Genomic DNA, 57,671 nt, shown 5'->3' on the forward strand with positions numbered 1-57,671 from the left:
GACCCCGAGCGCCGCCCCGCCGGCGCCGACCCCGGCGAAGACGCCGAAGGCCCTCCCGCGTTCCTTGGGGTCGGTGAAGGTGAGGATCAGCAGGGAGAGGGCCGCCGGTGCCAGCAGCGCGGCGAAGACGCCCTGGCCGGCCCGGGCGGCGAACAGGACGGCCGCGCTGTCGGTCGCGCCGCCGAGCCCCGAGGCGATGGCGAAGCCGATCAGGCCGATGACGAAGGAACGGTGGTGGCTCAGGGCGCTGCTGACCCGTCCGCCGAGGAGGAGGAGGCCGCCGAAGGCCAGGGCGTACGCCGTGATCGCCCAGTGCCGGTCGGTGTCCGTCACGCCGAGGTCGTGCTGGATCGAGGGCAGGGCGATGTTCACGATGGTCGCGTCCAGGACGACCGTCAGTTGGGCGAGGCTGATGACGGAGAGGGCCCACCAGCGCTTCGAGGGCCGTTTCGCCGTCGCGGGGACGTCCTGCCGGGTTTGTGTCACGATCACTCACACTATGGTCGGGAGACTCGAACGTTGGTCTAGTGAGTGCCCGACTCTACTACAGCTCCCCGCCCGGGGCCGGGGAACCGAGGGCCGGGAATGAGCCGTCTTGCGCGACAAGTAGGGCTGTGACGAGGGGAGTTGGTGAATGTCTGGGAACGGCGCGCGGCGCGGGCCAGGGGGGCGGAGGGCTTGGGAGGGGGAGTGCACGGTGCCCGTGCGCCGGTGTGAACGCCGGCCCTCGGGGCGGAGGCCGGGGCGGAGACCGGGTCCGGTCGTGCAAGACTCGCAGGGTTCGATGAGGCGTCGGCGGGCCACCTGCACCCGCGGACGACCGGGATGCGGAGGTGGCCGGAGATGAGCACGGAGAGTCGAGCGGGGGCGAGGGGCCGGAACGTGTGGCTCAGACCCTCGCGCAGCGCGGGCCAGGAGCCGCCGCTCACCCGGGAGCGCATCGTCGCGGCGGCCGTCGCCCTGCTGGACGAGGAGGGCATGGGCCGTCTGACGATGCGTCGACTGGCCGAGCGGCTCCAGGCGGGCGCCACCACCCTCTACTGGCACGTGGCGACGAAGGACGACGTCATCGACCTCGCGATCGACGAGATCTTCGGCGAGTCCAGGGTGCCGGACCGGCACTCCGACGACCCGCGGGCAGACATCACCGTGCTGGTCAACGACTGGCGCCGGGCGATGCTGCGGCACCCCTGGGCGGCCGAGGTGCCCTCGCGGCAGCGACCGCTCATGGGCCCGAACTTCCTCGCCTGGATGGAGTTCCTCCAGTCGGCCCTGGTGCGCGCGGGATTGACGGGAAAGCGACTCAACGCCGCGACCTGGGCGCTGTACAACCACGTCATGGGGGCCACCGCCACCCAGTCCAGCATGCAGTTCTCCGCCGAGGAGACCCGTCTGGGCCAGGAGTACCTGCGGAGCCGGCGGGACCGGTTCCCCACCGTCGCGGCCAACAACTACATCGCCGACGACGACTGGGACACCAACTTCGAGATCGGGTTGAACTTCCTGCTCGACGGCATGGAGGCGGCCGCACGGGGCTGAGGCGCCCCCGTCCCCGACCGCCCTACGCGCCGCCCCCGCCCGAGGGTCCCGCGTCCGCCAGTTCGGCGATGACCTGGGCGTGGCAGGGCAGCGGGAGGCACCAGCAGCCGAGGCGGTGACCGCGCAGGTCCGGGAGGAGGGCCAGCAGGTCGGGGCGGGACAGCAGGTGCGCCCGGTACTTGACGAGCATCTCCTCGCGGGTGAGGTCCGGACCGGGGTGGTAGGGGCTGGCCAGCGGGGAGGCGGCCAGGTGCCAGCCGCCCCGGTGCATGGCCCGGCCCACGTAGACGACGTCCTCGTACCTGGGGTCGTCCCGGTGGCCCTTCAGGTTCACGACCGTGGTGCGCTTCACGTACGTCATGGTGCCGCGCCGGCGTGCGGTCGGCATCCGCACGGGCGCGGGTCAGCCGAGCACCAGGACGGTGGCGATGCCCGGTCCGATCGCCCCGCCCAACTGGTACACCAGGGTGAACAGGCCGATTGCGGTGGGGCGCAACGGCTCGGGGGCGGAGTGCGCGGCGTGCACCGACAGGGCCGCGTTGGCGGAGGTCGCGGTGAAGACGGAGGCGCCGGCCGCCACCAGCAGCAGCCACGCGGAGCCGCTGAGCGTCGCCGTGGTCAGGGCGGCGGCGGTCACCGCGAGCAGTGCCAGCCGGATCGCGGTGCGGCTCGCCCGGTGGGCCACCGCGGTCAGCGCCCAGGTCAGCGCCGACCCCGTGACCAGGGCGACGAGTTGGCCGGTGCCGATCGACGGGGTCGACCAACCGGCCCGGTCGGAGATCAGGCGGGGCACCGCGAACAGCAGCACGAAGTACTGGACCGAGCAGAGCGCGATCAGGGCGCAGGAGACGACGAAGGTCCGGCTGCGCAGCACCGCCCGCGGTACGAAGCCGTCCGGGCGCCGTCGGACGTGGTGGGCGAGCAGGGCCAGGAACGCCGCCCCGGCGCCCAGGGCGGGGGCCGGGGCCACCGGCACCAGGGCCAGCGAGGAGGCCAGCGCGGCCAACAGCAGCGCGCCGCGCCCGTCGAACGGGTCGGTCGCCGTCGGCGCGGGGCGGGCGTACCGCAGGACGGCGGGCACGGCGAGCAGGGGGAGGGCCGAGACGGCGAGCGCCAGTCGCCAGGAGACGGCGTCGGACAGATGGGCGCCGGCCAGCGGTCCGGCCGCGCCGAGCGCCCCGAAGCCGGCGGTGAGCGCGCCCATGCGCCGGGTGGTGCCGGCGAGGCCCATCGCCACGGTGACCATGCCGGCGCCGCCGGCGCCCTGGGCGGCCCGTCCGACGAGGGCGAGCGGCAGCCAGGGGGCCACCGCGAGCAGCGCCGTGCCGGCGGCCAGGAGCGCGGTGCTCAGGAACAGCGCGGTGCGCATCCCGCGGCGCCGCAGCAGTCCGGCGATCAGGGGGGTGCCGACCGCCATCGCCACCGCGAAGGTGGTGGCGAGCCAGGCGGCGGAGCGGACGTCGGTGTCGAAGGCGGCGGCGATGTCGGGGAGCGTCAGCACCAGGACGTTGGCGCCGACGGCGGTGGGGGCGGCGAGGAGGACGAGCCAGAGGACGGGGGCCGGGCCGCGGGGCGGGGGCGCGGCGGGCGGCAGGAGGCGGGCGGTCCGTCGTGCGGGCGGGCGGGTCTGCCTGGACATGGTCAGCGGCCCCATTCTCTTAAGATTGGGAATCTCAATGTTAAGAGAAAACCGGTTTCGCTTTCCCGGTGTCAAGCCGTCGTGTTGGGATGGCCCGTGCGCCCCGTCGATCGACGGGGGCGGAGCGGCGGTCGGGCCCGGGCGGGCCGGGCGGGCGGAAGGGACGGGCATGACGGACTGGGTCGACGGGGTCATCGGGCAGTGGGGGCGGGAGCGCCCCGATCTGGAGGGGGCCCTCGATCCGATCGAGGTCCTGGTGCGCGTGCAGCGCCTGCACCGCCTGCTGGAACGGGAGCTCAAGTCTTTCTTCGCCGAACACGACCTGGAGCCCGGCGAGTTCGACGTGCTGGCCTCGCTGCGCCGGTCCGGCCCGCCCTACGCGCTGACCGCCGGGGCGTTCCTCAAGGTGTCCATGGTGACCTCGGGGGCGATCACCAACCGGATCGACCGGATGGAGGCCAAGGGGCTGGTGGAGCGGGTCCGGGACGTCGGCGACCGACGCACCGTCCGCATCCGGCTCACCGACCGCGGGCTCCGGCTGACCGACCGGGTGTTGCCCGCACACCTCGACAACTACGCGCGGCTGCTCGCGCCGTTGGAGCCGGCCGAGCGGGACCGGGTGGCCGCCGCGCTGCGCACCCTCCTGGAGGCCCACGGGGACACCGCGCCGCCCCTGGGGTGACCCCGCTCGGACGGCGGCGCCGGCGTGTGTGCCGCAGGTGACGCGGGCGTGACGGCTGACGGTTCGTCATGTCGGGAGTGTGGCCGCCGCGTGAAATGCGCGCAGGGCCCTTGTGGGACACCGGGCGGGCGAACAATCATTCCTCGGGCAGCCGTTTGACATGACCCTGTCGCGTCTGCCCGTTCCCCCGGGCGGTCGCCGTCCTCGCCCCGCGCACCCCGGTGCCCGGTGGCGGGGCCGTCGACCGCACGCGCACCACCCCACTCGGCTCCATCGATGAGGAGGAACCCTCGGATGGCACTGCACCACGATGCCGGGCACCGCACCCCCGACCCCGCGCGGCGCAGAAGGCTCGGCACCCTGGGAGCCGTCGCCGCGGCGGCCCTCGCCCTCGGCGGCCTCACCGCACCCGCGGCCACCGCGGCGCCCGAACCGGCGCAAGGGCGCATCCTGAACGCCGGCGCCCCCGGCACGATCGACAACAGCTACCTGGTGACCCTGCGCCCCGGTGAGGCCCGCGCCGGTTCGGCGGCCGGCAAGGCGCTCGCCCGCGAGTACGGGGCGGAGATCGAACGCACCTACTCCAAGGCGCTCAACGGCTACGCGGTCAACCTCTCCGAGGCCCAGGCCAAGCGGTTCGCCGCCGACCCGGCAGTGGCCAGCGTCTCGCAGAACCGCACCTTCACCACCACCGCCACCCAGGTCAACCCGCCCTCCTGGGGCCTGGACCGGATCGACCAGCGCAACCTGCCGCTGGACGGCAGGTACACCTATCCGGACGCGGCCGGACAGGGCGTCACCGTGTACGTCGTCGACACCGGCGTGCGCGTCTCGCACAGCGACTTCGGCGGCCGGGCCGCCGACGGCTACGACGCCGTCGACAACGACAACGTCGCCCAGGACGGCCACGGCCACGGCACCCACGTCGCCGGCACCGTCGCGGGCACCGCGCACGGGGTCGCCAAGAAGGCCAAGGTCGTGGGCGTCCGGGTGCTCAACAACTCCGGCTCCGGCACCACCGCACAGGTCGTCGCGGGCATCGACTGGGTCGCCCGCAACGCCGTCAAGCCCGCGGTGGCCAACCTGAGCCTCGGCGGCGGCCCGGACGCCACCCTCGACGCGGCGGTGCGCGGCGCCATCGCCTCCGGCGTGACCTTCGCGGTGGCGGCCGGCAACTCCAACGCCAACGCCTCGAACTACTCCCCGGCCCGGGTCGGCGAGGCCCTCACGGTGGGCTCCACCACCAACACCGACGCCCGCTCCTCCTTCTCCAACTACGGCTCGGTGGTGGACCTGTTCGCGCCGGGCACCTCGATCACCTCCACCTGGAACACCAACGACACGGCCACCAGCACCATCTCGGGCACCTCGATGGCCAGCCCGCACGTGGCGGGCGCCGCCGCGCTGTACCTCCAGGCCAACCCGACGGCCACGCCCGCCCAGGTCTCCGCCGCCCTGGTCTCCGCCGCCACCTCCGGGGTGGTCACCAACCCGGGCACCGGTTCGCCCAACCGCCTGCTGTACGTGGGCGGCGGCACCACCAACCCGCCCGGCCCGCGGTTCCAGAACCTCGACGACCACGCGATCGCGGACCACGCCACCGCCGAGTCGCCGATCGCGGTCAGCGGGGTGAACGGCAACGCACCGGCCTCCCTCGGGGTCGAGGTGGCCGTCCAGCACACCTACATCGGTGACCTCCAGGTCCAGTTGGTGGCGCCGGACGGCACCGCCTACACCCTGAAGGCGTACGGGGACGGCGGTTCCGCCGACAACATCAACACCACCTACGCGGTGAACGCCTCCGCCGAGGTCGCCAACGGCACCTGGAAGCTCCGGGTCAGCGACAACGCCTCCGCGGACGTCGGCAAGATCGACTCCTGGGCGCTCCAGTTCTGACGCCCGGCGGGCCGAGCGGGCCCGCCCGCTGAACCCTCACCACCCCGGCCCCGTCGCCGGCCCCCGCGGCCGACGGCGGGGCCGGGGCACGCCGCCGACCGGGCGCCACCACGGCCCGCATACGATGCGTGGTCCGTGCACCGTCACGGCAACCCCCGGCGTCCGTCCCACCCCAGGAGCCCCCGTTGTCGATACCTCCGCCGCCCGGCCCGGGCGCTCCCGAGCCCGGGAACCAGGGCGGCAACCCGTTCGCGCCCCCGGGGCCCGGGCACCCGACGCAGGGGCCCACCGGGCCGTACGGCCCGCCGGGGCAGGCGCCCACCGGGCCGTACGGAGCCCACCCCCCGGGGCCCGGCGGGGGGTACGGGACCTGGCCCCCGCCGCACGTCCCGTACGTGCGTCCGCCGGTCAACGGGTTCGCGATCGCGGCGCTGGTCCTCGGCATCCTGTGCGTCCCCCTCGTCGGCCTGGTGTTCGGCGTCCTCGCCCTGCTCCGCATCCACCGGACCGGTGAACGGGGCAAGGGGATGGCGATCTGGGGCGTCGTGCTGTCCGGCGGGAGCCTGGTCCTCTGGGGGCTCGCCGTCCTCGGGGCCCTCTCGGAGGGGTGGGACGCGGCGTCGGACGCCGCCCGACCGGTGTTCACCGTCGCCACCGGCGAGTGCTTCACGGTCCGGGACGGGGACCTGATCGGCGTCGCCGAGGACGTCGACGAGGAGCCGTGCGGCGGCCCGCACGACGGCGAGGCGTTCAGCACCTTCCGGATGGACGACGCCCCCGGGGACCCGTACCCCGGGGAGGAGGCGATCGTCGACCGGGCCGACGCCGAGTGCACCGCGCTGCGCCCCGCGTACGCCATGGACTCCTGGGCGCTCCCCCCGCACGTCGAGGTCTACTACTTCACGCCCACCCGGGAGGGTTGGGAGCTCGGCGACCGTCAGATCACCTGCATGTTCGGGCACGAGGACGCCGGGCAGCAGTTGACCGGGTCGCTGCGCAACGACGGGACGGTGCTCGACCGCCGCCAGCGCGCGTTCCTGGAGGTGGCCCGTCCGGTGGAGGAGGCGTTGTTGGCGCCCCCCGAGGCGACCTACGTCGAGAACGACCTGCCGGGGCACCGGAAGTGGGCCGCCGAGGTCGCCCGGGCCATGGGCCGCCAGGTGACGCGGCTGTCCGAAGCGGGCTGGTCGAAGGAGGGGGCCGGGCCCGTGACCGCCTATGCGGAACGGGTCGACGCGGCGCGCGCGGAGTGGGACCGCGCGGCCCGGGCCGAGGACGCGGAGACCTTCTACGTGCACCTCGACACCGCCCTGGAGCTGAGCGACCCCGCCCTGGCGGTGCCCTCCCGGGCGGCCCTGGGGCTCGGCACGACCCCGCCCCGGGAGTTGGTCGACGTGCTGGGCGATCCCGAGGGGGCGGCGGGTTCCGACGGTGCGGGCCCGGGGGCCGGGGCCGCGGTCTGAGCCCCCCGACCGGAGCCCTCCGCCATACCCGGGTGAAGCGCTGAGTAACGGCATGTCATCACTTCGAGTGATTCCCTGGCCTTCACTTGCCCCCGGGCACCCACGGTTGCGAACCTGTCGCCGTGCGTGAACCCGATGGGAGGGCCCAGTGGTGTTCGGTGACCAGCCCGCGTACCTGCGGGTCGCGGGTGAGCTGCGCAAGAAGATCGTCGACGGTGTGCTGCCGCCGCACACCCGGCTCCCCTCGCAGGCCAAGATCCGCGAGGAGTACGGGGTGTCCGACACCGTCGCCCTGGAGGCCCGCAAGGTGCTGATGGCGGAGGGCCTGGTCGAGGGGCGGTCCGGCTCGGGGACGTACGTGCGCGAGCGGCCCCGACCCCGGCGCATCGCCCGCTCCGGCTACCGGGCGGCGGATGGGGCCACCTCCTTCACCCAGGAGCAGGCGGACGGTTCCCCGTACGGGGCGTGGGAGTCCCACAGCGAGCAGTCCGCCGCCGAGGCGGACGTGGCCGGCCGGCTGGGCATCGACCCCGGTGACCGGGTGATGCGCACCCGGTACGTCTACCGCGACGGCTGCGAGCCGCTGATGCTCGCCACCTCCTGGGAGCCGTTGGCCCTCACCGGGCGGACGCCGGTGATGCTGCCCGAGGCGGGCCCGCTCCGCGGCACGGGGGTGGTGCGTCGGATGTCGGCGATCGACGTGGTGGTGGACAACGTGACAGAGGAGGTCGGGGCCCGTCCGGGGCAGGCGGACGAACTGCTCGCCCTCGGCGGGGTCCCCGGGCACGTGGTGCTGGAGATCCGCCGGACCTTCTACGCCTCCGGCCGGGCCGTGGAGACGGCCGATCTGGTGGTCCCCGCCGACCGCTACCGGGTGGCCTACCACCTGCCGGTGCGTTAGGTCCCGTCCGCCGGTCGGTTCCGGCCGATCTGACGGCACGTGGGTGCGGTGCGAGGTGCGGGGAGTTGTGCGTTGATGCGTCGGGGGTGGGGAGTTCTGTGTGGATGCAGGGTGCGGAGCGGCGGCTCCAGGGGCCGTCCAGGACGTTCGGCGGGCGCACCCGGGGGGACGGAGGGTGCGTGCGCCGGCTCGTGCAACGGTCCCCATGGCCGGTTGCACCCCTCTTTGGGGAAAGTCATCACCGCTCAGTGAAGGTCGGGCGTAGGCTCGGGCATATGCGGATTGCGGTTTCCTCGGTGGCCGGGGTACGGAACGGGCCACGGGGAGAAGGGGGAGGGGCGCCATGACCGAGAGCGCGGCCACGATGCCCTGGCTCGTCATACGGGAGGACGACAACGGCAACCGCTATCGCGTGGGCCGGTACGCCACGCGGGCGGAGGCCCAACAGGTCGCCGACCGCCTGCACGCCCGGGAGCAACGCCAGCTCTACTGGGTGGAACGCGTGGCCCCGTAGCCGCCGCCACCGGCTCGATCCCCCGGGTCCCGTAGGCTCCGGGGCGTGGAAGAGCGCGTGGTGGTCGTCGCCGGGGCCCTGTACGACGGTGAGCGGTTGCTGGCCGCGCGGCGCAGCGCTCCGGCGGAACTGGCGGGCCGCTGGGAGTTGCCCGGGGGCAAGGTCGAACCGGGGGAGCCGCCCGCCGCGGCCCTGGTCCGCGAACTGCGCGAGGAACTCGGCGTGGAGGCCGGGGAGCTGGAGCGGGTGCCCGGCGAGTGGCCGCTGGCCCCCGGATACGTCCTTCGGGTGTGGACCGCCCGCCTCCTCGCCGGTGAGCCCCGACCGCTCCAGGACCACGACGAGGTGCGCTGGCTGGGGCCGGACGAGGTGTGGTCCGTCGACTGGCTGGATCAGGACGTGCCCGCGGTGCGGGAAGTGCTCCGGGGGCGCTGAGCGCGGGGGCCGTGCACCACATCGCCCTCTTGACGGTATCTTTGCCTGCTCGTTCCGTTCGTCCCCGGCGCCGGTCGGACGCGGTCGCCGAGGGCGCGTTTCCTCTGGTCCCGGCGTTGTGGCAGGGCGCGCAGAACAGCGCAGGGGGCATTGCTGTGCGCCCCGAGCGGGCGCCTTTCGCGCTCCCAAGCCATCTGTGCGCCCTGGCCGGGATACTCCCTACCGCATATGGGGTATGTGACCACTAAGCGTGCAAATGCGGACATCCGTGTGCAGGTGGTCAGGGGAGTGTGGTGCGGTGTGATCGAGATCGACCGTGAACGGGACTCCCGGGTCCAGGGCGAGCGGGCCGAATGGACCTTCCCCGCCGACCCGGGAGCCGTGCGGGACGCGCGGTCCGCGGTCCGCGGCCAACTCGGGCGCTGGGGGCTGGAATCCCTCGGTGACCTCACCGTCCTCCTCGTCAGCGAGCTGGTGACCAACTCCCTGCGCCACGCCACCGGTCCCATCCGGGTGCGGTTGGTCCGGCCGCCGAAGCCCCCCGGCGCCCTGCTGGTCGAGGTCTTCGACCCCCAGCCCGGGGCGCTCCCCGAGCCGCCCCGCGGCCACCACGCCGACGTCGAGGACGAGGGCGGCAGGGGGCTGCGCCTGGTCGCCTCCACCTCCAGCCGTTGGGGCACGCGTCCCGGCAGATCGGGCAAGACGGTGTGGTTCGAGCTGGCGCTGCCCGGTTAGAAGGGAGAGAGGGCGCCGGCCGGTCCTGGCCGGGCCGAAAACTGTCGGGACCGACCTGTGATCGTGAACACCGTGTTGCGCGGGGCCGTTGTGCTGGATACTGCGGGGCAGCCGTCACCGGTGTCCGGTACCGGGGCGCGGTGAGCTGGAGGGGACGGTTCGCGTGAGCGAGATACCAGCGCAGGCCACGGTGTCCGGTCGTTCGTCGGAGGGTGCGGTGAGTGAGACGCGCGGCGACGCGATGTCGCAGGGCACCCCGCCCGGTTCCCTGTACGACCACCTCAAGGTGGCGTCCTTCTCCGTCGGCCCGGACGGACTGATCGACCAGTGGAGCACCCGCGCCGAACGGCTCTTCGGGGTGCCCGCGTCGGTCGCCGTCGGCAAGGACCCCATCGAGGCGTTCGTCCCCCCCGAGTTGCGGACCCGTGGGCAACGCGCGATGGCGGAGGTGCTCGACGGCCGCGAGTGGACCGGCACGGTGCCCTTCCGCCTGCCGCCCGCGCCGGAGGCCGTCCCCGCCCCGCCCGCACCGGCCCCCCCGGCCCCGTACGCCCGGTACGGGCAACCCGGCCGGGACGGCAGCGGGGTCCGGGGCTCCGGCACCGCCCCGCCGCGGACCCCCGGCGCCGTGCACCGGCCCGCCGTCCCGCCGCGACCGGCCGCCCCCGCCCCCCGCTTCACGGGTGACCACGGCGACCCCCGCAGCGTCGGCATCGCCGAGCTGTACGTCATGCCCACCGAGAACGCCAAGGGCGAACGCACCGCCGTCTGCATCGTCGTCGACGTCCGGGCACTGCGCCGCATCGAGACCGACATCGCCGCCTCGCAGGCGATTTTCGGTCAATCTCCCTTCGGCTTCGTGCTGTTCGGCACCGATCTGCGGGTGCAGCACGCCAACCAGCCCTTCGCCGCCGCCTTCGGCGGCCGGGCCCCGGACCACCGTGGTCGCACCGTCCACGACTACCTGCCCCGCCGGGAGGCCGACCGGCTGGCCGCCGCCCTGCGCCGCGTCCTGGAGACCGGGGACCCCGTCACCGACATGCAGATCGTCGGACTCGTGCCCGGCTCCAGCGAACGCCGCCACTGGTCCGTCAACCTCTACCGCGTCCACAGCGGCAGCGGCCGACCCATCGGCGTCGCGGGACTCGGCAGCGACGTCACCCGCCGTCACGCCGCGGCCCGCGAGGCCGCCCAGTCCCGCCGCAACCTCGCCCTCCTCAACGAGGCCGGAGCCCGCATCGGCAACTCCCTCGACATCGAGGCCACCGCCCGCGAACTCCTCACCGTCACCGTCCCCGGCTTCTGCGACCTGGCCGCCGTCGACCTGTACCAGGGGCTCCTCGACGGCGACGGCACCACCTCCGGACGGCTCAGCGCCACCGACACCGGCAGCGGCAGCGGAGTGCTGCGCCGGGTGGCCTACGCGAGCGCCGTCGCCGACGCCCCCTTCACCGACGGACGCGCCCCGGTCAAGGTGGGCACCACCCACCACTTCGACTTCGCCTCCCCGTTCGCCGACGCGCTGCGCGCCAGCCGCCCCCGTCTGATCGACGGGGAGCCCGGCGGACTCATCCGCTCCACCCTCGCCGTGCCGATGCTCGCCCACGACACCGTCGTCGGGCTGGTGCAGTTCACCCGCGCCAAGGGCAGCGAGCCGTTCACCGAACGGGACCGGGCCGTCGCCGTCGAACTCGCTGCCCGCACCGCCGTGTCCATGGACAACGCCCGGCTGTACCACCGCGAGCACCGGCGAGCCCTGCTCCTCCAGCGCTCCCTGCTGCCGCCCGACAAGCCGGTGGCCGCCGGACTCGACATCGCCTGCCGCTACCTGCCCGGCAACGCCTCCAACGAGGTCGGCGGCGACTGGTTCGACGTCATCGAACTGCCCGGCCACCGCACCGCCCTGGTCGTCGGGGACGTGATGGGCCGGGGACTGCGCGCCGCCGTCGCCATGGGCGAACTGCGCACCGCCGTGCGCACCCTGGCCCTGCTCGACCTCGAACCCGCCGAGGTGCTCGCCGCCCTCGACGAGGTGGCCCGCGGCCTCGGCACCCCCGGCGGGGTCCGCCAGGCCACCCGCACCCCCCGCGACGCCGACCTCTCCGAGGTCTACCTCGCCACCTGCGTCTACGCCGTGTACGACTCGGTCACCCGCCGCTGCACCTTCGCCAACGCCGGCCACCTGCCGCCCGTCATCGTGGAACCCGGCGAGTCCGCGCTGATGTTGGACGTACCGCCCGGCATGCCGCTGGGCGTCGGTGGGGAACCCTTCGAGGAGGTCGAGGTCCAACTCGCCGACGGCGCCCTCCTCGCCCTCTACACCGACGGGCTGGTGGAATCCCGGGACCAGTCGCTCGACGAGGGCCTGCACCACCTCCTCGGCACCCTCACCGAACCGGGCCGCCCCCTGGAGGACGTGTGCGACCACGTCCTCGGCACCCTCGACACCCGGCACGGCGAGGACGACATCGCCCTCGTCATGGCCCGGGTGCAGGGACTGCCCGCCGCCTCCGTGGGCGACTGGTCGCTGCCCCGCGAACCCCAGAGCGTCGGCCGGGCCCGCGAGTACGCCCGCGCCCAACTCGGCTCCTGGGACCTCGACCCGCTGGTCGACACCACCGAACTCCTCGTCAGCGAACTCGTCACCAACGCCCTGCGCTACGGCGAGGGCGAGATCAGACTCCGGCTGCTGCTCGACCGCACCCTGGTCTGCGAGGTGTGGGACGCGGGGCTGGTCCAGCCCCGCCGCCGCCGGGCCCGGGCCACCGACGAGGGCGGCCGGGGGCTGCAACTGGTCGGCCTGCTCTCCGCCGGGTGGGGCGCCCGACGCACCCACCGGGGCAAGACCGTGTGGTTCGAACTCGCGCTGCCCGACGGCGAGGGCACCCAGATCGACGTGGCGGAAGCGCTCATGAGCATGTTCTGACCGGGCCGCTCCCGGACCGGGCGTTCAGAACCGTCCGCCGCCGCGGCGCCGCCGGGTGGCACCGCCGCCGAAGCCGCCCGGGCCCTGACGTCCCGCCGCCCGGCTGCCAAAGGCTCCGACCAGGACGATCCCGCCGAGCACCGCGCCCCCCGTGCCCGCCCGATCGCCGCCCGGGCGGGCACCGTACGGGTTGCCGTGGGAGCGCACGTCGAGCGCCGCCGACCGCCGGGCCTCCCGCGCCAGGGCGTCCGCCCGCAGGGCGTCGGCGAGCGCCGCCGCCGTGCCGCCGTCCCGCCGCTCCGCGCGGTCGAGGTGGCGCTCGGCCTCGGCCAGCCGGGTGCGCGCCGCACTGCCGACCGCCCCCCGGTGCGTGGTGACGTAGTCCGCCGCCGCGTCGACCGCGCTCCGGCCCGCGAGCAGCGCCTGCCCGAGCAACGAACGGGCCCGGACCTCCGCAGCCGGCCGCTCCCGGACCACCGCCAACACCTCGTCCAACGCCCCGTCCGCCGCCGTCAGCCGGCGCAGGGCACCGATCGGGTCGTACGGCCCCGCCGCCCGCTGCGCCCGCACCTCGCCCAGCACCGCCGCCGCCCGGGCGACCGGACCCCGCAACGCGGCCGAGGGCCCGTCCGGGGTGGTGCCGTCGAGGATTCCGCGGGCCTCGGCGAGGTCCGCCCCGGCGCCGGCGAGGGCCTCCGGCAGGGCCCGGTCGGCCGCGGCGAGCTCCCCGGCGAGCCGCTCCACCGAGGCCGCGAAGGCGCCGGCCTGCTCCAGCGCCCCCTCCGCGAGCCGCAACCGGACCGCGGCCCGCTCGCCGTCCCCGGCGGCTTCCGCCTCCCGGGCCGCGGTCAGGCACCCGGCCGCGAACGCCAGCCGGTCCCGGGCCTGCTCGACGTGGCCGGCCACCGGCAGCGAGGCGGCCGGAGAGTACGCGGCGGCGAGCCGTTCCCGGGTGCGGTGCGCGGCCGTCGTCCGCTCGTCCACCCGCCGGTACACGGCGTCGGCGTGCTCCAGCGCCCGCGGCGCGGACCGCTCCAGGGAACGCAGCCGGTCGAAGGCCGCGGACTCCGCGTCCAGGCGCCGGTTCGCCGCGGTGCAGCGCGCCACGATCTCGTCCAACATCCGCCGCTCGGCGTCCTCGTCCGCCGGGGAGGCGTCGTCGAGCCGCTGGCGCAGCCGGAACGCGGCGGTCAGCTCGGTCCGGGCGTACTCCCACGCCTCCCGGAACGGCCGGGTGGCCGCCTCGCCGCACTGGGCGGTCGCGTACCCCAACTCCTCGGCGCTGGTGCGCACCGCGTCGTCCGTGGTCACCAGCAGCCGCCGGGCCCGGGCGTCCCACTCGGGCAGCGGGGCGGGCCCCGGCGCGCCCGGAGGACGACCCGCGGGCGCGGCGGCTCGTGCCGCGGTGGCCCGGCGGCGCTTGCGGGCGACCGCGTACACCGCGACCGCGCCGGCGGCTCCCACCGCGACCACCGGCAGGACGAAGTCCCCGGCACCGGTGCCGGGGCCGACGAGCGCACCGGGGTCGGGCTCGCCCGGGACGGGCGACCGGGTGGGCACCGGCCGGCCGGCCAGCACCGCGGCCATGCCGTCGGCGGCGCCGATCGCCGTCCCCGCCCAGTCGCCGGCCCGCAGCGCCGGCTCGACCGCGGTACGGGCCACCGCGGCGAGCTGGGCGCCGTCGAGCGGGACGCCCCGGTCCACCGCGTACGCGTACCGGCGGTCGTGGGTGGCCACGGCGAGGAGGAGCTCCTTCGGCCCGAGTCCGCCGCGCTCCGCGGTGGCCCCGGCCCAGTCCGTGGGGGACCGGCCGGAGAAGTCGCGCACGTAGACCACGTACAGGCCCAGGCCCTGCTCGCGGTCGAGCCGGTCCAACGCCGCGACGACCTGGGGGCGTCGGGCGTCGAGGGCACCCACGGTGTCGGTGATCCGCCCGGTGCGGGAGAGCGGGACCGGGTCGTCCGCGCGGGCCGTCACCCCGGTGACCAGGACCAGCCCGATGCCGCCCGCCGCCACCAGGGCCAGTGCCCACGCCGGGACGGCCGGGTGCGCCGCCCTCCGGGCCGGCCGCGCACCCGGACCCCGCGGGCCCCGACTCCTGGGCGACATCACATTCCGGAGCGTAGGGGGAGGAGACGGGCACCGCGACTCCGGGTCCGGCGGGGCGGCGCCGGGCGCCCGGCCGAATCCGCTCGGGTCCGGGCGGAACGGAAGGGATCCTCGGAACCGAGCGCGGGGCCGGCCCGGGGGACCGGGCGGCCTTCGGACACGGGGAACGGGGGAGGCCATGACCGGGACCGTAGGGGCGGGCGTCGGTGGCGGGCCGGCAGGGGAGCGGGACCCGCGGGGCCGCCGGCCCGGGCGGGTCCGGCGGCGGCCCCGGTCGACGTGGCCGAAGCGCCTGGCCCTGGCGCTGGCCCTGCTCGTCCTGGCGCCCGTGCTGACCGCGGGCGCCGCCTTGCGGATCGCCTACGCAGGTGACCCGGGGCCCGGTACCCAGACCCGCGGCCGGGACGCCTTCTGGCTGGGACACGCCTGGGTCGACGGCCGCAAGCGCGACGCCGACGTGGCCGCCCTCGCCCGCCGGTTGGCCGGCACCGGCATCCGCGACCTCTACGTGCACACCGGGCCGCTGGAGCACGACGGCAGCCTGCCCGCCGACCGGTACCCGCGGGCGCGCTGGTTCCTCGACGCGGTGCACCGCGCCCTGCCCGGGGTCCGGGTGCAGGCCTGGCTGGGCGACGTGCTGGCCACCGAGTCCCCGGAGGGCATGCGGCTGGAGCTGCCGCGGACCCGCGACCGGATCGTCCGCTCCACCCGGCAGGTCCTGGACGCCGGCTTCGACGGCGTCCACTACGACCTGGAGCCCCTGCACTCGGGGGACCGCACCTATCTGCGGCTGCTGGAACGGCTGCGGGAGGTGACCCGCTCCCGGGGCGCGCCGCTGTCCGTCGCGGCCCACCAGATCGACCCGCTGCCCTCGCTGCACTCGGTGGGCGCGGCCCTCTTCGACCACCCCAAGTGGTGGTCCCAGAGCTACTTCGGCGAGGTGGCCCGGCGGGTCGACCAGATCGCGGTGATGTCGTACGACACGGCGATGCCCCTGGAGAGCCTGTACGGCGGCTACGTGGCCCAGCAGACCGCGCTGGCCCTGGAGGTCACGCCCGCGTCGACGGACCTGTTGATGGGGTTGCCGTTCTTCTGGGCCGACGACCCCGGGCACCGGGGGTCCGCCGAGACGGTGGCCGCGGCGGTCCGGGGCACCCGGCTCGGGCTGTCCCGCACGGACCGGGACCGGGAGCGCTTCGGGGTCGCCCTCTACGTCGACTTCGCCGCCCGGGACGGGGACTGGGCCGCCTACCGGGCGGGCTGGTCGCCCTGAGCGGGCCGCGGGGTGCGCACGTCCACCGAATCCCGGAAGCCGTAGCCCTCGCGCAGCCGTCCCGGGCGCGGGCCGCGGGATCGGTCGGGTCGTAGGGGGTGTGGAAGAACGACCAGTCGGCGGCGCGAGGACGCGGGCGATGCGGCGGCGCAGCGCGGGGTCGGCGTCGGCCGCGATGCGGTGATCGGTGCGGTGGGGGACGCCGCCGGCCCGGGGCGGGGCTGTGACGGGGCCGGCGGCGTCGTTCGGGGGCGCGGGTCGTCCCGGGACGACCCGCGCGGGCTCACTCCCCGCCGGGCAGTTCCCGGGTGCGGCCCAGGGCGCCGAGCCAGACGGCGGACGGCTTGGCGGTCCGCTCGAAGGTGACGGGGTCGTAGGAGATCAGCCCGAAGGTGGGCGCGAAGGAGCCCCACTCGTAGTTGTCCAGGGCGCTCCAGTGCAGGTAGCCGCGGATGTCGAGGCCGTCGTGCAGGGCCGCGGCGACCTCCGCCAGGGCGCCCCGGAGGTAGGCCAGGCGCCGCTCGTCGTCATCGGTGGCGATGCCGTTCTCGGTGACGATCAGCGGGACGTCGCCGACCACGTCGGCGGTGTGCCGCAGCGCGTGGCCGACCGCGGCCGGGTAGTACTCCCACTGGGTGAGGGTGCGCTCGGCGTCCGCCGGTGCCGGGATCGGACCTTCGGGGCCGATCTTGGTCCGGGTGTAGGACTGGACGCCGATCCAGTCGTCCCCGCGGGCGGCCTCGATGAAGACGTCCTCGCGGGGGTGGCGGTAGGCGGCGGTGACCTCCTCGGCCCCGGGCAGCGCCTGGTAGACCTGGTTGGCGACGGTCCACCCCACCTTGATGTCCGGGTTGATGCCCCGCACGGCCCGCACCGCGGCGTGGTGGACCTCGACGATCGCGCGGGTGGTCTCCTCGTCGGGCGTCGGCAGGCCGGCGGGCGGGAAGCCGACGTTCCCGGCCTTGGCGGCCCCGGCCATCACGGCGATCATGTTCGGCTCGTTGATGGTGCAGACGTACTCCACCCCCTCGGCGATGACGGGCGCGGTGGCCTCGACGTAGCGGGTGAAGAGCTCCACGGCCCCTTCGGCGGTCCAGCCGCCGAGGTCCTCGAACCACTGCGGCACGGTGAAGTGGTGCAGGGTCACCATCGGGCGCAGTCCGCGGGCCAGGGCGCCGTCCACCATGCGGCGGTAGTGGGCGAGTTCGGCGCGGGAGAAGTGGCCGCGGGCCGGCTCGATGCGGGCCCACTCGATGCTGAAGCGGTAGTCGGTGAAGCCGAGTTCCGCGAGCAGGTCCATGTCCTCGGGCCAGCGGTGGTAGCTGTCGGCCGCGTCGAGGCTGGGCTCCTGGACGTGGGAGGTGCCGCTGTGCTCCTTGCGCCACCAGTCGCTGTTGGTGTTGTTGCCCTCGATCTGGTGGGCGGCGGTGGAGGCCCCCCAGAGGAAGCCTTCGGGGAACGGGGTCGGGGCGTGCGTCATCGTCGTGTCTCTCTGGTGGGTGAGGGGGGAGCGGAGGAGGGGGCGCTACTTCATGCCGGCGGTGGCGATGCCCTGGGTGAAGTGGCGTTGCAGCACCGCGAAGACCAGCAGCACCGGCAGCACGATCAGGAAGGAACCGGCCATCAGCATCCCGTTGGAGCCCGCCGACTGGTTGGGGTCGGTGGCGAAGGTGGCCAGGGCCACCGGGAGCGTGTACTTGTCGGGGTCGTTGGTCGCGATCAGCGGCCAGACGAAGTTGTTCCAGGAACCGAGGAAGGTGAAGATCGTCAGCGTTGCGAGGGCCGGCTTGACCAGCGGCATCACGATCCGCCAGAAGATGAACCACTCGCCGGCGCCGTCCATCCGGGCCGCTTCCAACAGCTCGTCCGGGATCGACTGCATGAACTGCCGCATGAGGAACACCCCGAAGGCGCCCGCCGCGAACGGCAGCACCAGCCCGGCGTAGGAGTCGATCAGCTGCAACTTGCTCATCAGCACGAACAGCGGCAGCAGCATCAGGTTGCCGGGCACCATCAGCGCGCCCAGGACCAGCCCGAAGACCTTGTTGCGGCCGGCGAACCGGAGCTTGGCGAGCGCGTAGCCCAGCATCGAGCAGAAGACCAGGTTGGAGACGGTGACCAGGGTGGCCACGATCACCGAGTTGAGGAAGTAGCGCGGCAGGTCCAGCCGGTCCAGCAACCGTTCGAAGTGCCCGAGGGTCCACTCGGTCGGGATCCACACCGGAGGCGAGGCCGTGAGCTCCCGGTCGGTCTTGAAGGCGGACAGCGCCATCCACAGGAAGGGCGCCGCCATGACCAGCAGGCCGAGGGAGACCAGCACGTACAGCAGCGGCTTGCGCAGTCGGGAGCCGGCGGACCGGCCGGGGCCGGGGACCTCGGTCGGGGCGGGGGCGGGCTTCACGGTGCTCATTTCGTGTTGTCCTTCAGCAGTCTGAGCTGGAGCACGGTGATGCCCATGATCACCACGAAGAGGACGTACGCCATCGCGCTCGCATAGCCCATGTGGAAGAAGTTGAAGCCCTCGCGGTACATGTTCAGCGAGACGGTGAGGGTGCTGTCCGAGGGGCCGCCCTGGGTCATCACGAACGGCTCCTCGAAGACGTTGAGGTAGCCGATGGTGGTGATCACCGTGGCGTACAGCATGGTCGGGCGCAGCAGGGGCACGGTGACGTGCCGGAACTCGCGCCAGGTGCCCGCGCCGTCCAGCCGGGCGGCCTCCCGCACCTCGGTGGGGATGGCCTGGAGCCCGGCGATGAACAGCACCATGACCGTGCCCATGTTCCGCCACACCGCCATGAGGATCAGCGAGGGCATCGCGAGGTTCTCGTCCCCGAGGAAGTCCGGGGCGGTGAGCCCCACTTCGGCGGCGAGCCCGGCGATCAGTCCGTCGGACGGGTCGAGGACGAACCGCCACACCACGGCGACGGCCACGATGGAGGTCACCACGGGGGCGTAGAAGCCGACCCGGAAGAAGGTGCGGGCGCGGTCGATGCCGTTGTTGAGGAGCACCGCGACCAGCAGCCCGAGGCCGATGGTCAGGGGCACGCCGACGACGACGAAGTAGGCCGTGTTGAAGAGGGAGGTGAGGAACTTCTCGTCGTTGAACAGCTTGACGTAGTTCTCGAACCCGACGAAGTCGGCTTCCAGCGGGTTGGTGACGTCGCGCAGCCCGAAGTCGGTGAAGCTCATGAGGAGCGTCGCCAGGATCGGGAAGGCCATGAAGACCGCGAACAGCACCAGGAACGGGGTGGAGAACAACCACCCGGCGAGGTTCTGCCGGCCCAGGCGCGGCCCGCGGCGCTTGTCGCGTCCCTCGTTCCTGCCGTCCTCCTTCGCGGGGCGGCGCGCCGGGCGGGCCGGCGCGCCCGGCGGGGTCGTGGTGCTCATCGCGACTACCTCAGGAGGCTTTCGACCTCGGACTGCGCCTTCTTCGCGGCCTCCTCGGCGGACGCCTTGCCCTGGGTGACCGACTCGACGGCGCGGTCGACCTTGGAGGTGATCTCGGACCACTGGGCGAGCGTCGGCGTGTTCTTCGCGGTCTCCATCTGCTCGCGGAAGACCTGGAGGTTCGGGTCCGTCGCCAGCTCGCCGGATTCCCAGGCGGCGGTGGCGGCGGGCAGGTCGCTGGTGCGCTCGTACCAGTCCGCCTGGCCCTTGGTGTCGGTGAGGTGGCTGATGAACTCCTTGGCGGCGGCCTTGTGGTCGCTGTCCTTGGAGATCACCAGGCTGGATCCGCCGGCCATGGACACGGACTGCTCACCGGTGGGCACCTTGGCGACGGCCCACTTGCCGTCCAGGTCCGGGTACTGGTCCTGGAGGATCGACATGATCCACGGGCCGGAGAAGAACATCGGCACGTCGCCGCTGTTGAAGTCCTTGGTCACGTCGTAGCCCGGCGTGACGCTCTTCTTGGCCAGGCCCTCGGCGAAGTACTTCCCGTACTCCTCGAACGCCTTGACCGCGGCGGGGCTGCCGATGGCCGCCTTGCCGTCGCCGTCGACGATCTCGCCGCCGGCGGAGTACAGGAACGGGTAGAAGCTCTGCACGGTGTCCAGGCCGCTCGGCTGGATCGACAGGCCCCACTTGGTGCCCGCCCCGTCCTGGTAGGCGGCGGCGGCCTCGCGGAGTTCGGCCCAGGTGGCGGGCGCCTTGTCGATGCCGGCCTGCTCGGCGAGGTCGGTGCGGTAGTAGAGCACCCGGGTGTCGACGTACCAGGGGACCCCGTACGCGGTGCCGTCCACGATGCCCTGCTCCCAGGCCGCCGGGAAGAAGTCCTTCTCGTCGAAGACCTCGGTGTCGACCGGCTCCAGCGCGCCCAGCTCGGCGAACTCGCCCATGTAGGTCCCGCCCATCTGCGCGATGTCCGGGAGGTTGCCGGCGGCGGCGGCCGAGACCAGCTTCTGGTGGGCGACGTCCCAGCCGACCGGGGTGACCTTCACGGTCACGTTCGGGTTCGCCTTGGTGTACTCCTCGGCGACGTCACCGAGCTTCTCGCCCTCGGCACCCATGGCCCACACGGTGAGGGTCTGCTTCTCGTCGGCGGCGACGCCGCCGCCCCCCGAACTCCCGCAAGCGGTGATTCCGAACGCCGTCGCGAGGGCGACGGCGACCGTGGCGGTTCTGGCGGCGCGGTGCATGGACGGCTCCTCCTTGAGCTCTTCCGGGCCCTGCTGGCGTTCCGGCCGTGTACTGCCGTTCACCCCGCAAGACCCCTGATCGTCTTCGGGTACCCGGAACGCCCGCCCGGATGTATGCGCTGTCTGTAAGCGCATACATCACTCTGCGACAGTCGTTCCGCAATGTGCAAGAGGGTTGGAGATCACACTCCGGTAACGGCGTCGGTGCGTTGCGGAGGGTGGGCGGAGCGGTCGCGGACGCGACGGCTCGGGCGGGAATGTCGCATGGTGGGGGGTGTGGGGTTGGGGGCAAAACGGTCGATAAGCGCACCTTGTAGGTTAGAACGGTTGTTTGCGCGAGGAAAGGGAATGTGGCGTACGCCGCTCCGCCGGCCCGGGCCACAGCGCCTACGCTCCCCGGCATGCCCCCGACGCACCCCGCCCCCGCCGTCCCGGCCCTGCCGGACCGTGCGCCGGACCTGGCGCACCCGTTCCCCTTCGCCCCCGCCCACGGCTACGACCCGCCCCGGCTGCTCGCCGTCGCACCGCCCCCGGAACCCGAGGGCTTCGACGCCTTCTGGCGCGCCCGGTACGCGGCGGCCCGCGCCGTCGACCCCGACCCGGTGGTGGGCCCCGCCGAGGGGGAGCGGGACGGCGTCCGGCTCCACCCGGTGACGTACGCCTCCACCGGGGGCGTGCGCACCGGCGGCTGGCTGGCGCTGCCCGTCGGCGGCCGCCCGGCCCGCTACGGCTTCGTGATCGGGCACGGCTACGGGGGCCGGGGCTCCGCGGCCCCCGACCTGCCGCTGCCCCTGCCCGACGCCGCGGCCCTGCTGCCCTGCGTCCGGGGGATGGGCGAGCGGGGTCGCCGCCCCGGAGTGCCCGACACCGCCGACGCCCACGTACTGCACGGCATCGACGACCGGGACGGCTACGTGATCGGGGGCTGCGTCGACGACCTGTGGTGCGCCGCCTCCGCTCTGCTGCGACTGGTCCCCGAACTGGCCGCCCCCGGGGCGGCCCGGCTCGGCTACGCGGGCGAGAGCCTCGGCGGCGGCCTCGGGGCGCTGGCCCTGCCCTGGGACGAGCGCTTCGGGGCCGCCCGGCTCACCGTCCCCACCTTCGGCCACCACCCGCTGCGGCTCACCCTGCCCTGCACCGGTAGCGGCGAGGCGGTGCGCGCGCACCACGCCCGGCACCCGGAGGTGACCGAGGTGCTGGCCCACTACGACGCGGCGACCGCGGCCACCCGACTGCGCACCCCGACCCTGGTCGCCCCCGCGCTGTTCGACCCGGCGGTACCGCCGCCCGGGCAGTTCGCGGTGCGCAACGCACTGGCCGGGCCGCGCACCCCCCGGGTGCTGAGCGCCGGGCACTTCACCCACCGGGGCGAGCAGGCCGAGCGGGCGGCGCTGGACGCGCTCGGGCGGCGGTTCTTCGCCCGCTGGCTGGGGGCTTGAGCCCCCCGGGGTGATCGCACCCTGCGGGGGACCGGGGCGACCCGCCGGCAGGCGGGCCGGGACGGGGGGCGGCGGTGTTGCGGTCCTACGGGGCAGGGAGGGTCCACGGGCCCCGGGAACTCACTCGTAGCTCTCCCGCATCACGTTGAGGTGCACCCACGCCGTGACGTGGCCGACGCCTTCGAGGGTCCGAATCTCGTCGACGACCGTGTGCAGCGCACGGAGGCTGGATCCCGACATGGTCACGACAAGGTCGAACTGACCGACGGCGAGGGCGCCGAACCCGACGGAGGGCATCGCGCGCAGCCTGTCGATCAGGTGCTCGTTCTCCCCGCGCAGGCGGATGCCGGCACCCGCCTGCATGTGGTGTCCCGCATCGGACAGGTTCAGTTCGCACGCGATACGCAGCATGCCGCTCTGCGTGAGCCTCGCCAGCCGTGCCCGTACCGCCCCGATCGACAGCCCGACCTCGTGTCCGAGCGCCCGATAGGGCATGCGTCCGTCCTCACGGAGGAGGGCGATGATCCGGGTGTCTATCTCGTCGGGCATCTGGAAGGCGGTCCCGGTGAGGTCGGACCCCGCCTCGAACCGGCTCTTGAAGACCTGGAGGAGTTGGGAGTTGGCGGTCTCGCGGACTCCGGCGATCGCCCGGATCCGCGCCAGCAACTCCGTGAGGTGGTGGTGGTTTTCGGCTCCGACCTCGACCACCACGTCGCAGTAGCCGGCCACCGCGGAGATGAGCGTCGCCTCGCGGAACCCTCGCAGCGCGTCGAGTACCGGGGCGGTCGCCCCGTCGACCCAGACGTGCACGTCGCAGAAGGTCTGGATGCCCAGCAGGGCCGGATGCACGTTGGCCGTGATGCGCATCGCTCCGCTACCCAGGAGATCGCGCATCCGCTCCTGCACGCGGTGCCGCGGCACCCCCAACCGGCGAGCGAGCTCGCTCACGGACAACCGCCCATTATCACGCAGGGCGGAGACGAGTGCTCCATCGAAATCCATGCCCGGCCGTCCTCATGTCGGATTCGTTATACAGAATCTCCTGCTGGTCGGTGAACAGAATTTCACTCTACAGGCGCTTGCGCTGCCCTTGTGCGGCAGATGTTGCTTGGTTTCGAAAGATTTGGTGGAAGCGATGGTCCGTCGCCACATTTCTGCTCTCGACCTGCCCGCCTGCTTCTGAGTACTCTCCTCCCACTTCAATCGTGTCGAAGTCACCCAAAGGAGGGCTTGTGGGGATACCCGCCACACCCGTACCGCTGCTGGACGCACGCAACCTGCACAAGCGCTACGGCGACAAGCCCGTCCTGCGCGGTGTCGATCTGTCGATCTATCCGGGACAGGTCAAGGCCATGCTCGGCCCCAGCGGGTCCGGCAAGTCGACCACGCTGCGTCTCGTCAACCTGCTGGAGCGGGCCGACCAGGGCACCATCGAGATCGACGGAAGGCGACTGGGCCTCGTCGGCAAGCCGGGCGCCGAGCGTCCCGCGCCCGAGCGGATCGTGGCCAAACAGCGCCAGGTCGTCGGGATGGTGTTCCAGCAGTTCAACCTGTTCCCCCACCTGAACGCCACGCGGAACGTGATGAGCGGGCTCACCACGGTGCGTCGCCTCCCGCACAAGGACGCCGAGGAACGGGCGGTCGCGATGCTCAAGCGGGTCGGGCTCGGCGCACACGTCCACAAGTACCCGTCGGAGCTGTCCGGTGGTCAGCAGCAGCGCGTCGCCATCGCCCGCGCGCTGGTGATGGAGCCGAAGCTCATGCTCTTCGACGAGCCGACCAGCGCCCTCGACCCGGAACTCGTCGGCGAGGTGCTCCGGGTGATGGAGGACCTCGCCCGGGAGGGCATGACGATGCTCGTCGTCACGCACGAGACGCAGTTCGCGCGCCGGGTCGCCGACGAGGTCGTCCTGTTCGACGACGGCGTGATCGTCGAACAGCAGGAGCCGGAAGGCTTCTTCGACAATCCGCAGAGCGAGCGCACCAAGGAGTTCTTGCGCCATGTCCACTGAGACCACCCTGCCCGCCCCGCCGCTCGCGCCGCACGCCGCGGTGACGGAGTACGTCACGTGCCGGGCCGACGACCTGGACGCCGCGGACGCGATGATCCGCGCACGTGCGATCCGCGGGGCGGAGGTCTTCATGAACGACCTGAAGCCGCGGACCTCCCCCCTGGCCGGCACCGCCGAGGAGCGCTCGGCGCTCCGCTCGGCGCTCCGCGCGGCGGGCGTCCGGCGACTCCACTCCTCGTACTGGGCCGCACCGACCGCATTCGTCGCCAACGTGCAGTTCGGCGAGCTCGTCGAACGCTTCGAGAGCACCGACCAACTCCGCGACTACTTCGGTGACCTGACGGGTACCCACATGTTTTCGCGCTGGTGCGACGAATACGCCCTCGCATGCGAACTCGCAGCGGACGCCTACGTGTTCCACCTGATCGACTACATGCCGGTCGACGGAGCATGGGAATTCACGGTCGACCGACAGGTCGTCCTCGATGCCATGGTGGTGCTCACCCAGCGGTTCCTACGCGAGCTGGACGATCGAGGACTCGTGAACGGGAGTTCTCCGGTCATCGAGTTGGAGAACGCCGGCTGGGGCCTCGAATTCGGCGCCCAGACCGCCGAGGACTTCGTGGAATTCCTGGCGAAGGTCCACGACCCGGCGGACCGACTGCGGTTGGGCTGGGACCTCAACCACCTCCTGCACGCCGTGGGGACCTCCGACGGCAAGGCCGCGTTCCTGCTCCCCGACGCGGAGATGACGCCCCGGATGAGGGAACTGGAGCGTCGGGCAGCCGGCGACGTGCGCGAGCTGTCGGCGGCCTGGATCGCCCAGAACGTGCTCGACGAGCGTCTCCTGGACCGCGTCTCGGCACTCCACCTCTCCGACTGCCCGGCGAAGGACGTGGAGTACTTCCGCAACGGCGTGCTCGACGAGGCCCACGCCGTCGAGGGCGACCGGGAGACCCGGCAGGCGGCGGGACTCCGCATCGTCCTCGACCACTACGACAACCACGTCTGCCTGGGGGACGGCGTGCTCGATCCGGCGGAAGTGCGCCGGGTCGTCGACGCCCTCGCCGACCGGCATCCGCTGATGGTGCTCCACGAGCTGAAGAACGCGCCGGACGTGTGGGCCGAGGTGGACCGTCAGCGTGCCCGCCTCTGGAGCGCCCCGAGCGATCGACAGGACACCGAGGGATGACCCCGTCCCCGCGCACCACCGACACCATCCGAAGCACGGAACCGAAGGAGGTCGCCATGCGACACCGAGGAAAGACTCTGCTCGGCATCACCGCCATCACGGCCCTGGCCGCGTCCCTGACCGCGTGCGGCTCGGAGTCCACCACCACCGACGGCAGCAAGGGGCCGGCCGGCCTGCAAGAGGCGGGCGTCCTCAACCACTGCGTCGCGCTGAGCTACGAACCGCTGGAGTACTACGAGAACGGCACCAGCGGGAAGGTCATCGGCTGGGACGTCGACGGGGCACGCGAGGTCGGCAAGGTCCTCGGCGTCAAGACCAAGGTCAACGTCATGGAGTTCGACGGGCTCATCCCCGGCCTGCAGTCCGGCAGGTGCGACCTGGCCTGGTCCGGCATGTACATCGGCAAGGAGCGGGTCCAGGTCGCCGACGCCGTCCCCGTCCTCCAGGCCGGGAACGAGGTCGTGCTGAAGAACGCCGTCGCGGCGAAGGTCAAGGAGCCCCTGGACCTGTGCGGGCTGCGCATCGCGGCGCAGACCGGGACGAGCGCCGAAACGACCATGAAGGACACCAGCGACGAGTGCAAGGCCGCCGGCAAGCCCGGGATCACGGTCACGGGATACCCCGGTTCGGTCGACGCGATCCCGGCGATCCGCAGCGGCAAGCTCGACGGGCTCGTCGACACGAACGTGCTCACCGCCACCCTGGGCAAGAAGAACGACGACCTCACGCCCGTCCCCGGCCTGTTCCCGGTGGAGAACTGGTTCGGCGCGTTCACCGACAAGGGCAGCAAGCTCTCGCCCGAGATCGAGAAGGCGATCCACACCCTGATCGAGAACGGCACCCTCGCGAAGCTGGCCGAGAAGTACGGGCTGAACCCCGATCAGGTCGCGAAGGTCGACACGAAGGCGCTGTAGCAGCATGGTGCCCCGGGTGCGGGGCACCCCGCCAGTGAGGTTGAAATGAGCTTCGATCCATCCATCTTCTGGGAACAACTGACGTCCTCGATCTACCTGCGGGGTGCCCTCACCGCCGTGCTGGTCGCCCTCGGCAGCCTCGTGCTGGCCATCGCGATCGGACTCGCCGTGGCACTCATGAAGACGTCACGGAGCAGGCTCGCCAAGGCGTCGGCCAACACGTACCTGTGGTTCTTCCGGGCGCTGCCCTCCATGCTCCTCCTCCTCGTCTGCTGGAACGCGCTCCCGCAGTTGATCCCGGCCTTCCGGGAGGACTGGTACACCCCGTTCGTCGCGGCGATCATCGCCCTCGGCATCAGCGAGGGCGCGTACGTGGCGGAGACGCTGCGCTCGGCGATCATGTCCGTCGACCGCGGCCAGGTCCTCGCGGCCCGGGCGCTCGGGATGACCCCCGTGCAGTCCTTCGTCAAGGTCGTCGTGCCACAGGCGACCCGCATCGCCCTCCCGCCCCTGGGCAACGAACTCGTGGCCCTCGTGAAGCTCACGGCGATCGCGAGCGTGATCTCGCTCCAGGAACTGCTGCGCGTGGCCACCATCGGGGTCCAGGCGACCTTCCGCTACGCGGAGTACTACGCCGTCGCGACCGTCTACTACCTGATCATCGTCTCGCTCATCATGCTCGGGCAGAGCGCCCTGGAGAAGCGATTCCGATGGACGTCACGGAAAGGCCGGACAGCCCAGTGAACGACATGACGCGGGTCGCCGCGGCGGAAGGCCGCTGGCACGCGCTGTTCCCCACGCCCAAGCCGGTGCTCGCCATGCTCCACCTCGGGGGCGACGACGCGGCGGACCGGCTCTCCCGGGCCCGGACCGAGGCGGCCGTGCTCCTGGACGGCGGGGTCGACGCGGTCATCGTGGAGAACTACTTCGGTGACGTCGACGACGTCCGCCGCGTCCTCGACGCCCTGTCGAGCGAGCCGACGCCCAAGGTCATCGGCCTGAACGTGCTGCGCGACACCGAACGCGCCTTCGCGCTCGCCGAGGAGTTCCCGGTGGCGTTCGTCCAGATCGACTCGGTCGCCGGACACCTCGCACCCGACGCCGACCTGGAGTTCGCCGCCCGCCTCGCCGAACTCCGCGCGAACAGCCGCGCCCTCGTGCTGGGCGGTGTCCGCTTCAAGTACCAGCCCGTGGAATCCGGCCGGTCCGAGGCCGAGGACCTCGCTCTCGGCGCGGCACGGACCGACGGGATCGTGGTCACCGGAGACGGCACCGGCATCGAGACGGCCGTGTCGAAGATCGAACGGTTCCGCGAGGCCCTCGGGCCGGAGGTCCCGTTGATCGTCGGCGCCGGAGTGACCGACGCCAACGCCGCCGAGCAGCTCCGGCACGCCGACGGAGCCGTCGTCGGCAGCTTCTTCAAGGACACGTACCGTGACACCGGCATCGTCGACGCGGACCACGTCGCCCGCTTCATGGCGGCCGTCGCACGGGTGAGGAGCGGACGGTGACCCCGGTGAAGTCGGTACCCGTCCCCCGGGCCGTCACGGCGCGCACGCCCGACGCCGTGTCGTTCGCGCCCTTCGGCCGGGTCCTCACGCCGCATGCGGGCCCGCGTCCCGACCTGGTCGTCACCGACGGGCCCGGCTGGACGGACGCCTACACCCGTGAGGCGCTCGTACGCGAGAACCCGCACCTCGGGATGACCTCCGCCCCCGGGATGCCGTTCACCTCCACCGTCATGGAGCGCCACGCGAACGTCGAGGAAGCCCTGCTTCCGACGATGTCCGCCGTGGTGCTGGCGGTGGCCGGCCCGACCGGCACGGACGCGCCCCGGGCCGAGGACGTCCACGCGTTCGTCATCGCCCCGGGCACCGTCGTCGTGCTGAACCGGGGGGTGTGGCACGACGCCTGCCGCGGACTCGAAGGGCCCACGTCGTACTACTGGTTGTCCTCGTGCGCCGATGCCGGCTCCTCGCCCTGGACGCCGATCGCCGGCGGCCCCGTCGACGTGCGGGTGGCCCGATGACCGGCACGAACACGCCGGCGGTCTTCATCGGCGACGTGGCACTGGACGAGTACTTCGCCGCGGACACCTGGGCGATGCCCGGCAACAAGGCGATCATCACGACGATGGCGACCTACGTCGGCGGCAGCATCGCGAACGCCGCCCGCGTGCACGCGGGGCTCGGCGGGAGAACCGAGTTCATCTCCCTCCTGAACAGCGGGGACCTGACCACGCGGATGCTCGCGGCACTGGCGGACGGGCGTGTCGCCGTTCCGCACATGCTGTTCGACGAGGAGATCGGCGACCCCCGCAACCTCATCTTCCTGGTCGACGGCGAGCACGTCGTCCTCACCCCCGACGTCGACGAGCGCCCCATGCGGCTGCCCGAGACGGCCCTCGCCGAACTCGCGCGGCCCGGATACCTCTACACGACGCTGAACCGCGCGCGGAGACTGAGGTCCACCGGGCTCGACGCCTCCAAGGTGCTGGCCGTCCTGCGGGACGCGGGCCGCAGGATCGTGTTCGACCTCGATGTGGACGGGATCGACGGCGGTGACGCCGGGCTGGTCAGAGGCGCCCACCTCGTGATGATGAACGACCGCGGCTTCGAGAAGTCCTTCGGGGCGGATGCCTCCGAGGACCAGGTGCGAGCATGGCTCGCATCCCATGAGGTGGACATCCTGCTCCGGTCGCAGGCCGCCGCGGGAGCGACTGCGTACACTCCCGGCGAGACGCTCGTCACCCCGGGCTACTCGGTGCCCGTCTCCGACGTCACCGGCGCGGGGGACACCCTGGGCGGCTCCCTCGTCTTCGCCCTGGGATCGGGATGGCCCCTGCCCCGGGCGATCGCCTTCGCGGTGGCCGCCGCGTCCCGCTCGGTCATGCACCTCGGACCCAACGGCGGCGTCGCGACCCTGGCCGAGGTCGAACGGTTCGCCGCCGGCTTCGCCGAGGAACCTGCGGAAGGGACGCCATGACGACGAACGACAGCCGGTACGCCGACACGGCCGGGCGCGCGGTGCTACAGACCCTGCGCGCGTACGGCATCACGACCGTCTTCGGCATTCCGGGGACGCACAACCTTGAGCTGTACCGGCCGCTGTCGGACCTCGGCATCCACGCCGTGACGACCCGGCACGAGCAGGGCGCGGGGTACGCCGCCGACGGCTGGGGGCAGCAGACCGGTCTGCCCGGTGTCGTGATCACGACCTCGGGGCCGGGGCTCCAGAACGCGATGAGCGCCGTCGGCACCGCGTACTGCGAGTCGCGACCGCTCATCGTGCTGTCACCCGGTGCACCGCTCGGGCAGGAGTTCGGCGACCGCGGCAGCCTGCACGAGACGAAGGACGCCTCGGGCATGGCCGGGGCGGTCGCCGAGTGGTCCCGGCGGGTGGCTTCGGCGGCCGAGGCCGTCCAGGCGGTGCACGACGCGTTCGAGCTGTTCCGCACCGCCCGGCCGCGCCCCATCCACATCGAGATCCCGCTGGACGTGCTGGAGGGCCCCGCCCGGGTGCCCTCGGCAGCCCGGGAGGCGCGGCCGACGCCGCCCCCGGCGGCCGGCGACCCGGACGCGGTGGCCCGTGCCGCAGCTCTGCTCGCCACCGCCGCGAACCCGGTGGTCATCGCCGGCGGAGGAGCGACCCGCGCCACCGCCGAGGTCACCGCGCTCGCTGAGCGACTGCGCGCGCCCGTGCTGACGACGCTCAACGGCAAGGGCACGGTGGACGAGCGCCATGCGCTGTCGCTGGGCGCGAACCTGCGCCTGCCCGCCCCACGGGCCGTGGCCGAGGCGTCCGATGTCCTCCTCGTGTTGGGGTCCAAGCTCGGTGAAGCCGAGCTGTGGGTGCCGGCACTGCGGCCCGGGGGCCGGGTCGTGCGCGTGGACGTCTCGGCGGACCAGCTCCAGAAGAACCTCGCCGCCGACGTGGCGGTGCAGGGAGACGTCGCGGCTGTCGTCACCGCCCTCCTGTCGGCGCTGCCGGACCGCGGCGGGGCGGCGACGCCCGACCTGAGCACGGCGCGGGCCGAGACCGCCGCGCAGATCGTCGAGGCGCTGCCGGCGACCGTGGAACTGGGGGCACGGATCGTCGAGGCGCTGCCTGACGACGCGATCGTCGCGGGCGACTCGTCCCAGATCGTCTACCTGGCCGTCGCGAACCAGCTGCGGCAGGCCCGGCCGCACTCGATGCTCTACATGCCCACCTACGCGACGCTCGGGTACGGGCTGCCCGCGGCGATCGGCGCGCGCGTGGCCGACCCGACGCGCCCCGTGGTCACCGTGACCGGCGACGGCGCCCTCATGTTCTGCGTGAACGAACTCGCGACCGCCGTCGAGCAGCGACTGGACCTGACGGTCGTGTGCGTCGACAACGGCGGGTACGCCGAGATCAAGCAGAACGAACGGGACCGGGGCATCCCTCCCATCGGCGTCGACCTCGTCCAACCCGACTGGGCGGCGCTGGCCACGGCGTTCGGCGCGAGGGGCACCCGGGTCGAGTCCGGTGCCGACGTGGGTGCGGCGATCCGCGCCGCCGTCGAGGCGGGCGGGGTGCACCTCGTCCACGTCCGTCAGGAGGCCTGAGCACCGCGAGCACGTCCGTGAGGCAGCGACCCCACGAACCCCGCGGACGCCGCGCCCCGACCCGGCCGGAGGGCCCGGCGCCCTCGACGGCCCCGGGCGGCCCTCCCGCGGGGCGGGGGTTCGGCGCGTCCCCGTGCGGGCACGGCGCCGACCGGGTCGAGCGACGGCGGGGAACGGAGCGAGCCGCCCCGTGCCGCCCCGGCGCCCGGTCGCTCAGCAGCCGCAGCTCGCCCGGCGGGCCACCGACACCGGCAGCACCAGCGAGACCGGCTCGCCGGGCACCAGTTCGGGCACGTCCGGCATCCGCTCGGCGCCGTTGCCGCCGCCCAACCGGCGCACCAGCAGTTCCACCGCGACCTCGCCCATCCGTCGCATCGGCTGGCGGACGGTGGTGAGCGCGGGCCGCACCAACCGGCTGAGCGCGATGCCGTCGAAGCCGACCACCGCGATGTCTGCGGGCACCCGCAGCCCCCGGCGCTCCAGGGCGTGCAGGGCGCCCACGGCCATCTGGTCGTTGGCGAACAGCAGCCCCTGCGGGGGCGGTTCGCCGGCCGCCGCAGCCCGGTCCACCAGGGCGTCCGCGGCCCGGGCGCCTTCCGCCCGGGTCATCATCGGCGCCCGTAGATCGGGTGCGTCGGGCACCGGGAGGCCGGCCGCGGCGCACGCGGCCCGGTAGCCGCGGAAGCGGGCCGCGACGTCCGGGGAGTCCTCGGCGGCGCCGACGAACGCGAGCCGGGTCAGCCCGTGGTCCACCACGAGGTGCCGGGCGAGCGCCCGCTCGCCGTCCTCGTTGGCCGCCTCGACGTGGTCGAGGTGGTCCAACTGCTCGGACTCCCGGGGCCCGGCCAGCATCACCACCGGCAGCCGCCGGGAGATGACCTCCAGGTCCTCGGTGGGCACCGTGCGCGCGAGCACCGCGAAGCCGTCCACCCGTCCGGCGACCTTGGCCACCCAGCTCTCCGGGCCGCCCTTCAGCGAGGCCGCGATCAGCAGGGCGTACCCGTGGCGGCGGGCCGCCCGTTCCATGCCCCGGATGATCTGGTCGGAGTACAGCATGGCGGCGTCGTCCTCGTCGGACCCGTCCGCCTCGTGCTCCGCCTCCGGGTCCGAGTAGTCCGGGAAGCACAGGCCCAGCACGCCCGTGGAGCGGCTGGCCAGCCCCCGCGCACTGCCGCTGGGCACGTAGCCCAGCTCCCGTGCGGCGGCGAGCACCCGGTCGCGCGTCTGCTGCCGTACGGAGTCGGGGGTGCGGTACACCCGCGACACCGTCGCGATGGACACCCCGGACCGCTCCGCGACGTCGTACACCGTGGGGGCTGTGCTCACCCGACCGACCGCCTGCCTGTTCGTTGACCGTGACCGCCCGCCGGGTGCGCGCACGCCCGCGGCAACGGAATGAAAGCGCATTCACAGTAGGTCGCGGAGCACGGCGGGGGCAAGACGGTACCGCCCGCGCCGTCGTGCGCGGGGGCACGACGGCGCGGGACGGAGGAGGTTCAGCGCCCCCGGCGGCGGATCTTGTCGCCGAGCCAGACCAACGGGTCGTACTTCCGGTCGGCGACGCGTTCCTTCAGCGGGATGAGCGCGTTGTCGGTGATGCGGATGCCCTCCGGGCAGACCTCGGTGCAGCACTTGGTGATGTTGCAGTACCCGAGCCCGTGCTCGTCCTGGGCGGTGGCCTTGCGGTCGAGGCCCGAGGCGGCGGCGTCGTCCAGCGGGTGCATGTCGAGTTCGGCGACCCGCATCAGGAACCGGGGGCCCGCGAAGGCCGTCTTGTTCTCCTCGTGGTCCCGCACCACGTGGCAGGTGTCCTGGCACAGGAAGCACTCGATGCACTTGCGGAACTCCTGCGAGCGGTCCACGTCCTCCTGCTGCATCCGGTACTCGCCGGGCGCGAGGTCCGGCGGGGGGACGAAGGCCGGGACCTCGCGGGCCTTGGCGTAGTTGAAGCCCACGTCGGTCACCAGGTCGCGGACCACGGGGAAGGCGCGGAGCGGGGTCACCGTGACGGTCTCGGCGGGGTCGAAGACCGACATCCGGGTCATGCACAGCAACCGGGGCCGCCCGTTGATCTCCGCGCTGCACGAACCGCACTTGCCGGCCTTGCAGTTCCAGCGCACCGCGAGGTCGGGCGCCTGGGTGGCCTGGAGCCGGTGGATGATGTCGAGGACCACCTCCCCCTCGTTCACCTCCACCCGGAAGTCGCCCAGTGCACCGCCCCTGGCGTCCCCGCGCCAGATCCGGAAGTGCGCCTCGTAGCTGGTGGATGCGGAGGTCGTCACTCGTACAACTCCTCTTCGGCGAGGTACTTGACCAGCTCCTCCTTGTCGAAGAGGGCCAGTAGGTCGGAGCGGACGGGCTCGGTCTCGACCCGGGTGAGGGCGATCCCGGGGGCGCCCGGGTCACCGTCCTCGGGCGCCGGGGCCAGCGCGCAGAGCAGGTTCACCCGGCGCCAGGCCCGGTCCATCTCCGGCCGGTCCTCGCGGGTGTGGCCGCCGCGGCTCTCCGTGCGCTCCAGCGCCGCCCGGGCCACGCACTCGCTGACCAGCAGCATGTTCCGCAGGTCGAGGGCGAGGTGCCAGCCCGGGTTGAACTGCCGGTGCCCCTCGACGGCGACCTGCCCGGCACGCCGCCGCAGCACGGCGAGGCGTTCCAGGGCCTCGGCCATCTCGCTCTCCCGCCGGATGATGCCCACCAGGTCGTTCATCGTCTGCTGGAGCTCCTGGTGCAGGGCGTACGGGTTCTCCGGGGCCGCCCCGGGGCGGGACCCGTCCTCGGGGACGGCGCCGAAGGGGCGCAGCGCCTCCGCACCGGCCCGGTCGACCGCCTCCGCGGAGGGGACCGGGCGGTCCTCCTCGGCCAGCCCGGCCGCGTACCGGGCCGCGTGCAGCCCGGCCCGGCGGCCGAACACCAGCAGGTCGGAGAGCGAGTTGCCGCCGAGCCGGTTGGAGCCGTGCATCCCGCCGGCGACCTCGCCCGCGGCGAACAGCCCGGGCACCCCGCGGGCCGCGGCGGTGTCCGAGTCGACGGCGACCCCGCCCATCACGTAGTGGCAGGTGGGCCCGACCTCCATGGCCTCGGCGGTGATGTCCACGTCCGCGAGTTCCTTGAACTGGTGGTACATGGAGGGCAGTCGACGTTTGATCACCTCCGGGGACATCCGGGTGGACACGTCGAGGAACACCCCGCCGTGCGGGGAGCCGCGACCGGCCTTGACCTCGGAGTTGATCGCCCGGGCGACCTCGTCGCGGGGGAGCAGCTCCGGGGGGCGGCGGTGGTGGTCGGGGTCCTCGTACCAGCCGTCCGCCTCCTCCTCGGTGCGGGCGTACTTGTCCTTGAAGACCTCGGGCACGTAGTCGAACATGAACCGTTCGCCGCGCGCGTTGCGCAGCACCCCGCCGTCGCCGCGGACCGACTCGGTGACCAGGATGCCCTTCACCGAGGGCGGCCAGACCATGCCGGTCGGGTGGAACTGCACGAACTCCATGTTCAGCAGCGGCGCCCCGGCCAGCAGCGCCAGCGCGTGCCCGTCGCCGGTGTACTCCCAGGAGTTGGAGGTCACCTTGAAGGACTTGCCGATGCCGCCGGTGGCGAGGACCACCGCGGGGGCCTCGACGACGAAGAAGCGGCCGGTCTCGCGTTCGTAGCAGAACACGCCCGCCACCCGCCCGTCCGGGGCCTTGAGGATGCGGGTGACCGTGCACTCCTGGAAGACCTTCAGGGTGCCCTCGTGGTCGCCGGACTCCTTCGCCGCCTCCTGCTGGAGGGAGACCACCTTCTGCTGGAGGGTGCGGATCAGCTCCAGCCCGGTGCGGTCGCCGACGTGCGCCAGGCGCGGGTACTCGTGGCCGCCGAAGTTCCGCTGCGAGATGCGGCCGTCGCCGGTGCGGTCGAAGAGCGCGCCCCAGGTCTCCAGCTCCCACACCCGCTCGGGCGCCTCGCGGGCGTGCAGCTCGGCCATCCGCCACTGGTTGAGGAACTTGCCGCCGCGCATGGTGTCGCGGAAGTGGACCCGCCAGCCGTCGCCCGCGTTGACGTTGCCCATCGCCGCGGCGATGCCGCCCTCGGCCATCACGGTGTGCGCCTTGCCGAACAGGGACTTGCAGATCACCGCGGTGCGCAGGCCCTGGGCGGCGGACTCGATCGCCGCCCGCAGCCCGGCGCCGCCGGCGCCGACCACGACGACGTCCCACTGCTGTCGTTCCACCATCAGAAGAACCTCGGATCGTCGAACGCACCGCTGGCCAGGAGGTACACGTAGAAGTCGGCGAGTCCCACGCTCAGCAGGGACGCCCAGGCGAGCTGCATGTGGCGCGCGTTGAGCTTGCCGACCCAGCCCCACAGCCGGTAGCGGACGGGGTGGCGGGAGAAGTGCTTGAGCCGTCCGCCCACGACGTGGCGGCAGGAGTGGCAGGAGAGGGTGTACGCCCAGATCAACACGATGTTGACGAGGAAGACGAGGCTGCCCAGGCCCATGTGGCCCCAGGCGTACTCCGCGTTCCGGAAGGTGAGCACCGTGTCCCAGGTGAGCAGGACCGCCACCAGCAGCGCCGCGTAGAAGAAGTAGCGGTGCAGGTTCTGGAGGACCAGGGGGAAGCGGCTCTCCCCGGTGTACCTGCGGTGTGGCTCGGCCACCGCGCAGGCGGGCGGCGAGGCCCAGAAGCCCCGGTAGTACGCCTTGCGGTAGTAGTAGCAGGTGAGCCGGAAGCCCAACGGGAAGACGAGCACGATCAGTGCGGGGGAGAGGCCCCACCAGCCGCCCACCAGCTCCCAGTTGGGCCCGCCGCGCATGGGGGCGCAGTTCTCGGCCAGGCAGGGGGAGTAGAACGGGGAGACGTAGGGGGCGGCGTAGTAGTCGGTGTTCGCGAACGCCCGCCACGTCGAGTAGACGATGAAGGCGAGCAGCCCGGCCGCGGTCGCCGCGGACGGGAGCCACCAGCGGTCGGTGCGCAGGTGCGGGGCGTCGATGGCGGCGCGGTCGGAGGTGCGGACGCCGCCGGGCGGGGCGGGGGGTCGGGTGCCAGGGGCCAACGGGACTCCACTCGGTCGGGACTCGGGCCGGGGTCGGGCCCTCCGGCCGCGGGGGCGACTCAGGGGGCGTGACGGTGCAGCGCGCCGAGTCCCTCGTCGTCCGCATCCGTCCACAGGGAGCTGTCGTACGGGGTGTCGGGAACCCATACGACCTCGTCCGGCCGGGGGGCCGGTTGGTGCCGGGGGGCGGGGCTCGGGTGCGCACCCCGCGGGGTGCCCGGTTCCTCGCCCGACGCGGGCCTCCCGTGCAGGAGGTCCACGCTCTGGTGCAGTTGAGCCAGGTCGGTACGGAGCCGTCGGATCTCCCTCACGTCGTGCCCGACGTGCTCGACGAGCCGGTCCACGGTGCGGGTGAGGTCGTCGATGCGATGTCGTACGGCGGTCAACTCGTCGTGGTGAGACAGGGCTTGCCCTCGCTTTCGAAGGAGCGGGCGGCAACGTCCGTGCGCCAGTGAGTGTTCCGTGTCACATCGAGAGTTGGGAAGACGCCGGTCGCGCTTTCTTGACACTGGCCGGTAGTCGTGGTGGGCGTGGGGTGAGAGGGGCCTCACATGCGCAGGTGACGGCCGGGGCGGGGCGTCGCCCGGTCGTGGCCCGTCCGGGCGGCCGTTGACCGGATCACTTCCGGTCAACCGGGAGCGGAGGTCGCCCGGCCGCCCCGCACCGGCCGCCGGCGGCGCCGGCGCACCCCTCGGCCCTCCCCGCGCGCCCCCGCGAGGACCGGACGGCCAGCCGGGTGAGGTTCACGGCCCCCGTCGCCGTGTCGCATCCGGGACCCGGTACGGGTCGGGTTCCGTGGGGCCGTAGATCAGATCACCACACATATCACCGCACGTGATCACACCGACCCCCTCCGCGAGGCCCGGCCCTCCGGGGCGGGCGACCCCGGAGGTACACGGATGTCCCACGACGGCCCCAGACTGCGCACGGTCCTGCGCTCGGTCGCCTTCCTGACCGCGGGCGCCCTCGCGCTCCCGGTGCTGACGGCGTGCGGATCGGACGAGGAGCACGGCCCCGCCCCCGCCGCGGCGCAGGACGTCGCGGCGGCCGAGCGCGCCCGGGTGGCGGACGGGGGCACCCTCACCTGGGCGGTCGACGCCTTCCCGGAGACCCTCAACGCCTTCCAGGCCGACGCCGGCCCCGCCACCGCCAAGGTGGCCCAGGCGACCCTGCCCTCGATGTTCCGGCTGGACGACCGGGGCCGCCCCGCCCGCAACGCCGACTACCTGGAGTCCGCGGAGGTCGTGGCCACCGCTCCCCAGCAGGTCGTCCTGTACAAGCTGAACCAGCAGGCCGTGTGGAGCGACGGCCGGGAGATCGGCGCCGACGACTTCGTGGCCCAGTGGCGCGCCCTGTCCGGCAAGGACAGCGCGTACTGGACCGCCCGCAACGCCGGGTACGAGCGCATCGGGAAGATCGAACGCGGGGCCAACAACCTGGAGGTCCGGGTCACCTTCGCCGAGCGCTACGCCGACTGGCGCTCCCTGTTCTCCCCGCTGTACCCGAAGGACGTCATGGGGTCGCCGGACGGCTTCAACGACGGAGCCCGCGGCAAGCTGAAGGTCTCCGCGGGCCCGTTCGCCGTGGACCGCGTCGACGGGAAGGCGGGCGAGGTCACCCTGCGGCGCAGCGCCCGCTGGTGGGGGCGGCCGGCGAAGCTGGACGCCGTCGTGCTGAAGGCCGTGCCGCGCGAGAAGCGGTCCGCCGCCCTCGCCGCCGGCACCGTGGACCTCGCCGAGGTCGCCCCCGGTGACGCCCGCCGCATCGGCCTCGCCGAACGGGACCGGGGCGGCTCGGGGCCGCTGGCCCACGGGCCGGGCGCGGCGACCGGCCCCGGCCAGGCGCTGCGCTCCTGGGCCATCGCCCACGGCGACGACGAGGAGGCCGCGGAGGCGGAGCAACTCGCCCGGGCCAAGGCCCGCAAGGCCGTCGAGAAGTACGCCGACGAGCAGGCGGGCCTGCGCAACTTCGTGGTCCGCAAGTCGCTGGAGCCCGCGTACACCCAACTCGCCCTGAACGGGTCGACCGGCCCCCTCGCCGACGAGCGGGTGCGCCGGGCGGTGGCCCGCGCCCTGGACCGGCAGGAACTGGCGTCGGTGGTGCTGACCCCGCTCGGACTCCCCGCCGAGCCGGTCGGCAGCCACCTGGCGCTCGCCGGTCAGGACGCGTACGCCGACAACAGCGGGGCGCTCGGCGCGCAGGACGCCGCCGAGGCCCGGGCCCTGCTGGCCGACGCGGGCTGGGTGCCGGGCGCCGCGCCCAAGGACACCGGGGACGAACAGGACGCCAAGGACGCCAAGGACGCCGCCAAGGACGCCGCGAAGGAGAAGGAGGCGGACGCCGACGCGGGGAAGGACGACGACGGAACGTACATCGTCGGCCGGGACGACCAGAAGCCCGGTGACCGCGCCCCCGGGGCGACGGGGCCCCTGAGGGCCCCCGGGACGGTGAGCACGGTCCTCGCCGCGGTCTCCGGCGCGGTCGCGCACCCGTGGTCCGCGGTGGAGCGGCAGGCCGAGCGGATCGCGCTCACCGCGGAGGAGGGCGGCGACCAGGCGCGTCGCCAGCAGGTGGGGCAGGGCGGAGCGCCCGGGGCGTACGCCCCGAAGGGCACTGCCGCGCCGGGCGCCCCCGCCCCCGGGGCCACCTCGGCGGCCGGCCCGGCGGCCGCGCCGCTCGCCAAGGACGGCAAGCCGCTGGCCCTGCGGTTCGTGCTGCCGTCCGGACCGGGGTCGGAGGCGCTGCGGACGGTCGGCGAACGGATCTCCCGGATGCTGGAGGGCATCGGCATCCGCACCGAGACCACCAAGGTCGCGGACGACAGCTACTTCCGCGACCACGTGGCCGCCGGCGGCTACGACCTCGCCCTCTACTCCTGGCCGGCCACCGCCTACCCCGCCACCGACGCCCGCCCCGTCTACGCCAAGCCCGTGCCGGCGGCCGACGGCACGCTCAACGTGGAGCAGAACTACACCCGGGTGGGCACCGACCAGATCGACCAGATGTTCGACCGGGCGGCCGCCGAGCTGAACGAGAAGGAGGCCCGGGAGCTGATCCGCCAGACGGACGCCCGGATCTGGGCCGCCGCCGGCTCCATCCCCCTCTACCAGCGCCCCGAACTGGTCGCCGTCCGCCGCAACCTGGTCAACGCCGGCGCCTTCGGCTTCGAGACGCCCCGCTTCGAGGACATCGGCTTCGCCAAGCCGCCGGCCGGTCCGACCCGGCAGCCCTGACGCCGGTGGTTCCGGGCCGGCCGGCGACCCGGCCGGCCCGGAACCTCAGATGATCCTCAAATCCCTTGCCGCGCCCCGGGCGCGACCTGCACTGTCTGACCATCCCATTGGCCCCGGATGCTCCCGGATCGCCGGTGGTAACCCCCTGTGCCAGCGGATTACCCCCAGATCCGCTTCCCCGCTCCGCGGGGCGGGCGGCCCCGTCCCCCACGCACTCCGCGGAGGCCGCCCCCCGCGGAGCCACGTACGATGGGGTATGGCCGTGGCGTGTCAAGCCCGGCAGGGCGCCGTACAACAGTCGTACGCGCAGCCGTCCACTCACCCCGGGAGAAGCGCCGCACTATGGCTGTGACCTCTACGCGTCACGACGTCCGCAACGTCGCCATCGTCGCCCACGTCGACCACGGCAAGACCACCCTGGTCGACGCCATGCTGAAGCAGGCGGGCGCGTTCGCCGCCCACCAGCAGGTCGACGACCGCGTCATGGACTCGAACGACCTGGAGCGTGAGAAGGGCATCACGATCCTCGCCAAGAACACGGCGGTGAAGTACCACCCCAAGGACGGCGGCGAGCCGATCACCATCAACATCATCGACACCCCCGGCCACGCCGACTTCGGTGGCGAGGTCGAGCGCGGCCTGTCGATGGTCGACGCGGTCGTCCTGCTGGTCGACGCGTCCGAGGGCCCCCTCCCGCAGACCCGGTTCGTGCTGCGCAAGGCGCTCAGCGCCCGGCTGCCGGTGATCCTGTGCATCAACAAGACGGACCGGCCCGACTCGCGCATCGACGAGGTCGTCAACGAGACGTACGACCTCTTCCTCGACCTCGACGCCGACGAGGACCAGATCGAGTTCCCGATCGTCTACGCCTGCGCCCGGGACGGCATCGCCTCGCTGACCAAGCCGGAGAACGGCACGGTCCCCTCGGACAGCACCAGCCTGGAACCGTTCTTCTCCACCCTCCTGGAGACCGTGCCGGCCCCCTCGTTCGAGGAGGACGCCCCGCTCCAGGCCCACGTCACCAACCTGGACGCGGACAACTTCCTGGGCCGCATCGCCCTGCTGCGCGTCGCCCAGGGCGAGCTGCGCAAGGGCCAGACGGTCGCCTGGATCAAGCGCGACGGTTCGGTCTCCAACGTCCGCATCAGCGAGCTGCTGATGACCGAGGCGCTGACCCGCAAGCCCGCGGAGGTGGCCGGCCCCGGCGACATCTGCGCGGTCGCGGGCATCCCGGAGATCATGATCGGCGAGACCCTGGCCGACCCGGAGAACCCGGTGGCGCTGCCGCTGATCACGGTGGACGAGCCCGCGATCTCGATGACCATCGGCACCAACACCTCGCCGCTGGTCGGCCGGGGCGCGACCGGCAAGGGCGCGTCCACCTCCTCGGTCAAGGACCGCAAGGTCACCGCCCGGCTGGTCAAGGACCGCCTGGAGCGCGAGCTGATCGGCAACGTCAGCCTCCGGGTGCTGCCCACCGAGCGTCCGGACGCCTGGGAGGTGCAGGGCCGCGGCGAGTTGGCGCTGGCGATCCTGGTGGAGACCATGCGCCGGGAGGGCTTCGAGCTGACGATCGGCAAGCCGCAGGTCGTCACCAAGGAGGTCGACGGCAAGGTCCACGAGCCGATCGAGCGCATCACCATCGACGTGCCCGAGGAGCACATGGGCGCGGTCACGCAGCTCATGGGCACCCGCAAGGGCCGGATGGACAACATGTCCAACCACGGCTCCGGCTGGGTCCGCATGGAGTTCATCGTGCCCTCCCGCGGCCTCATCGGCTTCCGCACCGAGTTCCTGACCAACACCCGCGGCACCGGCATCGCCCACTCCATCCACGAGGGCCACGAGCCCTGGTTCGGCGAGCTGAAGACCCGCAACAACGGTTCGCTGGTCGCGGACCGCTCCGGTGCGGTGACCGCCTTCGCGATGACCAACCTCCAGGAGCGCGGCGTGCTGTTCGTCGAGCCCGGCACCGAGGTGTACGAGGGCATGATCGTCGGCGAGAACTCCCGCGCCGACGACATGGACGTCAACATCACCAAGGAGAAGAAGCTCACCAACATGCGGTCGTCCACGGCCGACGTGTCCGAGTCGATCGTCCCGCCGCGCAAGCTCTCCCTGGAGCAGTCCCTGGAGTTCTGCCGCGACGACGAGTGCGTGGAGGTGACCCCGGAGGCGGTGCGCATCCGCAAGGTCAACCTGGACGCACGGGAGCGCGCCCGCGCCGCCAGCCGGGCGAAGCACTCCTGAGCCACCCCGCCGGGCCCGGGACGGGCCCGGCGGAACCGGACCGGCCCCCGTCGCACGCGACGGGGGCCGGTTTGCTGTGGGTGACGGACTGCTGACCCGCCGGTCAGCACCGCAGTGGGGTCCCGGGGACACCCTCGTCGCCCCAACGCCCGCGGAACCGGACGGAGTTGCAGCCGGAAGGGGTCGGATTCCGGACCCGAGTCGACTCGGCGTGTGTGCCGGAGGGCGGGCGGGGTACGGTTCTACGCGCGGGGACCGCGGCCCCACGCCCGTCCCGAGAGGGGCTGTTGGCTATGTCACGCGCGGCCCGATCACGCAACTGACTTTCCCCCCGATGCTGTCCGAAATGCGGACAGGATTGACCGATAGATATGTAACACGTCCGTTTCGCGGCCATCTATATCGGATCGGTTTGTCCGGATTTTGGGAGAAGTAGCCATCAGGTGTGATCTAACCGAGACCAAAAGGGTGTGGTCGGGCCGGACCCCATGGCTAATAGTTGACCGCGTAGAGCTCGGGTCAATGGGTCATGCGCTGTGGGGAGCGCCGACTCACGAGCACACTGGGGCACACGATCATCGCCGTCAGGGGTGTCGGCGTGGTCGGAGGTGCCCCCTTTCGCAGTGATCAAGTGGACTCATGAGGAGGAACCCATGCGCGGTGCCAAGAGCGCCAAGTGGGTCGCCATAGCAGCGGTTGTGGCGCTGGGTGCTACCGCCTGTGGCGGCGGCGAGAGCGGCGACAAGGGCGGCGACAAGAGCGGCGCCGTCGACCCGAACGGCAAGTTCTCCGTCGAGGTGGGCGAGCCGGAGAACCCGCTCCAGCCGGCCAACACCATGGAGTCCAACGGCAGCATCGTGACCCGCGCGCTGTTCTCGCAGCTCGTGAACTACGACGCCAAGGGCAACATCAAGATGGTCAACGCCGAGTCGGTGGAGACCAAGGACAACAAGACCTACACGGTCAAGCTCAAGGCCGGCTGGAAGTTCCACGACGGCACCCCCGTCACCGCCGACTCCTACGTCAAGGCGTGGAACTGGGCCGCGGACCCGAAGAACAAGCAGACCAACGGGTCCTGGTTCGCGGACATCGAGGGCTACGACAAGGTCTCGACCTCGAAGGCCAAGGAGATGACGGGCCTGAAGGTGGTCGACGAGACCTCCTTCACCATCAAGCTCACCACCCCGCTCCCGTACTACGTGTACAAGCTGGGCTACGAGGTCTTCTCGCCGCTGCCCGAGTCCTTCTACGCGGACCCGGCCGCCGCGGGCCAGAAGCCGGTCGGCAACGGCCCCTACAAGTTCGTCAGCTGGCAGCACAAGAAGCAGATCGAGGTCGCCCGCAACGACGACTACCAGGGCGAGGACAAGGCCAAGAACGGTGGTGTGCTCTTCAAGAACTACACCAACCTGGAGACGGCCTACGAGGACCTGAAGTCGGGCAACGTCGACGTCCTGCGTCAGATCGCCCCGAAGGACCTGCCGGTCTACAAGCAGGACCTCGGTGACCGCGCGGTCGACGGAGCCAACTCGGCGATCCAGACCATCGCGCCGGCGTTCTACACCAAGCAGTTCAAGGACATCGACCCCAAGGTCGTCCAGGGCCTGTCGATGGCGATCGACCGCGAGACCATCACCAAGACGGTCCTCCGCGACACCCGTGAGCCCGCCACCGGCTGGGTCGCCCAGGGCGTGCTCGGCTACCAGCCCAACGCGGCCGGCGACGTCGTGAAGTACGACCCGGCGAAGGCCAAGGCGCTCATCGAGGAGGGCGGCGGCGTTCCCGGCAACGCGGTCGTCATCCAGTTCAACGCCGACGGCGGCCACAAGCAGTGGGTCGAGGCGGTCTGCAACTCGATCACCAACGCCACCGGCGTGAAGTGCACCACCGACTCCAAGCCCGACTTCCAGGCCGACCTCAAGGCCCGTGAGGCCGAGGAGGTCAAGTCCCTGTACCGCAGTGGCTGGAACCTGGACTTCCCGATGAACGCCAACTTCATCCGGGACCTCTTCGGCACCACCTCCTCCGGCAACCAGAGCGGCTTCTCCAACAAGGAGATCGACCGCCTGATCAAGGAGGCCGACGGCGCCAAGACGCTGGAGGAGTCCACCAAGCTGTACCAGGAGCTGGAGAAGAAGCTCCCCGAGTACATGCCGAGCATCCCGCTCTGGTACTACAAGGTCAACGCGGGCTACTCGGAGAACGTCACCGGTGTCGCGTACAACCAGAAGGGCGACCCCGTCCTGACGGGCGTCCAGGTCAAGAAGTAAATCGCAAACAGCCCGTAACCCCAGGGACCGGCCCGAGCAGGGCCGGTCCCGCCGGGACGGACGCGCGGTCGGGGGGCCCTTTCCCCGCGAACTCCAGCAGGTTCGCGGGGGAAGGGCCCGTACGGCTGCCGCTGTGACTGACATGGAGGCACGATGGGGCGTTATGTCGCACGACGACTGCTCCAGATGATCCCGGTGTTCATCGGGACGACCCTGCTGATCTTCCTCATGGTCTACGCCCTGCCCGGTGACCCCGTGCGTGGGCTGTTCGGCGACAAGGGCGGCAACGAGGCCACGATCGCCGCCCTGAGGAAGGAGTACGGGCTGGACCAACCGATCATGGTCCAGTACTTCAACTACATGAAGGACATGGTCCTTCACTTCGACTTCGGCACGCAGATCGCCAGCGGCCGTCCGGTGACCGACATCCTGGGCGAGGCGTTCCCCGTGACGGTGCGCCTGGCGCTCGTCGCGTTCGCCATCGAGGTCGTCCTCGGCATCGGCCTCGGCATCGCCGCGGGCCTGCGGGCCGGCAAGGCCGCCGACACCCTGATCCTGGTGTTCACGCTGCTGCTGATCTCGGTCCCGGCGTTCGTGCTCGGCTTCATCTTCAAGACGGTGTTCGCCTTCCAACTCGGCTGGCTGGAACCCAACGTCACCGACTCCACGAACCTCGGCGAACTCTTCATGCCCGCCTGCGTGTTGGCCGCGCTCTCCCTCGCCTACGTGGGACGCCTCACGCGCACCTCCATCGCGGAGAACCTGCGCGCCGACTACATCCGCACCGCGGTGGCCAAGGGCCTGCCCAAGCGCCGGGTGGTCGGGGTGCACCTGATGCGCAACTCGCTGATCCCCGTGGTCACCTTCCTCGGCACCGACATCGGCGCCCTGATGGGCGGCGCGGTCGTCACCGAGGGCCTCTTCAACATCCAGGGCGTCGGCGGCACCATCTTCGAGTCCATCCAGCGCCGCGAGGGCACGACCCTGGTCGGCCTGGTGACCATCCTGGTCCTCGTCTACCTCGCCGCCAGCCTGATCGTCGACCTGCTCTACGCGGTCCTGGACCCGAGGATTCGCTATGCCTGACCTGACCAAGACGGCGGCCGACGCGGCCGCCGAGAGCACGGTGCCGCAGCCGGACCCGGCTCCGGAGCCGAAGTCGGAGAAGGCGCGCAGCCTCTGGGGCGACGCCTGGCAGGACCTGCGGCGCCGACCGATCTTCATCGCCTCCTCGCTGATGATCCTGCTGCTGCTGGCGATCACCGCCTTCCCGGGGTGGTTCACCAGCGCCAGCCCCACGGTCGGCGACCTCCAGAACCACTTCCTCCAGAAGCCCGAGCTCGGCAAGGTCTTCTCCCCGGAGTGGCTGGGTTACGACGCTCAGGGCCGCAGCGTCTACGCCCGCGCCATCCACGGCACGCGCGCCTCGGTGCTCGTCGGACTCGGCACCACCGTGGTGGTGACCCTGGTCGGCGGTCTGATGGGCATGCTGGCCGGCTACTTCGGCGGGGTGATCGACGCGATCCTGTCGCGGATCACCGACATCTTCTTCGGCATCCCGTTCCTGCTCGGCGCGATGGTCGTCCTGAACTCCTTCACGGACCGCACCATCGTCATCGTCATCGGCGCCCTGGCGTTCCTCGGCTGGACCCAGACCGCGCGCGTCATGCGCGGCTCGGTGATCACGATCAAGCAGTCGGACTACGTCCAGGCGGCCAAGGCGCTCGGCGCGGGCACCCGGCGGATCCTCTTCCGCCACATCCTGCCCAACGCCGTGGCCCCCGTGATCGTCGTGGCGACGATCTCGCTGGGCGTCTACATCTCCGCGGAGGCGACGCTGTCGTACCTGGGACTCGGCCTGGCCGGCGTCTCCTGGGGCAACGACATCTCGGCGGCCGGAGACCAGATCCGCGTGGCACAGCACCTCCTGCTGTACCCGTCGCTCATGCTCAGCATCACGGTGCTGTCGTTCATCATGCTCGGCGAGGCCGTCCGCAACGCCCTCGACCCGAAGACGCGCTGAGGGAGGCGTACGTGACCACCATCGAGAAGACCGCACCGGTCCCGGGCCCCCGGGGCGCCGCGGACGACGACCTGCTGCTCGACGTGCGGGACCTGCACGTCGAGTTCCACACCCGGGACGGCGTGGTCAAGGCCGTCAACGGCGTGAACTACAGCGTGGCCGCCGGCGAGACGCTGGCCGTGCTGGGCGAGTCGGGGTCCGGGAAGTCGGTGACCGCGCAGGCGATCATGGGCATCCTGGACATGCCCCCGGCGAAGATCCCGCAGGGCGAGATCCGCTTCCGCGGCCAGGACATGCTGACCATGTCCGCCGAGGAGCGCCGCAAGATCCGCGGCCGGAAGATCGCCATGATCTTCCAGGACGCCCTGTCCTCGCTGAACCCGGTGCTGAGCGTGGGCTACCAGCTCGGCGAGATGTTCCGGGTGCACCAGGGGCTCTCCAAGAAGGAGGCCAAGGCCAAGGCCATCGAGCTGATGGACCGGGTGAAGATCCCGGCCGCGTCCTCCCGGGTGTCGGACTACCCGCACCAGTTCTCGGGCGGCATGCGGCAGCGCATCATGATCGCGATGGCGCTGGCCCTGGAGCCGGACCTGATCATCGCGGACGAGCCGACCACGGCGCTGGACGTGACGGTGCAGGCCCAGGTGATGGACCTGCTCGCGGAGCTCCAGCGCGAGTTCAACATGGGCCTGATCCTGATCACCCACGACCTGGGCGTGGTGGCGGACGTGGCGGACAAGATCGCGGTGATGTACGCCGGCCGCATCGTGGAGACCGCCCCCGTCCACGACATCTACAAGCGCCCCGCCCACCCCTACACCAAGGGGCTGCTGGAGTCGATCCCGCGCCTGGACCAGAAGGGCCAGGAACTCTTCGCGATCAAGGGCCTGCCGCCCAACCTGTTGCGGGTGCCGTCCGGTTGCGCCTTCAACCCGCGGTGCACGGCGGCGCAGGACGTCTGCCGTACGGACATCCCCGTGCTGCACCCGGTGACCGAACGGGACGGCGGCGAACTGCCCGGCCGCCGTTCGGCCTGCCACTTCTGGAAGGAGACGATCCATGGCTGAATCCCCGAAGCTCTCGAAGTCCGACGAGCCCCAGGGCACGGAGCCCACGCCGAACGTCTCCGACGTCGCGGTGGTCGAGGCCGCCTCCGAGGACGCGGCGGTCGCCGCCCTGGAGGCCCCGGTCGAGCGCGGTGAGCCGATCCTCCAGGTGCGCGGGCTGAAGAAGCACTTCCCGCTCACCCAGGGCATCCTGTTCAAGAAGCAGGTGGGTGCGGTCAAGGCGGTCGACGGCGTCGACTTCGACCTGTACCAGGGCGAGACGCTGGGCATCGTGGGCGAGTCCGGCTGCGGCAAGTCCACCGTCGCCAAGCTGCTGATGAACCTGGAGCGGGCCACCGCGGGCGAGGTCTTCTACAAGGGCCAGGACATCACCAAGCTGTCCGGGCGGGCGTTGAAGGCGGTGCGGCGGAACATCCAGATGGTGTTCCAGGACCCGTACACCTCGTTGAACCCGCGGATGACGGTCGGTGACATCATCGGGGAGCCGTTCGACATCCATCCGGAGGTGGCGCCGAAGGGCGACCGCCGTCGCCGGGTCCAGGAACTGTTGGACGTGGTCGGCCTCAACCCGGAGTACATCAACCGGTACCCGCACCAGTTCTCCGGCGGTCAGCGCCAGCGCATCGGCATCGCCCGCGGCCTCGCCCTCAACCCCGAGATCATCATCTGCGACGAGCCGGTGTCGGCGCTGGACGTGTCGGTCCAGGCGCAGGTCATCAACCTGATGGAGAAGCTCCAGGACGAGTTCAACCTGTCCTACATCTTCATCGCGCACGACCTGTCGATCGTCCGGCACATCTCCGACCGGGTCGGCGTGATGTACCTCGGCAAGATCGCGGAGATCGGTACCGACACCGAGATCTACGACCACCCGACCCACCCTTACACCCAGGCCCTGCTCTCCGCCGTCCCGGTCCCCGACCCGGACGCACGGGAGCGTCGGGAGCGCATCATCCTCACCGGTGACGTGCCCTCGCCGGCCAACCCGCCCTCCGGTTGCCGCTTCCGCACCCGCTGCTGGAAGGCCCAGGACCGCTGCGCGGAGGAGGTGCCGGTGCTGGCGATCCCCGAGCGGTTCCAGGGCACGGACAGCTTCGCCGCACACGAGTCCGCGTGCCACTTCGCGGAGGAGAAGGACGTGGTCCACGCCGGCTGACGCCGCCGTCCCGCGACCGACCGCCATCGGCCCGCACCGCCCCGGAGGGGGTGGTGCGGGCCGACGGCGTTCCGTCGGACGTCCGTCCGGTCCCCCGACACCGCCGGTCCCCGGGCAGGGGCGCGGACGAGGTCGCGGGGGAGCGCCGCGCACGGCGATCGGCGGAACCCACCCGATCCGCTTCCCCCGCGTAACCTTCCCCGCCGCCCGGGCGTGCTTATGGCAGGACGGCGGCAGGGCCGTCCGTGCAGGAGGGACGGGGGGCGACCATGGCGACGAGTTCCGCCGCGTCGGAGGACTTCGACGCGTTCTACGCCGCCACCGTGAAGCGCCTGGTGGCCACGGTCTACGTGGTGACGGGCGATCTGGCGGAGGCGGAGGACGCGGTGCAGGAGGCGTACGTCAGGGCGTGGCAGCGCTGGTCGAGGCTGACGCGGAGCGGGGACCCGCTGCCGTGGGTGCGCCGGGTGGCGATCCGACTGGCGATCAGCGCCTGGCGCAGGACGCGCGGTCGCATACTGGCCCACTTCCGCCACGGTCCGCCGAGGGACGCGCCGGAGCCGACGGAGGACCGGGTCGCCCTGGTGGCCGCCCTACGGGAGCTGACTCCGCAACAGCGACGCGTCGTGGTGCTCCACCACCTCCTGGACCTCCCCGTGGCAGAGATCGCCAGCGAGACGGGGGCGTCGAGCGGCGCGGTGCGCACCATGCTCAGCCGCGCCCGCAGAACCCTCGGCGAACACCTCACCGACAAGGAAGCGGAGGCCGTGATGAGCAGTGGGCTGTTGGGCGTCGGGGGTGCCCCGCGATGACCAGACTGGAAGAGCTCCTGGAGGACACGATCGTCCGGATGCCCGACCCGCGGGAACTCCGGGCACGGGCGGCGCGTCGGCGGACCCGGAGGGTGGTGGGCAGCAGCACCCTCGCGGCGGCGGTCGCCGGATTCGCCTTCTGGGCCTACCAGCCCGGGGAGGAGGTCCGGGAAGTCGAGGCGGCGGCGCAGAGCGCGGCCTCGCCCGAGGACATCGTGCAGCCGGCGGGCATACCCATGATCGAGGTGGTCGAGCCCCCGGGAAAGCAGGCGTCCTCGCGACGACTGCCGACGATGCGCCTGTCCAGCATGTCCGATCTGTGGCCCTCGATGGAGTGCGAGCAACCGCAAGGCCGCCCCGGCCCCCCGCGGCACCACTCCTTCGCCCACGGCGACGAATCCGAGGACGGTTCGTCCACCCTGACGCGCGTGGCCCACTACGCCACCGACCGGCAGGCGAAGGAGGACCTGAAGGATCTCCAACGGGTGTTGGCGGCGTGCGGGCTCAAGGCCCGGGACATGGCCGTCGACCGCCCTCCCTTCGCCTGGTACGAGGGGCGGGACGCGCACGGGCAGAAGGTGACCGTCCTCGTCCAACCCGGTAAGGACTGGTTGACGCTCACCGAGACCGTTGCGCCCGGGCCGCCGTAGCCGGGCGGACGTCGTCGGGGCCCATCGGGGGGTGGGCTCCGACGTCCCGCACGCCGCACGACGTTCCGGGTGGCGTCCTCACTGCGGATCGTGCGGGCGTCCGGCGGTCGGCGGCTGCTCCAAGAGACAGGACGTGGAGACGAGGGCCCGGGCGGCGGCCACGAAGTACTCTTCGTCGGCGTCCGGGGCGAGCCCGAGGACGACCCCTTGGCGGAGGCTGACGAAGAGCGCCCGAAGCGCGGTCACCAGACGCCGGGCCTGAGCGTGCGTCACCGTGCCGTCGGTGTGCGCGCGACCGGTGAACAAGGAGGTCAGCTGTCCTTCCTGGGCCCGGATGGACGCTGCGAGTTGAGAGCCCAGTTCGGGGTCGTGCACGGCCATGTCCACGAGGGTGATCTGAAGGGACACCTCGGACCGCCCGCTCGGTGCCGCAGCGCTGCGCCAGGAGGAACGGGCGAAGGCGCCCACGGCCTCCCCGAGGTCCATCTCGGCGGTGACCGCCCGGTGGATCTCCTCGTAGTGCGGCTTCAGATGGTCGGCGGCGAGGGCCACCACCAGTCCGCTCTTGCTACCGAACAGCGAGTAGACAGCGCCCGTGGTCACCCCCGCCCGCTCGACGATCTCTTCCAGCTTCGCCCGGTATCCGTCCCGGGAGACCACTTCGAAGGCGGCGTCCAACAACGCCCGGCGATTGCGTTCCCTGGCTTCGACCCTCGTCATTCGCATAATTTCATTATGCTCGTAACGAGATTACGGGAAGTCGAGCGTCGAGTGCCGGGGAGGGCTTCATGGCGCGGGTACGGGGTGCGGGAGGGGGGTCGCGGGGGCTCCTGGCGGGGGCCGTGGCCGACGGGGTGTTCAAGGCATTGCTCGGTGCGGCCTTCCTGGTGGGTGCCGGCGAGCCGGGGGAGTGGCTCGGGGTGTCCACGGCGCTGGTGCTCGCCGCCTGTGCGGCGCTGCTGATCGGTGGCGTGATCGAGGTCGGTCAAGTGCGGCGCCGTCCGATGGGGACGGTCCTCCCGCTCATGGTCGCCTACGACGTCGGCTGGGCCCTGCTGACCGCCGTCGCCCTGTTCGTCGCCCGACAGGGCGGCGATCTCGGGGGCGAACTCTGGATCGGCTACCAGATCGTGGCGCCCCTGGTGCTCGTCGCCCTACTGGCCAGGGCGGAGCCCGAGGCCTCCGGCCGCCTCGGGAGTTGAGGGGGCGCGGGGACGTCGGGCCCTGCGCGGCCTCCCCGCTCCGACGGTCGTACACCCACCCGGATGGGCTGAATGTGCGGAATGCGAAGAGTGAGGTGATATTTGGGCCTACGTGAACAGCGAACCTGATGAGGAGGCACTCCATGCGTGGAGTCAGGCGCGCCCCCTGGGTCGCGGCAGCGACCGCCGTCGCCCTGGCGGCGACGGCGACCGGCTGCGGGGGAGGCGACGGCGACGGCGGTGGCGGCAGCGGCTCCGGGATCGTGAGTTCCTCCTGGGGGGACCCGCAGAACCCGCTGGAGCCGGCCAACACCAACGAGGTGCAGGGCGGCAAGGTGCTGGACATGATCTTCCGCGGCCTCAAGCGCTACAACCCCGAGACGGGCGCCGCGGAGGACATGCTCGCGGAGAAGATCGAGACCTCCGACTCGCAGAACTTCACCGTCACCGTCAAGGACGGCTGGAAGTTCAGCAACGGCGAGGCGGTCACCGCGCAGTCCTTCGTGGACGCGTGGAACTACGGCGCGAGCCTGAAGAACAACCAGAAGAACGCGTACTTCTTCGGCTACATCGAGGGCTACGACAAGGTCCACCCGGACTCCGGGGAACAGAGCGCCGACACCCTCTCGGGGCTGAAGGTCGTGGACCCCAGGACGTTCACCGTCAAGCTCAACCAGAAGTTCTCGACCTTCCCCGACACCCTCGGGTACGCCGCCTTCTCCCCGTTGCCCCGCGCCTTCTTCGACGACCACGCCACCTGGCTGAGCAAGCCGGTGGGCAACGGCCCGTACTCCGTCGACTCCTACACCCGGGGCTCCCAGATGTCCCTGCGGGCCTGGGCCGACTACCCGGGCGACGACAAGGCCGAGAACGGCGGGATCGACCTCAAGGTCTACACCGACAACAACACCGCCTACACCGACCTCATCGCCGGCAACCTCGACCTGGTGGACGACATCCCCGCCGCCCAGTTGGGCAACGTCGGCGCCGACCTCGGGGACCGGTACATCAACACCCCTGCGGGCATCATCCAGACCCTGGCCTTCCCCTTCTACGACTCCGCCTGGTCCGATCCCCAGGTGCTGAAGGTCCGCCAGGGGCTCTCCCGGGCGATCGACCGCAACCAGATCACGGAGACGATCTTCCACAAGACCCGGACTCCGGCCACCGACTGGACCTCCCCGGTCCTCGGCGAGGACGGCGGCTTCCAGGACGGGCTCTGCGGGGACTCCTGCACCTACGACCCGGCCGCCGCCAAGAAGCTGGTCGAGGAGGGCGGCGGGCTCCCCGGCGGGCAGGTGAAGATCTCGTACAACGCCGACACCGGCTCCCACAAGGAGTGGGTGGACGCCGTGTGCAACTCCATCAACAACGCCCTGGGCAACAGCCGCGCCTGCGTCGGCAACCCCATCGGCACCTTCGCGGACTTCCGCAACCAGATCACCGAGAGCAAGATGTCCGGGCCGTTCCGCGCCGGCTGGCAGATGGACTACCCGCTCATCCAGAACTTCCTCCAACCGCTCTACTACACCAACGCCTCCTCGAACGACGGCAAGTGGTCCAACACGGACTTCGACCGACTCGTCAACCAGGCCAACGCGGAGACCGACCAGGCCAAGGCCGTCCAACTGTTCCAGGAGGCCGAAGGCGTGGTCCGGGACAACATGGCCGCCATTCCGCTCTGGTACCAGAACGGCAGCGCCGGCTACTCGCAGCGGGTCTCCAACGTGAAGCTGAACCAGTTCAGCGTGCCCGTCTACAACGCGATCAAGGTCAGCTGACACCGGCCGGCCCGGCCCGCGCCCCCCGGGCGCACCGTCGCCACCCGCGTCGGTGCGCGCCCGGGGCCCACCCGGACACCACGACCCCCGGAGCGGTTCATGGGACGCTATGTGATCCGGCGTCTGCTACAGATGATCCCCGTCTTCATCGGCGCCACCCTGCTGATCTTCCTGATGGTCAACGTGATGGGCGACCCCATCGCGGGCCTGTGCGGTCAGCGCGCCTGCGACCCGGCGACCGCCGCCCAGTTGGAGAAGGAGTTCGGCCTCGACAAGCCCCTGGTGCAGCAGTACCTCACCTACATGGGCAACGTCTTCACCGGCGACTTCGGCACCGCCTTCAACGGGCAGCCGGTCACCGAACTGATGGCCTCCGCCTTCCCGGTCACCATCCGGCTGACGATCGTGGCGATCGTCTTCGAGATCGTCATCGGCATCTCCCTGGGCGTGGTCACCGGTCTGCAACGGGGCCGCCCCGTCGACACCGGAGTGCTGGTCCTCACCCTGATCGTGATTTCGGTGCCCACCTTCGTCACCGGTCTGCTGCTCCAACTGCTCCTCGGCGTCGAGTGGGGCTGGATCCGCCCCTCGGTCTCCCCGGAGGCGCCCTTCGACGAGCTGATCCTCCCCGGTCTGGTCCTCGCCTCGGTCTCCCTCGCGTACGTCACCCGGCTCACCCGCACCTCCATCGCGGAGAACCGGCGCGCCGACTACGTGCGCACCGCCGTCGCCAAGGGCCTGCCCCGGCGCCGCGTGGTGACCCGGCACCTGCTCCGCAACTCGCTGATCCCGGTGATCACCTTCATCGGCACCGACATCGGCGCCCTGATGGGCGGGGCGATCGTCACCGAGCGCATCTTCAACATCCACGGCGTCGGCTACCAGCTCTACCAAGGCATCCTCCGCCAGAACACCCAGACGGTGGTCGGCTTCGTGACGGTCCTGGTCCTCGTCTTCCTGGTGGCGAACCTGCTCGTCGACCTGCTGTACGCCGTACTCGACCCGAGGATCCGCTATGCCTGAGCAACCGCCCGACGACACGGCGATCGCCTCGACCGGCGCCGGCGGTGCGATGGACCTCGCCACCGCCGAGGGGGAGACGCTGGAGCGCACCCCCGGCGGCCCGCTCGGTACCGGCCCCACCGGCAAACCGCGTTCCCTGTGGTCCGACGCCTGGCACGACCTGCGGCGCAACCCGGTCTTCCTGATCTCCGGGCTGGTCATCCTCTTCCTCGTCTTCATCTCGCTCTGGCCCGGCGCCATCGCCTCCGGCGACCCCCTCAGCTGCAACCTGGCCGACGCGCAGAAGGGCTCCGAACCGGGGCACCCCTTCGGCTTCAACGGCCAGGGCTGCGACGTGTACACCCGGACCGTGTACGGGGCGCGGACCTCCGTCACCGTCGGTGTGTGCGCCACCCTGGGGGTCGCCCTCCTCGGCTCCGTCCTCGGCGGACTGGCCGGGTTCTTCGGCGGGGCGTGGGACGCACTGCTCTCCCGACTCACCGACATGTTCTTCGCCATCCCCGTCGTCCTCGGCGGCCTGGTGCTGCTCTCCGTCGTCACCAGCAACACCGTCTGGCCCGTCATCGGCTTCATGGTGCTGCTCGGCTGGCCGCAGATCTCCCGGATCGCCCGCGGCTCCGTCATCACGGCCAAGCAGAACGACTACGTGCAGGCGGCCCGCGCCCTCGGCGCCTCCAACTCCCGCATGCTGCTGCGCCACATCACCCCCAACGCGGTGGCCCCCGTCATCGTCGTCGCGACCATCGCCCTGGGCACCTACATCTCCCTGGAAGCCACCCTGTCCTACCTCGGTGTCGGACTGAAACCGCCCACCGTCTCCTGGGGCATCGACATCTCCGCCGCCTCCCCGTACGTCCGCAACGCCCCGCACGCACTGCTCTGGCCCGCCGGGGCCCTGGCCGTCACCGTGCTCGCGTTCATCATGCTCGGCGACGCGGTGCGCGACGCCCTCGACCCCAAGCTGCGCTGAGGAGGCCACCGCGATGCTGCTGGACGTCCGCGACCTACGAGTGGAGTTCCGGACCCGGGACGGCGTCGCCCGGGCGGTCAACGGGGTCAGCTACACCGTCGACGCCGGACAGACGCTGGCCGTGCTGGGCGAGTCGGGGTCCGGGAAGTCGGTGACCGCGCAGGCGATCATGGGCATCCTCGACACCCCGCCGGGCCGGATCACCGGCGGCGAGGTCCTCTTCCGGGGCGAGGACCTGCTGAAGCTCAAGGAGGAGGCCCGCCGCAAGGTCCGCGGCGCCGGCATGGCCATGATCTTCCAGGACGCCCTGTCCTCGCTCAACCCGGTACTGACGGTGGGGGAACAGCTCGGCGAGATGTTCCGGGTGCACCGGGGGCTGTCCCGCAAGGACGCCCGGGCCAAGGCCGTCGAACTCATGGACCGGGTCAAGATCCCGGCCGCCGCCGAGCGCGTCACCCAGTACCCGCACCAGTTCTCGGGCGGCATGCGGCAGCGCATCATGATCGCGATGGCGCTGGCCCTGGAGCCGGACCTGATCATCGCGGACGAGCCGACCACGGCGCTGGACGTGACAGTGCAGGCCCAGGTGATGGACCTGCTCGCGGAGCTCCAGCGCGAGTACACCATGGGCCTCATCCTGATCACCCACGACCTGGGCGTGGTGGCGGACGTGGCGGACAAGATCGCGGTGATGTACGCCGGCCGCATCGTGGAGACCGCACCCGTCCACGACATCTACAAGGCCCCGGCCCACCCCTACACCAAGGGGCTGCTGGAATCGATCCCGCGCCTGGACCAGAAGGGCCGCGAGCTCTTCGCCATCAAGGGCCTGCCCCCCAACCTCACCCGCATCCCCTCCGGCTGTGCCTTCCACCCCCGCTGCCCGATGGCCCAGGACGTGTGCCGCACCGACGAACCGCCGCTGGCCGAGGTGTCCGCCGAACGCCGCAGCGCCTGCCACTTCTGGAGGGAGACGCTCCGTGGCTGACTCGGTCACCCCCACCGAACCCCCCGCGTCCGCGGCCGAGGAACGGGTCGAGGCGCTCGACGCCCCCGTGGCCCGCGGCGAACCGATCCTGGAGGTGCGGGGACTGGTCAAGCACTTCCCGCTCACCCAGGGCATCCTGTTCAAGAAGCAGGTGGGTGCCGTCAAGGCGGTCGACGGCGTCGACTTCGACCTGTACCAGGGCGAGACGCTGGGCATCGTGGGCGAGTCCGGCTGCGGCAAGTCCACCGTCGCCAAGACCCTCGTCCACCTCGAACGCCCCACCGCCGGGGTCATCAAGTACAAGGGCCAGGACATCACCACGTTGTCCGGGCGGGCGTTGAAGGCGGTGCGGCGGAACATCCAGATGGTGTTCCAGGACCCGTACACCTCGTTGAACCCGCGGATGACGGTCGGTGACATCATCGGGGAGCCGTTCGACATCCATCCGGAGGTGGCGCCCAAGGGCGACCGCCGTCGCCGGGTCCAGGAGCTGCTGGACGTGGTCGGCCTCAACCCGGAGTACATCAACCGGTACCCGCACCAGTTCTCCGGCGGTCAGCGCCAGCGCATCGGCATCGCCCGCGGCCTCGCCCTCAACCCCGAGATCATCATCGCCGACGAGCCGGTGTCGGCCCTCGACGTCTCGGTGCAGGCCCAGGTGATCAACCTCCTGGACCGGTTGCAGAGCGAGTTCAACCTCTCCTACATCTTCATCGCCCACGACCTGTCGATCGTCCGGCACATCTCTGACCGGGTCGGCGTGATGTACCTCGGCAAGATCGTGGAACTCGGTACCGACACCGAGATCTACGACCACCCGACCCACCCCTACACCCAGGCCCTGCTCTCCGCCGTCCCGGTCCCCGACCCGGACGCACGGGAACACCGGGAACGCGTCATCCTCACCGGTGACGTGCCCTCGCCGGCCAACCCGCCCTCCGGTTGCCGCTTCCGCACCCGCTGTTGGAAGGCCCAGGAACGCTGCGCACTGGAGGTCCCGCTGCTGGCGGTGCCCGCGGAGTTCCGGTACGCCCCGGGCCCGGCGGCCCACGCCTCCGCCTGCCACTTCGCGGAGGAGAAACGGGTGGTCCCACCGGAATCCCGGGAGGACGAGCCTCCCGAGGCGCCCCCGGACCCGGCCGACCCGCCCGCCGAGGACCGTTAACACCCCGGCAACTCCCCCGCCACGGCGCCGATACGCGGCCGCGACAGGCTGCACGTCGTACGGCCGTGCGGGTGCCGTAGACCGGCCGGGGAGCACACACCATGACGCCCCGGTCGGTCCCCGCCCGCCTCGGCCCGAGCACCCGCGCGCACCAGCGGCGACGACCGGTGCGGTGCGTCCCGGAGGGCAACGCCCCGGTGCCCCGCGGCAGTCCGCGACGACCCCGGCGAACCCGCTGAGTTCGGGTACGCATTCTGCGCCGAGAGCACCCTTCGTCCGTCCGGTCCGGGATACGGATCCAGCAGTACGGACAGGGGGCCATCATGCGGTGTTCACCTCGGATGGACCCTTCGGGCCCGGTCGGCGCGGCTGCTCGGAGGGGGGAGCGGGACGGCGCACGTGGTTCTTCGCGTGCCCCCCTCCGTGAGGATCACGCGCGGGGCGAGAACCCGCGGTGCGCACGCCGTGCGGAGCGCCCTCCACCGCACGGGCCGGGTGCCGGCCGTCCGGCGCGGGGAGTCCGCGGGCGCTGCCGGGTGCCCGGCTCCGTGGTGGAGGCCCGTCCGGAGCGGGCGAAAACCGCCAACTCCGCGGCGGCGCCCCCGATGGGGTCGACGGTGCCGTTCCCGGCCACCCGGTCGCGTTCGCGACGTGCCTGCTCAACGGGGGCCACGTGCGCCGGGGTGTCCGACGGCGACGCCACCGGTAGAGGCGACCGCGCGTGCGGCACCTGCCGGAACGTCACGTACCCGGAGAACATTCGTTCCGATCGGTGCCGGTTCGGGGCCGCGGAAAAATGACGCGATCCCCGTCTGGTGACACCGTGGAGGTCTGGGGTGCACCCAGGGTGAACCGTCGGGTGCGGGCATACTGACGGAGGAAGGGCAGGGGCTCGGAGGCCATCCGACGGGCACGGGACGCAATGCGCCCCCCTGTGCTGCCGTGAGCCGACCTTGTGCGATCCCTGCGATCACGCGGAAAGTTATGATCCGTAACGCAAGGTGGGTACCAACCCGGGTGTCCGACGCTCGTATCCGTGACGGTCTTTTAGGAGGTGAACCGCCGTGGCACTCTCGATTTCGGCGGCGCTGCTGCTGGCGATCATCGTCTTCATCCTGATCAAGAAGTCGGGACTGAAGGGCGGTCACGCCGTCA

The 57,671-nt window shown here is 72.0% G+C and carries 50 protein-coding genes (2 of these 50 cut by a window edge); 35 read left to right on the top strand and 15 right to left on the bottom strand.

Annotated elements, in window-relative coordinates; genetic code table 11:
• On the bottom strand, positions 1-492 hold the 5' portion of the coding sequence (locus ABT092_RS07315; RefSeq protein ID WP_351240771.1) for an MFS transporter. Its footprint begins 999 nt before the window's first position; 492 of the gene's 1,491 nt are visible here — the first part of the coding sequence; its start codon is at positions 490-492; the stop codon falls past the left edge of the window.
• 351 nt (positions 493-843) lie between these two features.
• On the opposite strand from ABT092_RS07315, the gene ABT092_RS07320 reads away from it, so the two are divergent.
• The gene (locus ABT092_RS07320; protein WP_351240773.1) at positions 844-1,539 is read left to right on the top strand and encodes a TetR/AcrR family transcriptional regulator; all 696 of its coding nucleotides are present in this window, start codon (positions 844-846) and stop codon (positions 1,537-1,539) included.
• Between the two features lie 22 nt (positions 1,540-1,561).
• Here ABT092_RS07320 and ABT092_RS07325 read toward each other — a convergent pair whose 3' ends face one another.
• Complete coding sequence (locus ABT092_RS07325) at positions 1,562-1,891, bottom strand: DUF4326 domain-containing protein (RefSeq protein ID WP_351240775.1); 330 nt, start codon at positions 1,889-1,891, stop codon at positions 1,562-1,564.
• A gap of 51 nt (positions 1,892-1,942) precedes the next feature.
• Positions 1,943-3,178 carry an MFS transporter gene (locus ABT092_RS07330; protein WP_351240777.1) on the bottom strand — a complete coding sequence of 412 codons (1,236 nt, stop codon included), beginning with the start codon at positions 3,176-3,178 and terminating at the stop codon, positions 1,943-1,945.
• A 169-nt stretch (positions 3,179-3,347) separates the two neighbouring features.
• On the opposite strand from ABT092_RS07330, the gene ABT092_RS07335 reads away from it, so the two are divergent.
• From ABT092_RS07335 to ABT092_RS07370, 8 genes are all read left to right on the top strand, one after another.
• A complete protein-coding gene (locus tag ABT092_RS07335) occupies positions 3,348-3,860 on the top strand; it encodes a MarR family winged helix-turn-helix transcriptional regulator (protein WP_351240779.1) in 513 nt (170 codons plus the stop codon).
• A 294-nt stretch (positions 3,861-4,154) separates the two neighbouring features.
• Positions 4,155-5,756 carry a S8 family peptidase gene (locus ABT092_RS07340; RefSeq protein WP_351240781.1) on the top strand — a complete coding sequence of 534 codons (1,602 nt, stop codon included), beginning with the start codon at positions 4,155-4,157 and terminating at the stop codon, positions 5,754-5,756.
• A 185-nt stretch (positions 5,757-5,941) separates the two neighbouring features.
• Positions 5,942-7,219 (top strand): DUF4190 domain-containing protein, encoded by a 1,278-nt coding sequence (locus ABT092_RS07345; RefSeq protein WP_351240783.1) that lies wholly within the window; start codon positions 5,942-5,944, stop codon positions 7,217-7,219.
• Between the two features lie 148 nt (positions 7,220-7,367).
• Positions 7,368-8,120, top strand: coding sequence for a GntR family transcriptional regulator (locus ABT092_RS07350; RefSeq protein ID WP_351240785.1), 753 nt, complete (start codon positions 7,368-7,370; stop codon positions 8,118-8,120).
• Between the two features lie 343 nt (positions 8,121-8,463).
• A complete protein-coding gene (locus ABT092_RS07355; RefSeq protein WP_351240787.1) occupies positions 8,464-8,634 on the top strand; it encodes an SPOR domain-containing protein in 171 nt (56 codons plus the stop codon).
• 45 nt (positions 8,635-8,679) lie between these two features.
• Positions 8,680-9,069 (top strand): (deoxy)nucleoside triphosphate pyrophosphohydrolase, encoded by a 390-nt coding sequence (locus tag ABT092_RS07360; RefSeq protein ID WP_351240789.1) that lies wholly within the window; start codon positions 8,680-8,682, stop codon positions 9,067-9,069.
• A gap of 300 nt (positions 9,070-9,369) precedes the next feature.
• Positions 9,370-9,804 carry an ATP-binding protein gene (locus tag ABT092_RS07365; RefSeq protein ID WP_351240791.1) on the top strand — a complete coding sequence of 145 codons (435 nt, stop codon included), beginning with the start codon at positions 9,370-9,372 and terminating at the stop codon, positions 9,802-9,804.
• A gap of 241 nt (positions 9,805-10,045) precedes the next feature.
• Entirely contained in the window at positions 10,046-12,730 is a 2,685-nt protein-coding gene (locus tag ABT092_RS07370) for a SpoIIE family protein phosphatase (RefSeq protein WP_502968402.1), read from the top strand.
• A 24-nt stretch (positions 12,731-12,754) separates the two neighbouring features.
• Here ABT092_RS07370 and ABT092_RS07375 read toward each other — a convergent pair whose 3' ends face one another.
• Positions 12,755-14,839, bottom strand: coding sequence for a TPM domain-containing protein (locus tag ABT092_RS07375; RefSeq protein WP_351240795.1), 2,085 nt, complete (start codon positions 14,837-14,839; stop codon positions 12,755-12,757).
• A gap of 178 nt (positions 14,840-15,017) precedes the next feature.
• Between ABT092_RS07375 and ABT092_RS07380 the strand changes: the two genes are divergently transcribed.
• Positions 15,018-16,112, top strand: a complete 1,095-nt coding sequence (locus tag ABT092_RS07380) for a glycoside hydrolase family 18 protein (RefSeq protein ID WP_351240797.1) — start codon at positions 15,018-15,020, stop codon at positions 16,110-16,112.
• Positions 16,113-16,395: 283 nt separating this feature from the next.
• On the opposite strand, the gene ABT092_RS07385 is transcribed toward ABT092_RS07380, so the two are convergent.
• From ABT092_RS07385 to ABT092_RS07400, 4 genes are read right to left on the bottom strand one after another with little or no spacing between them, the layout of a single operon-like run.
• Positions 16,396-17,592, bottom strand: coding sequence for a glycoside hydrolase family 1 protein (locus ABT092_RS07385; RefSeq protein WP_351240799.1), 1,197 nt, complete (start codon positions 17,590-17,592; stop codon positions 16,396-16,398).
• A 45-nt stretch (positions 17,593-17,637) separates the two neighbouring features.
• Positions 17,638-18,522: a carbohydrate ABC transporter permease gene (locus ABT092_RS07390; RefSeq protein ID WP_351240801.1), complete on the bottom strand. Its 885-nt coding sequence runs from the start codon at positions 18,520-18,522 to the stop codon at positions 17,638-17,640.
• Positions 18,519-19,499 carry a carbohydrate ABC transporter permease gene (locus tag ABT092_RS07395; protein ID WP_351240803.1) on the bottom strand — a complete coding sequence of 327 codons (981 nt, stop codon included), beginning with the start codon at positions 19,497-19,499 and terminating at the stop codon, positions 18,519-18,521. The genes ABT092_RS07390 and ABT092_RS07395 overlap by 4 nt, the downstream gene beginning before the upstream one ends.
• Before the next feature lie 5 nt (positions 19,500-19,504).
• Positions 19,505-20,749 (bottom strand): sugar ABC transporter substrate-binding protein, encoded by a 1,245-nt coding sequence (locus tag ABT092_RS07400; RefSeq protein WP_351240967.1) that lies wholly within the window; start codon positions 20,747-20,749, stop codon positions 19,505-19,507.
• A 401-nt stretch (positions 20,750-21,150) separates the two neighbouring features.
• Between ABT092_RS07400 and ABT092_RS07405 the strand changes: the two genes are divergently transcribed.
• Positions 21,151-22,188, top strand: coding sequence for an acetylxylan esterase (locus tag ABT092_RS07405; protein WP_351240805.1), 1,038 nt, complete (start codon positions 21,151-21,153; stop codon positions 22,186-22,188).
• A gap of 120 nt (positions 22,189-22,308) precedes the next feature.
• Here the strand turns inward: ABT092_RS07405 and ABT092_RS07410 are convergent, their stop codons facing one another.
• Positions 22,309-23,190, bottom strand: coding sequence for an Lrp/AsnC family transcriptional regulator (locus ABT092_RS07410; protein ID WP_351240807.1), 882 nt, complete (start codon positions 23,188-23,190; stop codon positions 22,309-22,311).
• A 230-nt stretch (positions 23,191-23,420) separates the two neighbouring features.
• On the opposite strand from ABT092_RS07410, the gene ABT092_RS07415 reads away from it, so the two are divergent.
• From ABT092_RS07415 to ABT092_RS07450, 8 genes are read left to right on the top strand one after another with little or no spacing between them, the layout of a single operon-like run.
• Entirely contained in the window at positions 23,421-24,200 is a 780-nt protein-coding gene (locus ABT092_RS07415) for an amino acid ABC transporter ATP-binding protein (protein ID WP_351240809.1), read from the top strand.
• A complete protein-coding gene (locus ABT092_RS07420) occupies positions 24,190-25,392 on the top strand; it encodes a hypothetical protein (protein ID WP_351240811.1) in 1,203 nt (400 codons plus the stop codon). Before ABT092_RS07415 ends, ABT092_RS07420 begins: the two co-directional genes overlap by 11 nt.
• 56 nt (positions 25,393-25,448) lie before the next feature.
• A complete protein-coding gene (locus tag ABT092_RS07425) occupies positions 25,449-26,306 on the top strand; it encodes an ABC transporter substrate-binding protein (RefSeq protein ID WP_351240813.1) in 858 nt (285 codons plus the stop codon).
• Positions 26,307-26,351: 45 nt separating this feature from the next.
• Entirely contained in the window at positions 26,352-27,050 is a 699-nt protein-coding gene (locus ABT092_RS07430; RefSeq protein ID WP_351240815.1) for an amino acid ABC transporter permease, read from the top strand.
• A gap of 5 nt (positions 27,051-27,055) precedes the next feature.
• Positions 27,056-27,817 carry a BtpA/SgcQ family protein gene (locus ABT092_RS07435; RefSeq protein ID WP_351240817.1) on the top strand — a complete coding sequence of 254 codons (762 nt, stop codon included), beginning with the start codon at positions 27,056-27,058 and terminating at the stop codon, positions 27,815-27,817.
• On the top strand, positions 27,814-28,335 hold the full coding sequence (locus ABT092_RS07440) for an ureidoglycolate lyase (protein WP_351240819.1): 522 nt from the start codon (positions 27,814-27,816) through the stop codon (positions 28,333-28,335). The genes ABT092_RS07435 and ABT092_RS07440 overlap by 4 nt, the downstream gene beginning before the upstream one ends.
• Complete coding sequence (locus tag ABT092_RS07445) at positions 28,332-29,291, top strand: carbohydrate kinase family protein (protein WP_351240821.1); 960 nt, start codon at positions 28,332-28,334, stop codon at positions 29,289-29,291. The genes ABT092_RS07440 and ABT092_RS07445 overlap by 4 nt, the downstream gene beginning before the upstream one ends.
• A complete protein-coding gene (locus ABT092_RS07450; RefSeq protein WP_351240823.1) occupies positions 29,288-30,895 on the top strand; it encodes a thiamine pyrophosphate-binding protein in 1,608 nt (535 codons plus the stop codon). Before ABT092_RS07445 ends, ABT092_RS07450 begins: the two co-directional genes overlap by 4 nt.
• 213 nt (positions 30,896-31,108) lie before the next feature.
• Here ABT092_RS07450 and ABT092_RS07455 read toward each other — a convergent pair whose 3' ends face one another.
• The 5 genes from ABT092_RS07455 to ABT092_RS07475 form a co-directional block, all read right to left on the bottom strand.
• Positions 31,109-32,221 (bottom strand): LacI family DNA-binding transcriptional regulator, encoded by a 1,113-nt coding sequence (locus tag ABT092_RS07455; RefSeq protein WP_351240825.1) that lies wholly within the window; start codon positions 32,219-32,221, stop codon positions 31,109-31,111.
• A 170-nt stretch (positions 32,222-32,391) separates the two neighbouring features.
• Entirely contained in the window at positions 32,392-33,177 is a 786-nt protein-coding gene (locus tag ABT092_RS07460; RefSeq protein ID WP_351240827.1) for a succinate dehydrogenase/fumarate reductase iron-sulfur subunit, read from the bottom strand.
• On the bottom strand, positions 33,174-35,105 hold the full coding sequence (locus ABT092_RS07465) for a fumarate reductase/succinate dehydrogenase flavoprotein subunit (protein ID WP_351240829.1): 1,932 nt from the start codon (positions 35,103-35,105) through the stop codon (positions 33,174-33,176). The genes ABT092_RS07460 and ABT092_RS07465 overlap by 4 nt, the downstream gene beginning before the upstream one ends.
• Complete coding sequence (gene sdhC, locus ABT092_RS07470; RefSeq protein WP_351240831.1) at positions 35,105-35,926, bottom strand: succinate dehydrogenase subunit SdhC; 822 nt, start codon at positions 35,924-35,926, stop codon at positions 35,105-35,107. Before sdhC ends, ABT092_RS07465 begins: the two co-directional genes overlap by 1 nt.
• Positions 35,927-35,985: 59 nt before the next feature.
• Complete coding sequence (locus ABT092_RS07475) at positions 35,986-36,330, bottom strand: Rv0250c family protein (protein WP_351240969.1); 345 nt, start codon at positions 36,328-36,330, stop codon at positions 35,986-35,988.
• 495 nt (positions 36,331-36,825) lie between these two features.
• On the opposite strand from ABT092_RS07475, the gene ABT092_RS07480 reads away from it, so the two are divergent.
• The 9 genes from ABT092_RS07480 to ABT092_RS07520 all read left to right on the top strand — a co-directional run bounded on the left by ABT092_RS07480 (position 36,826) and on the right by ABT092_RS07520 (position 49,387).
• Entirely contained in the window at positions 36,826-39,159 is a 2,334-nt protein-coding gene (locus ABT092_RS07480; protein WP_351240833.1) for an ABC transporter family substrate-binding protein, read from the top strand.
• Between the two features lie 342 nt (positions 39,160-39,501).
• Entirely contained in the window at positions 39,502-41,409 is a 1,908-nt protein-coding gene (gene typA / locus ABT092_RS07485) for a translational GTPase TypA (protein WP_351240835.1), read from the top strand.
• A 653-nt stretch (positions 41,410-42,062) separates the two neighbouring features.
• Complete coding sequence (locus tag ABT092_RS07490) at positions 42,063-43,679, top strand: peptide ABC transporter substrate-binding protein (RefSeq protein ID WP_351240837.1); 1,617 nt, start codon at positions 42,063-42,065, stop codon at positions 43,677-43,679.
• Between the two features lie 153 nt (positions 43,680-43,832).
• Entirely contained in the window at positions 43,833-44,765 is a 933-nt protein-coding gene (locus ABT092_RS07495; protein ID WP_351240839.1) for an ABC transporter permease, read from the top strand.
• Positions 44,758-45,702: an ABC transporter permease gene (locus ABT092_RS07500; RefSeq protein WP_351240841.1), complete on the top strand. Its 945-nt coding sequence runs from the start codon at positions 44,758-44,760 to the stop codon at positions 45,700-45,702. The genes ABT092_RS07495 and ABT092_RS07500 overlap by 8 nt, the downstream gene beginning before the upstream one ends.
• An 11-nt stretch (positions 45,703-45,713) precedes the next feature.
• The gene (locus ABT092_RS07505; protein WP_351240843.1) at positions 45,714-46,769 is read left to right on the top strand and encodes an ABC transporter ATP-binding protein; all 1,056 of its coding nucleotides are present in this window, start codon (positions 45,714-45,716) and stop codon (positions 46,767-46,769) included.
• Complete coding sequence (locus ABT092_RS07510) at positions 46,762-47,925, top strand: ABC transporter ATP-binding protein (RefSeq protein ID WP_351240845.1); 1,164 nt, start codon at positions 46,762-46,764, stop codon at positions 47,923-47,925. The genes ABT092_RS07505 and ABT092_RS07510 overlap by 8 nt, the downstream gene beginning before the upstream one ends.
• 269 nt (positions 47,926-48,194) lie before the next feature.
• Complete coding sequence (locus ABT092_RS07515) at positions 48,195-48,737, top strand: SigE family RNA polymerase sigma factor (protein ID WP_351240847.1); 543 nt, start codon at positions 48,195-48,197, stop codon at positions 48,735-48,737.
• On the top strand, positions 48,734-49,387 hold the full coding sequence (locus ABT092_RS07520) for a hypothetical protein (RefSeq protein ID WP_351240849.1): 654 nt from the start codon (positions 48,734-48,736) through the stop codon (positions 49,385-49,387). The genes ABT092_RS07515 and ABT092_RS07520 overlap by 4 nt, the downstream gene beginning before the upstream one ends.
• 78 nt (positions 49,388-49,465) lie before the next feature.
• Here ABT092_RS07520 and ABT092_RS07525 read toward each other — a convergent pair whose 3' ends face one another.
• Positions 49,466-50,107, bottom strand: a complete 642-nt coding sequence (locus ABT092_RS07525; RefSeq protein ID WP_351240851.1) for a TetR/AcrR family transcriptional regulator — start codon at positions 50,105-50,107, stop codon at positions 49,466-49,468.
• A 68-nt stretch (positions 50,108-50,175) separates the two neighbouring features.
• On the opposite strand from ABT092_RS07525, the gene ABT092_RS07530 reads away from it, so the two are divergent.
• The 7 genes from ABT092_RS07530 to ABT092_RS07565 all read left to right on the top strand — a co-directional run.
• A complete protein-coding gene (locus ABT092_RS07530) occupies positions 50,176-50,589 on the top strand; it encodes a hypothetical protein (RefSeq protein WP_351240853.1) in 414 nt (137 codons plus the stop codon).
• Between the two features lie 143 nt (positions 50,590-50,732).
• Positions 50,733-52,370, top strand: a complete 1,638-nt coding sequence (locus ABT092_RS07535; protein ID WP_351240855.1) for a peptide ABC transporter substrate-binding protein — start codon at positions 50,733-50,735, stop codon at positions 52,368-52,370.
• A gap of 99 nt (positions 52,371-52,469) precedes the next feature.
• Complete coding sequence (locus ABT092_RS07540; protein WP_351240857.1) at positions 52,470-53,393, top strand: ABC transporter permease; 924 nt, start codon at positions 52,470-52,472, stop codon at positions 53,391-53,393.
• Positions 53,386-54,363 (top strand): ABC transporter permease, encoded by a 978-nt coding sequence (locus tag ABT092_RS07545; RefSeq protein WP_351240859.1) that lies wholly within the window; start codon positions 53,386-53,388, stop codon positions 54,361-54,363. Before ABT092_RS07540 ends, ABT092_RS07545 begins: the two co-directional genes overlap by 8 nt.
• Before the next feature lie 13 nt (positions 54,364-54,376).
• Positions 54,377-55,351, top strand: coding sequence for an ABC transporter ATP-binding protein (locus ABT092_RS07550; protein ID WP_351240861.1), 975 nt, complete (start codon positions 54,377-54,379; stop codon positions 55,349-55,351).
• Positions 55,352-55,418: 67 nt separating this feature from the next.
• Positions 55,419-56,516 (top strand): ABC transporter ATP-binding protein, encoded by a 1,098-nt coding sequence (locus ABT092_RS07555; RefSeq protein WP_351240971.1) that lies wholly within the window; start codon positions 55,419-55,421, stop codon positions 56,514-56,516.
• Positions 56,517-57,580: 1,064 nt separating this feature from the next.
• Positions 57,581-57,671, top strand: partial view of a hypothetical protein gene (locus ABT092_RS07565; RefSeq protein WP_351240863.1) — the start only. It continues 104 nt past the right edge of the window; the window shows 91 of its 195 coding nt (coding positions 1-91); the start codon lies at positions 57,581-57,583; the stop codon falls past the right edge of the window.

It is taken from the genome of Streptomyces sp. NPDC002490 (genome assembly GCF_040296045.1).
Taxonomy (GTDB): domain Bacteria; phylum Actinomycetota; class Actinomycetes; order Streptomycetales; family Streptomycetaceae; genus Streptomyces.

What these genes read in the sequence shown, in the direction of transcription:
- ABT092_RS07480 (WP_351240833.1), top strand. Translation starts at nt 36,826, where the DNA reads ATGTCCCACGACGGCCCCAGACTGCGCACGGTCCTGCGCTCGGTCGCC.
- ABT092_RS07545 (WP_351240859.1), top strand. Translation starts at nt 53,386, where the DNA reads ATGCCTGAGCAACCGCCCGACGACACGGCGATCGCCTCGACCGGCGCC.
- ABT092_RS07320 (WP_351240773.1), top strand. Translation starts at nt 844, where the DNA reads ATGAGCACGGAGAGTCGAGCGGGGGCGAGGGGCCGGAACGTGTGGCTC.
- ABT092_RS07375 (WP_351240795.1), bottom strand. Translation starts at nt 14,839, where the DNA reads ATGTCGCCCAGGAGTCGGGGCCCGCGGGGTCCGGGTGCGCGGCCGGCC.
- ABT092_RS07495 (WP_351240839.1), top strand. Translation starts at nt 43,833, where the DNA reads ATGGGGCGTTATGTCGCACGACGACTGCTCCAGATGATCCCGGTGTTC.
- ABT092_RS07385 (WP_351240799.1), bottom strand. Translation starts at nt 17,592, where the DNA reads ATGACGCACGCCCCGACCCCGTTCCCCGAAGGCTTCCTCTGGGGGGCC.
- ABT092_RS07445 (WP_351240821.1), top strand. Translation starts at nt 28,332, where the DNA reads ATGACCGGCACGAACACGCCGGCGGTCTTCATCGGCGACGTGGCACTG.
- ABT092_RS07355 (WP_351240787.1), top strand. Translation starts at nt 8,464, where the DNA reads ATGACCGAGAGCGCGGCCACGATGCCCTGGCTCGTCATACGGGAGGAC.
- ABT092_RS07330 (WP_351240777.1), bottom strand. Translation starts at nt 3,178, where the DNA reads ATGTCCAGGCAGACCCGCCCGCCCGCACGACGGACCGCCCGCCTCCTG.
- ABT092_RS07515 (WP_351240847.1), top strand. Translation starts at nt 48,195, where the DNA reads ATGGCGACGAGTTCCGCCGCGTCGGAGGACTTCGACGCGTTCTACGCC.
- ABT092_RS07410 (WP_351240807.1), bottom strand. Translation starts at nt 23,190, where the DNA reads ATGGATTTCGATGGAGCACTCGTCTCCGCCCTGCGTGATAATGGGCGG.
- ABT092_RS07535 (WP_351240855.1), top strand. Translation starts at nt 50,733, where the DNA reads ATGCGTGGAGTCAGGCGCGCCCCCTGGGTCGCGGCAGCGACCGCCGTC.
- ABT092_RS07540 (WP_351240857.1), top strand. Translation starts at nt 52,470, where the DNA reads ATGGGACGCTATGTGATCCGGCGTCTGCTACAGATGATCCCCGTCTTC.
- ABT092_RS07530 (WP_351240853.1), top strand. Translation starts at nt 50,176, where the DNA reads ATGGCGCGGGTACGGGGTGCGGGAGGGGGGTCGCGGGGGCTCCTGGCG.
- ABT092_RS07510 (WP_351240845.1), top strand. Translation starts at nt 46,762, where the DNA reads ATGGCTGAATCCCCGAAGCTCTCGAAGTCCGACGAGCCCCAGGGCACG.
- ABT092_RS07425 (WP_351240813.1), top strand. Translation starts at nt 25,449, where the DNA reads ATGCGACACCGAGGAAAGACTCTGCTCGGCATCACCGCCATCACGGCC.
- ABT092_RS07400 (WP_351240967.1), bottom strand. Translation starts at nt 20,749, where the DNA reads ATGCACCGCGCCGCCAGAACCGCCACGGTCGCCGTCGCCCTCGCGACG.
- typA (WP_351240835.1), top strand. Translation starts at nt 39,502, where the DNA reads ATGGCTGTGACCTCTACGCGTCACGACGTCCGCAACGTCGCCATCGTC.
- ABT092_RS07370 (WP_502968402.1), top strand. Translation starts at nt 10,046, where the DNA reads ATGTCGCAGGGCACCCCGCCCGGTTCCCTGTACGACCACCTCAAGGTG.
- ABT092_RS07520 (WP_351240849.1), top strand. Translation starts at nt 48,734, where the DNA reads ATGACCAGACTGGAAGAGCTCCTGGAGGACACGATCGTCCGGATGCCC.
- ABT092_RS07435 (WP_351240817.1), top strand. Translation starts at nt 27,056, where the DNA reads ATGACGCGGGTCGCCGCGGCGGAAGGCCGCTGGCACGCGCTGTTCCCC.
- ABT092_RS07380 (WP_351240797.1), top strand. Translation starts at nt 15,018, where the DNA reads ATGACCGGGACCGTAGGGGCGGGCGTCGGTGGCGGGCCGGCAGGGGAG.
- ABT092_RS07450 (WP_351240823.1), top strand. Translation starts at nt 29,288, where the DNA reads ATGACGACGAACGACAGCCGGTACGCCGACACGGCCGGGCGCGCGGTG.
- ABT092_RS07340 (WP_351240781.1), top strand. Translation starts at nt 4,155, where the DNA reads ATGGCACTGCACCACGATGCCGGGCACCGCACCCCCGACCCCGCGCGG.
- ABT092_RS07395 (WP_351240803.1), bottom strand. Translation starts at nt 19,499, where the DNA reads ATGAGCACCACGACCCCGCCGGGCGCGCCGGCCCGCCCGGCGCGCCGC.
- ABT092_RS07390 (WP_351240801.1), bottom strand. Translation starts at nt 18,522, where the DNA reads ATGAGCACCGTGAAGCCCGCCCCCGCCCCGACCGAGGTCCCCGGCCCC.
- ABT092_RS07465 (WP_351240829.1), bottom strand. Translation starts at nt 35,105, where the DNA reads ATGGTGGAACGACAGCAGTGGGACGTCGTCGTGGTCGGCGCCGGCGGC.
- ABT092_RS07550 (WP_351240861.1), top strand. Translation starts at nt 54,377, where the DNA reads ATGCTGCTGGACGTCCGCGACCTACGAGTGGAGTTCCGGACCCGGGAC.
- ABT092_RS07490 (WP_351240837.1), top strand. Translation starts at nt 42,063, where the DNA reads ATGCGCGGTGCCAAGAGCGCCAAGTGGGTCGCCATAGCAGCGGTTGTG.
- ABT092_RS07525 (WP_351240851.1), bottom strand. Translation starts at nt 50,107, where the DNA reads ATGACGAGGGTCGAAGCCAGGGAACGCAATCGCCGGGCGTTGTTGGAC.
- ABT092_RS07405 (WP_351240805.1), top strand. Translation starts at nt 21,151, where the DNA reads ATGCCCCCGACGCACCCCGCCCCCGCCGTCCCGGCCCTGCCGGACCGT.
- ABT092_RS07335 (WP_351240779.1), top strand. Translation starts at nt 3,348, where the DNA reads ATGACGGACTGGGTCGACGGGGTCATCGGGCAGTGGGGGCGGGAGCGC.
- ABT092_RS07430 (WP_351240815.1), top strand. Translation starts at nt 26,352, where the DNA reads ATGAGCTTCGATCCATCCATCTTCTGGGAACAACTGACGTCCTCGATC.
- ABT092_RS07500 (WP_351240841.1), top strand. Translation starts at nt 44,758, where the DNA reads ATGCCTGACCTGACCAAGACGGCGGCCGACGCGGCCGCCGAGAGCACG.
- ABT092_RS07420 (WP_351240811.1), top strand. Translation starts at nt 24,190, where the DNA reads ATGTCCACTGAGACCACCCTGCCCGCCCCGCCGCTCGCGCCGCACGCC.